A 56,200-nucleotide genomic window follows, 5' to 3' on the forward strand; every position below is an offset into this window, starting at 1 on the left:
CATCGCCACTACCCACTGATGAGTAATTGAGTGATTTGTCCCATTCGAATACAAAAATTGAATTTGTGACGAAAGTCACCATTCAACAAGAGAGCCACAAAACAACTTTAGTGATTTGAGTCACAAAAAATGACCATGCAAAACAGAAAAGATCGAAATGTAGCCGAATTACAGCATGAGAATGTGATGTGAGTCACTGGTTATGGAGGGGGTATCGCTGGGTATCTGAGACCTGGATCACAAGACACCCCGTTTTCAGCCTAATTTGATCGCAAGCTGGTAGATTGAAGTTGCTTAGACGACCGGGATGGAGGTTCGGCAAAACCGGCCATCCCGACTACCACTTTTAATCAAACAGGCTTAAAACGGGGTCCCGACATGTTATCACCGGATACCAAAGTCAAGATACAGAATTTTGGACGCTTCCTGTCCAATATGGTCATGCCCAACATAGGCGCCTTTATCGCCTGGGGCTTTATCACCGCCCTCTTCATCCCCACCGGCTGGCTGCCCAATGAAACCTTGGCCAAGCTGGTCGGCCCCATGATCACCTACCTGCTGCCGCTGCTGATTGGCTACACCGGCGGCAAACTGATGGGCGGTGAGCGCGGCGGCGTGGTCGGTGCCATCACCACCATGGGTGTCATCGTGGGAACCGATATCCCCATGTTCATGGGAGCCATGATGGTCGGCCCGCTCGGTGGCTGGGCCATCAAGCGCTTCGACAAGGCGATGGACGGTCGCGTCAAGAGCGGCTTCGAGATGCTGGTCAACAACTTCTCCGCCGGGCTTATCGGCATGCTGCTGGCCATCCTCGCCTTCTTCGTGATTGGCCCCTTCGTCAAGGTGCTCTCCGGCATGCTGGCCGGTGGCGTCGGCTTCCTGGTGGAAAACCACATGCTGCCGCTCACCTCCATCTTCGTTGAACCGGCCAAGATCCTGTTCCTCAACAACGCCATCAACCACGGCATCTTCTCGCCGCTGGGGATCCAGCAGGCGACCGAGCACGGCAGCTCTATCTTCTTCCTGATTGAAGCGAACCCGGGCCCGGGCATGGGTGTGCTGCTGGCCTACATGGTGTTCGGTCGTGGTGCGGCCAAGCAGTCCGCTGCAGGTGCCTCCATCATTCACTTCTTCGGCGGCATCCACGAGATCTACTTCCCGTATGTGCTGATGAACCCGCGCCTCATTCTGGCGGTGATCGCCGGTGGCATGACCGGGGTCTTTACCCTGACCCTGTTCAACGCAGGTCTGGTCTCCCCTGCCTCACCGGGTTCCATCTTCGCCGTGCTGCTGATGACGCCGAAAGCCTCCCTGATCGGGGTCGCCCTCTCCATCATCAGCGCCACTCTGGTCTCCTTCCTGGTCGCCGCCGTGTTCGTTCGCGCCCAGCAGCCGGAAGCCGACGAGGCCGATGCCCTCAGTGAAGCCACTCGCAAGATGAAAGCCATGAAGGGCGGCAAGCCAGAAACTGCAGCGGCCAAGAAGCCGGGCGGCGAACTGATGGCAGTGCGCAATATCGTAGTGGCCTGCGATGCGGGCATGGGTTCCAGCGCCATGGGCGCCGGCATGCTGCGCAAGCGGGTACAGGCCGCCGGGCTCGATATCAGCGTCACCAACCGCGCCATCGATCAGCTCGACGATCAGGTGGACTGGGTCATCACCCACAAGGATCTGACCGAACGGGCCCGTCGCCATGCGCCGAACGCTCACCATATCTCGCTCACCAACTTCCTCGACAACGGCCTCTATCAGGAGCTGGTACAGAGCCTGAGCCGCGCTGCCAACGATGATGTCGCCAACCCGCAGCTGCTGGTGGCGGCCAACGACGACAGCTATGAGCCGCAGGCAGCCGAAGTCTTTACCCTGAGCCGTCATGACGTGCATCTGGGACTGAAAGCCGACAGCAAGGAGGCCGCCATCCTGACTGCAGGAAGACTGCTGGCGGAGCGGGGCTACGTGGCGCCCGACTACGTCAACGCCATGCTGGAGCGGGAACAGCTGGTCTCAACCTACCTCGGCGAATCCATCGCCGTGCCTCACGGCACCATCGCCGCCAAGGAGTTTGTGAAGCGTACCGGCATCGTCATCTGCCAGTACCCGGCCGGGGTCGCCTTTGGCGAGGCTGCCGATGAGGTAGCGCGGCTGGTGATCGGCATCGCCGCCCGCAACGACGAACATATGCAGGTGATAACCCGCCTGACCAATGCACTGGATGAACCCGGTCTCATCGACCGGCTGGCCAGCACCACGGATCCCCAGGCCTTCCTGGATCTGCTGGGTGCCGAACAGGCTGCGTAATCATCTTTCATCGTCTTTGGTTCAAGAGGTTAATATCATGAAAACATTGCATTTTGGTGCTGGTAACATCGGTCGCGGCTTTATCGGCAAAGTGCTGGCGGATGCCAGCCATCAGGTCACCTTCGCCGACGTCAACGACACCCTGATCGACCAGCTCAACCACCGTCAGGAGTACAAGGTCCATGTAGTAGGGGCGGATCAGAAGCTGGATGTGGTGCGCAACGTGGCGGCGGTGAGCTCCGCCGGTCACGAGGTGATCGCCCGCATCATCACCGCAGATCTGGTCACCACGGCAGTGGGCCCCAACATTCTGGACAAGATTGCCAGCACCCTGGCCAAGGGGCTGCAGGCCCGTTTCGATGCCGGCAACCTGACTCCGCTCAACGTCATCGCCTGCGAAAACATGGTGCGCGGCACCAGCCACCTCAAGCGGGAGGTACTCAAGTACCTGCCGGTCGCGTATCATGCCACGCTCGAATCCTGTATCGGCTTCGTCGACTCAGCGGTGGATCGCATCGTGCCGCCCGCCGCGGCTGCCAACGATGACCCGCTGGAAGTGACGGTAGAGAGCTTCAGCGAGTGGATCGTCGACCAGACCCAGTTCAAGGGGGAGCTGCCACAGGTGGCGGGCATGGAGCCCACCGACAACCTGATGGCCTTCGTCGAGCGCAAGCTGTTCACCCTCAACACCGGCCACATCGTCACCGCCTACCTCGGCAAACTGCGGGGCTACCGCACAGTGCGCGAGGCGATCGAGGATCCGGTGATCCGCAGCAAGGTACGCCGCGCCATGGAGGAGAGCGGTGCCGTGCTGGTAAAACGCTACGGCTTCGACCCGCGTCTGCACGCCGCCTATATCGAGAAGATCCTGGCCCGCTTCGCCAACCCCTATCTGGTGGACGAGATTGACCGGGTCGGCCGTCAGCCGCTGCGCAAGCTGGCGGCGGGGGATCGACTGGTGAAGCCGCTGCTCGGCACCCTGGAGTACGGCCTGCCCAACGAGCAGTTGCAGGAGGGGATCGCCGCGGCGCTCCACTATCGCAATGCCGATGATCCGCAGGCGGTGGAGTTGCAAGCCCTGCTGGCGGAGCTTGGCCCGGCCAAAGCGTTGGCCCGCGTAACCGGACTGGATGAAGAGAGCGAGGTGGTTCGCGCCATCGTCGCCCGTTACGAAACCCTGTAATGACCCTGCTTGCGGCGCATTCAGCCACCACTGATAGCGCGCCAAGCGCTTGAATGGCAAGGGAATGTGCCCCATATGATAAAAACCGGGAGAGAGGCCCACTCTCTCCCTGTCAGCTGGACCCAATGCACCTATGACCACACACCAGGAAGATGAAGTACTGGAACGACTGAACGAGCAGGATGGCCCCCGCGGCTTCTTTCTCGAAGCCGTGACCATCCTGGAAGAGGCGGTCGACTCCCTGATGCGACGCGCGTTCCGTCAGGAGGAGTATGCCGTCAAATACGCCATCGAACCCCTGCTCAACCAGAGCGGCCCCCTCGGCCAGCTGGAGGTGCGCCTCAAGCTCATCTTCGCCCTCGGCCTCATCTCACTCGAGCGCTATCAGGATATCGAAGCCTATATCAAGATCCGCGACTTTCTGGTGCGCGACCCCAAGGATTACCGCTTCAGCGACAAGCCGATCCGCGATCTGCTCGACCGCCTGCACGGGGTCAATCAGGGCGGCATGATGAAGCTGGAGCCCCCCGCCAGCGAAGAGGATTGGGCCTTCTACCAGATGCAGCTCAACCGGCTCGATCAGATGGTGCGCTCCGCACTGGTACTGGCGCTGGCCGACTGTGTCGGCGAGCTCCACAAGGAGAGCCCCATCTAATCCGGCCCCGAGGCCACCCCATCACCACGGTTGGCGTCTGGCTGGCGCCCTGCACACCACCGCCAGCCACCATGACGCCGACTGTCGCACATCTCCCCATCCCGGCCATGATGCACGCTCCTTCAGGTGTCAATCTGACCAACTTAGCCACTACACTAGCTCCATACTCACTGCCTGAATCGAGGTCTGCATGATTGCCCTCTCTCTGGCCGGGATCGCCCTGGTCTCCGTGCTGGCCCAATGGCTCGCCTGGTCGCTGCGGGTACCCGCCATCCTGTTTCTGCTGCTCACCGGCCTGACTCTGGGCCCGGTCAGCGGCCTGCTCGACCCCGATGCCCTGCTCGGGGATCTGCTGTTTCCGCTGGTCTCCCTGTCGGTAGCCATCATCCTGTTCGAGGGGGCGCTGACCCTCCATCTGGCCGAGCTCAAGGGGATCGGCAAGGTGGTGCGCAATCTCTGCTCCACCGGCATGCTGGTCAGTTTCGCCGTCATCGGCAGCGCCGGTTACTTCCTGCTGGGGCTGGACTGGCGGGTCGCCACCATGCTCGGCGCTGTGCTGGTGGTAACGGGCCCGACGGTGATCGCCCCCATGCTCAACGTGATCCGCCCCACCCGGGAGGTGGACCGCATCCTGCGCTGGGAGGGGATCGTCATCGACCCCATCGGCGCCCTGTTTGCGGTGCTGGTGTTCGAGGCGGTGCGTCTCGGCAGTCAGGGGGATCTCATCAGCCATACCCTGCTGGCGCTGGGCAAGACAGTGCTGGTCGGCTCCCTGATCGGGGTGGCGGCAGGCTGGCTCACCACCCTGCTCATTCGCAAGGACTGGCTGCCGGTCAGCCTGCACAAGTTCGGCGTGCTGGCGCTGGTGCTGGTCACCTTCAGCCTCTCCAACTGGCTGAGCCACGAATCTGGCCTGCTGGCGGTGACCGTGTTCGGCATCTGGCTCGCCAATCAGGAGGGACTGGATCTGGAGGAGGTGCTGGCGTTCAAGGAAGATCTCGCGGTCATCCTTATCTCCAGCCTGTTTATCCTGCTGGCGGCCCGCCTCGATCTGGCCCAGCTCTGGCAGCTCGGCCCCATGGTGCTGGCGCTGCTCTGCGTGGTGCAATTCGTAGCTCGTCCGCTCTGTATTCTGGTCTCGACCTGGGGCTCGGATCTCTCCTGGCGAGCTCGCGCCCTGCTGAGCTGGATCGCCCCGCGCGGCATAGTCGCGGCAGCGGTCAGCGCCTCGTTTGCCATCAGCCTGCATCAGGCCGAGATCCCCGATGCCGACAAGCTGGTGCCGCTGGTATTTGCAGTGATCATCTCTACTGTGGTGTTGCAGAGCCTCACCTCGGCACCGCTGGCCAGCCTGCTCAAGATGCGCCAGAGCGCCCCCAACACCTGGCTCATCATAGGGGCCAACTCGGTGGCGCGGGCCATTGGCAAGGCGCTGGCGGATCAGGGGGTGCCGGTGCAACTCTGCGATCCCGCCTGGGAGTTCTGCAAACAGGCGCGGATGAGCAACCTCCCCTGCTACTTCGGCAACCCCCAGTCAGAACATGCCGAGCTGCACCTGCCGCTCACCAGCATCAGTACCGTGCTGGCGCTCTCCCCCAACCGCCACAACAACGCCCTCGGGGTGCTGCACTTTGCCCACCTCTACGGCGAGGAGCAGGTCTACTCCCTGCGATCCAGCGAGCAACACGGCAAGGCCAACCGGGAGAGTGCCACCTTTCGCGCTCGCCAGAACCTGTTCGGCCCCGACATCAACTATGCCCGGCTGAGCGGCCTGCTGAGCCGGGGTGGCCAGATCAAGGCGACCCGCCTGAGCGAGGCGTTCGACTGGGCCCAGTATCAGACCGCCAATCCCGGCGCCATCCCGCTGTTCATCATGGATGGCAAGGGCAAGCCCCAGATCGTTACCGGCCCCGTCACTCCGCAGGCGGGTGAGCTGCTGATCGCCCTGCAGCCACCCAGAGAGCAGGGCGCCGAATGAACGAAGCCAACAACAATCCGCTGATCGCCCCTCTGCTGGTGCTGCTGCAGCAGGCGGCGGGCAGCTACAAGGTGCATGAGCTGATGGCCGCTCTGCGCCAGCAGGGAGCGATCCCCCGGCTGACCGACGACGAGCAGTTGCAGCTGTTTCGGGTCAACTTCCTGATCATGAACGCCCTCTACCAGCTGCAGGCCGAGCTTTATGAAGAGGGTTGGTGGCTGGTGATCAGCACCCTGGATATCCGGCTCGAACCACTGGTCGGGAGCTCGGAGGCTAGCCACGGCTTTGCCCTTGGCGAAAATCTGCGTAGCTACTATCTCGACTGGCAGGTGTTCTGGCAGACCGATCGTGCCGAAGTGGAGGCCCTGCTCAACCGCTTCTGGTGCGCTTATGACGGAGAGGGACACAAAGCCGAGGCGCTGGCCCTGTTCGAGTTGAATGAGGGGGCGAGTCAGGAGGCGATCCGCCGCCGCTGGCGGGAGCTGGCACTGCAACACCATCCGGATCGGGGCGGCAATGCCGAGACTTTTGTCCGCATCCGCTGGGCATGGGAGGTCCTGCGGGGATGATCCCGTTGCCGCATATAAAGGGCAGGCATAGACTGGAGCTGGAAATTCCCCACAGGAGAGCATCATGACAGTCAGTGAACTTCGTAAGCTCTATCAGCAACAGATCCTGCAAGAGGCCGAAATCCTCCACGACGTGGCCATCCCCGGATGGATCATCGAATTCAGAGGCAAGGATGGCGCCCTCTACGAGCTGACCGACACCCTCGGCTGCCCGGTCAGCTTCGGCACCGTCGAGCAGGCCCGCGAACATCTGCATCAGGTGGCCGACTGCCCGGTTCAGGTGGAGCACCTCTACCGCTTCTTCGAACGCTAGCCCCACCCACCGCACACTAAAAAGGCTCCCGAGGGAGCCTTTTGTTAATCCGGTTGCTTTCTATTCCGGTTGTAGCGGTTCCGCCACCTTGCCCTCCAGCTTTCTGACCGGCTTTTGCAGGATCAGGTTGGCCGGATAGGTGACCAGATCGCCGTTGTCATCACGCACCCGCACATAGAAGAGGCCAATCTCGGTGATGACGCCGGTGACCGAATCATCCTTGTCGAGGATGCGGATCCGGTCGCCAATCTTGTAGGGGAAGGCGAAGAAGATGGTGATGCTGGCGGTGATGTTGGAGAGGATCGACCACTGGGCGACCATGGCGACCCCCAATACCGCAAAGAAGGAGGAGGCGAGCACCACCAGTCGGGAGAAGTCGAGCCCCCACACCCCGGCCAGCACCAGCAAGGTGGCGCAACCGAGCAGGAAGTGGAACACATGGGCCACGTAGAGCACCCGGTTCTCGCTCACCTGCCTGCTCTGACCGAGCGCCAGCAGGCTCTTGTGAATCAGCCGCCGGATCAGGGTATGACCCAGCAACAGCAGCAGGGTCAGGCCAATTGATTGCCACATGGGTTATGCCTCCTTACCACCAGCGCCGATGTTTGAGCCAGATTGCCAGCCCGCTTGCCAGCGCCACCAGTGAACCACAGAAGACCCAGAAGGCGGTCGGATTCTCGGCCCCGGGGATACCGCCGAGGTTGATGCCAAACAGACCGGTCAGGAAGCTGGCAGGCAAAAAGAGCAGCGCCATCACCGACATCTGGTAGGCGCGGCGGTTGGTCGCCTCCGCCATCAGATTGTTGATCTCGTCTGCCAGCACAGCGGTGCGCGCCACCCCGGCATCGAGGTCATCGAGCCAGCGCCGCAGTCGATCGGCGATATCGAGCAGGCGACGGCGGTCATCCTCATCCAGCCAGCTGATCTTCTCGTTGGCCAGCCGCGCCACCAGATCCCGCTGCGGCGAGAGGTAGCGGCGGATCATAATGAGCTGCTTGCGGATCAGCGCCAGTCGGCCATTGGCGGGCATGTCGCGCATCAGCACCATCTCCTCCAGATCGAGGATCTTGTCGTGCAGCTCCTCGACAAACTCCCCCGCCCGATCGGTCAGGGCATCGCAGATCTCCACCAGCCAGTCGGCCGGGGTATCGGCGCCGCCCCCCAGCTTGAGCTGGTTGAACACATCCTGCTCGGAGAGCAGCGGACGACGACGGCTGCTGATGATGAGATCCGGGGTGATGAAGATGCGCAGCGCCACCATCTCTTCGGGCCTGTGATCCTTGTTGTGGTTGATGCCGCGCAGGATCAGCAGCACAGTCTCCCCCATCCGCACCAGCTTGGGACGATTGCTCTGGCCGAGCAGCGACTCCCTGGCCGCCTCGCTGAGCAAGGGTGTCTGCAACAGCCAGCGCGCCGAATCGGGATTGCCGTAATCCAGATGCAGCCAGCCGGGATGTGCCGCCGGGACTTCGCTTCCCGCCGTCAGCGGCGCCATGCCACCCTTGCCATCCAGGGTCAGGGCATAAATCACTTCACCGGGCACCCGATCCATCTCGTCTCCTTCTCGTTTCATATGCTGGCCCCAGCTTACACCAAAGCCGGGGCCGACTCAGCCCCGCGCCGGGAAGGGAGGCCTGTGTTAACATGGCCGCTCTCGTTTTCTATCCGCTTTCACTACAGGAAACCATGCCATGCCCATCTGGGTTGATGCCGATGCCTGCCCCATTCCGGTCAAGGAGATCCTCTACCGCGCCGCCCACCGCGCCCAGGTCGTCACCACCCTGGTGGCCAATCAGGGATTGCGGGTGCCCCCCTCGCCTTTCATCAAAACCCAGCAGGTGGAAAAGGGATTCGATGTGGCAGATCATGTCATCGCCCAGCAGGTTCAACCCGGCGATCTGGTGATCACCGGCGACATCCCTCTCGCCTCCTGGGTGATCGATGCCGGTGGCGAAGCGCTCAATCCCCGCGGCGAGATCTACACCCGCGAGACCATCAAGGCGCGGCTCGGCATGCGCAACTTTATGGAAGAGCTGCGTTCAGCCGGCGTGCAGACCGGCGGCCCGGCCCCCTTCAATGCTGCCGACAAACAACGATTCGCCAACGCCCTCGACAAGTGGCTGGTCAAAGGCAAGCTATAAAGAGACCCTAAAGGCGCCCAACATGGGCGCTTTTTCGCCGTAACATCCTGATTTTTAAAATAAGAGCTGACCACAACCGTCAGGCTGGTAAGATGCGCCGCCATCTTGTCCACGCCGTAATCATCATGACCGCCCAAGGGCACCTGCTCTTCTCCGTTACCTGCACCCTGATCGCCCATAAACTGCAGCTCACTCCGGCACTGGCCGATGCCAGCCTGTGGCAGACCATCCCTGCCGCGCTGGTCAGCGCCCTGTTGCCCGACCTCGACCACCCCAAATCGGTGCTGGGGCAACGACTGCCGTGGATCTCGAAACCTCTGTCGCGGCTGTTCGGCCATCGCGGCTTCACCCACAGTCTGCTGGCGGTCGTCGCCGCCGTCTGGGGGCTGAACCAGAGCCTGCCGCCGGGCACCCTGCCCATGGGGGTCAAGGATGCGCTTATCGTCGGCTACCTCAGCCATCTGCTGGGGGACTGGCTCACCCCGGCGGGCATTCCGCTCTTCTGGCCCATCAAACGCCGTTACCGCCTGCCGGGCTGGCCGCTGCGCAGCGGCGGTGCCATCGAAACCGGCTTTTGCACTCTCACCCTGCTGGTTGCCGGCTGGTGGTGCGGCTGGCAGCTGTAAGCCAGAAACAAAAAAGCCCCTGACGAGGTCAGGGGCCCAAGCCGTGGTGCGAACCACTAGAGGATCAGATCATGATGCCTGCGATAACAGCAGAGAGCAGGCTGACCAGGGTAGAACCGTAGACCAGCTTCAGACCGAAGCGGGAAACCATGTTTCCCTTCTCTTCGTTCAGCGCTTTTACCGCACCGGCGATGATGCCGATGGAGCTGAAGTTGGCGAAGGAGACCATGAAGATAGAGAGGATACCGACGGTGCGCGGAGAGAGCTCGGCAGCCACCTTGCCCAGATCCATCATCGCCACAAACTCGTTGGTCACCAGCTTGGTCGCCATGATGGAGCCAGCTTGCAGCGCTTCACCACTCGGGATGCCCAGGATCCAGGCGATCGGGTAGAAGAGGTAGCCCATGACGAACTGGAAGTTCACGCCAAATGCCATCTCGAACAGGTAGTTGATCAGGGCGATCAGAGCGATGAAGCCCACCAGCATGGCACCCACGATCACGGCAACGGTGAAACCGGCCATGATGTACTCGCCCAGCATCTCGAAGAAGTTCTCTTTCTTCGGCGTGTGGTGCTCGTCACCTTCGGCAATGGCCTTGATGTCGGTCACGGAGTTATCCGGCTCGTAGGGGTTGATAAGCGACAGCACGACGAAGGTACTGAACATGTTGAGCACCAGCGCGGCAACCACGTAGCGCGGCTCGATCAGCTGCATGTAAGCACCGACGATGGACATGGAGACGGTAGACATGGCCGTCGCCGCCAGGGTGTACATCTGCTTCTCGTTCAGGTGCGGCAGGATGTTCTTGAGGGCGATGAAGTTCTCGGACTGGCCGACGATCATCGAGCTGATGGCGTTGAAAGACTCCAGCTTGCCCATGCCGTTGATCTTGGCCAGCACGGTACCGATACCGCGGATCACCAGCGGCAGCAGGCGGATGTACTGCAGAATACCGATCAGCACGGAGATGAAGACGATGGGCATCAGCACCATCAGGAAGAAGGAGAAGGCCCCTTCGTTGACCAGACCACCGAACACGAAGTCGGTACCCTGTTTGGCAAACTCCATCAACTTGGTGAAGCCGGCCGCGAAGCCACCCACCACCGCCAGACCCACTTCGGAGTTCAGCATGAACCAGGCCAGCGCCAGTTCGACCACCAGCAGTTGGCCGATATAACGCAGTTTGATCTGTTTCCAGTTGTGGCGGTTCGCCAGCAGAGAGAGAGCAAGGACCATCACCAGTCCGAGCACAAAGTGAACGTATTCCATACCTGTAGCACCTGAGTAAATTGTAATTTTTGACCGGCGCCATCATAGACATTTGCACATTTAAAAATCAGATAGCCATCACAATCCCGCGCAATATTATGGAGGCAGGATAATACAAACGTTTTTAAATTAATTGTGCAATGAACTGATATTAATCGCGCAACACAGATAACATAAATCCTTTTAAAACATCATGTTGAGTAGTGGTGTCGCCGTTTTCATATTCTTTGAAAATATTTCATCAGCATTTTCGCAACATTCCCTGTGGCGCAGTAACCGTTCGTGAGATATTTCCCAATCATTATATTAAAATACTGAAAATAGAAAACGTTTATCCACGATAAATAATTAGATGAGTGTTTGAAAAATAGTCCTTATTGCTATGTCGGTGATCGTCCGCGATCGGTTTGGCAACAAATGAACCTTTCATGACCCCTCGTGGCCAGCCGTTCAAAAATCCGCCACATCCGGTGCCACATTCTGGTATGATGCGCGGCCTTAGCGCTCGCGCATCCCCGTTTTCTCCGAAATAGAGTCCTTTTGTGAACAACAGCGAATTTAGCAGCCTCAATCTCTCCCCCGCCCTGCAAGAGAACCTCACCAGCCTGGGTTACCTGCAGATGACCCCGATCCAGGCCCAGAGCCTGCCCCTGGTGCTCGATGGCAAAGACCTGATCGCCAAGGCAAAAACCGGCAGCGGCAAGACCGCCGCCTTCGGCCTCGGCCTGCTGGCCAAGCTCAACGTCAACCGCCTCGAAGTGCAGGCGCTGGTGCTCTGCCCGACCCGCGAACTGGCGGATCAGGTGGCTCAGGAGATCCGTCGTCTGGCGCGTGCCCTGCCCAACGTCAAGCTGGTGACCCTGTGCGGCGGCACCCCGACCGCACCTCAGTCCGCCACCCTGAGCTTTGGTGCACACATTGCCGTCGGCACCCCGGGTCGTATTCTCAAGCATCTGGAGCAGGGCACGCTGGAGCTATCCGGCCTCAAGACGCTGGTGCTGGATGAAGCGGATCGCATGCTGGACATGGGCTTTGGCGAAGATATCAACCGGGTCATCAGCTATGCCCCCCAGCAGCGTCAGACCCTGCTCTTCTCCGCGACCTATCCGGAAGGGATCGCCCAGATGAGCCGCGGCGTGCAGCGCAATCCGGTCGAGGTGAGCGTGGAGTCACTGCACGAGGGGAGCGCCATCGAACAGAAGCTCTACGAAGTGCCTGCCGGCCAGCGCCTCGACGCCCTCACCTGGCTGCTGAGTCACTACCAGCCCAGCTCCTGCGTGGTGTTCTGCAACACCAAGCGCGCCTGTAACGACGTGGCAGACCATCTGGCCGCCAAGGGCTTCTCGGCGCTGGCGCTGAATGGCGATCTGGAGCAGCGCGAGCGGGATCAGGTGCTGGTGCGCTTTGCCAACGGCAGCGCCACCATTCTGGTGGCCACCGATGTGGCGGCCCGCGGCCTCGACATCAAGGAGCTGGGCGCCGTCATCAACTACGAGCTGACCTATGATCCCGAAGTGCACGTGCACCGCATCGGCCGTACCGGTCGTGCCGGCCAGCAGGGTCTGGCCCTGAGTCTCTATCAGCCGAACGAAGCCCAGCGCGTCAACTTCATCGAAGAGTACCAGCAGGCTCCGATGCCGCTGGGTGATCTCGACAGCATCGGCCGCGACATCAAGCCGATCGCCCCGCAGATGGTGACCCTCTCCATCGATGCAGGCCGCAAGACCAAGGTGCGGGCCGGTGACATTCTGGGTGCCCTGACCGGTGAAGGCGGCATTGCCGGCGCCGATGTCGGCAAGATCCAGATCTCCGAGCAGTACTCCTACGTCGCCGTGAAGCGCAGCGTGGCGAGCGCCGCCCTCAAGCGGTTGCAGGAAGGCAAGATCAAGGGTCGCAGCTACCGCGCCCGCAAACTGGGCTAAGGTTTTTTGCAAGCCGTTAGCCAGACCACAGGCGCCTGACAGGCGCCTGTTTCATATCTCCGATGCCGCCATGCGGCAAGACAGGCACCATGACCCAAGCAATCCAAACCGATGTGAGCTGCCAGAACTGCGAAGCCTGCTGCTGCCGCCTCGAAGTGATGCTCTTTACCGATACCGGCGTGCCGGACCGTTATGTACTGGAACGGGATGGCGAGATACCGGTCATGCGCCGGCTGGACGATGGCTGGTGCGCCGCCCTCGACCGCAACACCATGATGTGCCGTATCTACGAGGTACGACCGCTGATCTGCCGCGAATTCGAAATGGGTGAACCCGACTGCGTTGACGAGCGGGACAAGTGGTTTATCAAGCTGGAGTAAAACCCGTCCACGCGGTGAGCGGGGTGGTCAAGCGCTCGCAGGTTCACAGGGAGCGATGTTGAGCTGCTCCCCCAGCCACTGGATGGCCGCTGCCTCCTGCTCGAAGTAACGTACCGCCCGAAAGGGTAATCCCTTGAAGATGTTATCCGCCAGATAGCGCTTGAAGCCCCCTACGAAAACCACCGCCAGAAACTGACAGCCACTCTCGGCACACCAGCCAAACTGGCGACGAAAACGGGCCAGCACCTCGGGCCCGGCCGCTTCAAACTCGGTCGCGACCTCGACAATCCCCCAGGGGCCATCCATCAATCCGGCCAGTTCGTGACGAAAGCGCGCCTCATAGGCCATGGCACCAGCCAGATTGAAGGGGCCACTCGGGCGGCAGATCAGCATCTGACCCCTGCGCTCCATGTCAAATTGCCCATGTGGCTGCATGACTGCTCCCATTCCGTTACCACCACCATCGCCTGCAAATTGTTACCACAAGGTAATAATTTATAAGGAAAAGTCCAGCAGCAAACAGGCTTTTCCCAAAGCGTGCTAATCCTATCCGGCAAACCGTTGGCACCTCATGTTACCGACATCCCGCACTGAATCGGTCTCGAGATGTGTGATTGCAGTTAACGAAACGTTACTGCTATTATCCGCGCCGCCACAAACATTCCACCAGCCGAAAGGTTTGGCACCCCAACAAGGATGTGCAATGAAAAACAGGGACTCGAGTCATTACCAACGGATCTGGCGCTGGCACTTCTACGCCGGTCTCTTTGTCGCCCCTTTCCTGATCCTGCTGTCACTGACCGGGATCGTCTATCTGTTCAAACCCCAGCTCGACAACCTGATGTACCCCGAGTTGATGAAGGTCGCCCCCGCCAGCCAGACCCTGAGTGCCGACCAACTGCTGGCCAAGGCGATGATGACCATGCCCGATGCCAGCCTGCGTAAATACCTGCCGCCTGCCGCTCCCGACCTGAGCGCTCAGTTCATCGTCAATCGGGGTGAACAGGAACTGACCCTGTTTATGGATCCCGCCAGCGGCGCCCTGCTCGGCACCATGGATAACAAGTGGAATCTGCAAGCGGTGGCTCGCTCCCTGCACGCCGACCTGCTGCTCGGCACCACGGGGGATCGGCTGATCGAACTGGCCGCAGGCTGGGGGCTGGTACTGCTGCTGAGCGGCCTCTATCTCTGGTGGCCGCGCAAGGGGCCCGGCGTGGGCGGTATTCTCTGGCCCAGAGTCAGCCAGCGTGGCCGCCTCTGGTGGCGCGATCTGCACGCCGTTATCGGCTTCTGGGGCGCAGGTTTCCTGTTGCTGCTGCTCTTGAGTGGCATGACCTGGACCGGTTTCTGGGGCGATCAGTTTGCCGCAGTCTGGAACCGCTTCCCCGCCGCCATGTGGAACGAGGTGCCCAAATCGGCGCCGCTGGCCCGCACCCTGAATCAGGCCCACGAGCAGACGGTTCCCTGGGCGGTGGAGAACACCCCCATGCCCAGCTCGCAGCCAGTTGATGAGGGGCACGATCACGGTGCCATGAACCACGGCGAGCACGAGGGAGTGGTGATGGCAAGCCAGCGGATCCCGCTGCAACGGGTGGTCGAGATCGCCCATGAGCGGGGAGTCCAACCGGGTTACAGCATCACCCCGCCGGTCGGCGCCACAGGCGTCTACACCATCGCCCTGTTTGCCGATGATCCGCGCAACGACGCCACCCTGCATATCGATCAATACAGCGGCAAGGTGCTGGCCGATGTGCGCTGGCAGGATTACGGCACGGTTGCCAAGACGGTGGAGAGCGGCGTCATGCTGCACATGGGCAAGCTCTACGGCTGGCCCCATCAGCTCGCCATGCTAATCATCTGCCTGATGGTGCTGGCCAGCGCCGTGAGTGGTCTGTGGATCTGGTGGTGCCGTCGTCCGCAGGGCCGTCTCGCCGCGCCGCCGCTGCCTGCCAAACTCCCGCCGATGCGAGGTGCCATCACCCTGCTTATCCTGCTGGGGATCGCCTTCCCGCTGGTGGGCGCCTCCATGGTCGCCATCTGGCTGCTGGATACCCTGCTCTTCTCCCGCCGCCCTCTCAGGGTGGTGCGCGCCAGCTAAACCGGCCAAAACCAAAAAGGGCTCCCATCTCGGGAGCCCTTTGTATTGTTCACCTTGGTGCGCTGCGACCAGCGGTCAGGAGAGCGCCAACCCGATGGAGAGCAGCAGGCTGAACAGAAACGCGCTGATGGCGGTCTTCTTGAGGGAACCGGTCAGCACCTCGCCATCGTAGCTTTCCCGAAGAGTCTTGGCCGCATCGCTGAGAGGCTTCATGGCGGGCAAGAAGATCCACGGCCAGAAACTGGCGGGCTGGGTCAGGATAAAGACGATGGTGGCCAGCAGCGCCGCCCCCAGCAGTACCCAGTGATAAGCGATGGCGCGGTTGCGGCCAAGGCGCACTGCCAGGGTGATCTTGCCGCTGGCGGCGTCGGTCTCGATGTCGCGCACATTGTTGATATTGAGCACGGCGGTCGCCAGCAGGCCACAGGCGGTGGCGGGTAGCAGCAGATCCCACTCCAGCGTCTTGGTGAAGAGGTAGTAGGAGCCGAGCACCCCCAACAGACCGAAGAATAAGAACACCGAGATATCGCCAAACCCGCGATAGCCGTAAGGAGTCTTGCCGACGGTGTAGGTCACCGCCGCGACAATGGCCGCGCCACCCAGCACCACAAATGCCAAAATCTGCAGCCACTGGCCACCGAAGGCGCAGCCGAGCAGCAGCAGGCCACTGGCCACCGCCGCCAGCGCGGTCAACCCCATCGCCACGCACATCTGCTTTTTGGTGATAAGGCCGGAGACCACCGCCCGCTGCGGGCCGATCCGCTCACCGTTGTCGGCGCCGGAGACCGCATCGCCGTAATCGTTGGCCAGATTGGAGAGGATCTGCAGCAGGATGGCGGTCAGCAGGGAGAGCGCCATGATGGTGCCATCGAAGGCACCACGACTGGCAGCCAGCCCCGAGCCCAGCAGGATGGAAGAGCAGGCGAGCGGCAATGTTCGCAAACGCGCCGCCAGCAACCAAACAGAGAAGGTATTTGTCATTTTGTGATGGCCAAACAATCGGATATTGATCGTGTTAAGGGTTATCGAACCGGATTTGGGTATACTTGGCCCCGGAGAGTGAAGCTCCCGCGGGCGATTTACATGGACGAATGGGCAGATAATATATAGGAAATCATCGCTCTTTGGCATAAACCTACGGCATCCAGCTACCGGATCGCTCGTTACTACCCGGCTCAGAAAAGAATCCATGTTGGCTCAGACCCATATCAAGCAACAACTGGACGCCCTGCGTCACAGCAACGTCAGCGGCTTCGTACGGTTGCGAGTGGCGATCGAAATCCGCTCCTTTCTGGGCTGGCTCGCGGCGCAAACCCTCTATCCCCGCATCTACTGGCAGGCCCGTGGAGAAGCTCGTCCCGAGTATGTCGCGCTGGGCGCTATCCATGAACTGACCGAACCGCACGCCATCAAGCAGGTGTGCACTAACACAGCCAACCAGCATCATGACGACAGCCCTCGCTACTATGGCGGACTGGCGTTCGATCCGGCCCAATCCGGCTGGCAAGGGTTTGGCCCCTGCCGTTTCGTGCTGCCCCGCATCGAGCTGGTGCGCCGTGGCGAGTGCGTCAGTCTCTGCCTCAACCTCTGGCTGGATGACGACAATCTCGAGGCCGAACTGCAGGCGGCCGACGCCGCCCTCGATGCCCTGCGCCCGGAAGCCCCGCTGCCCGCCCTGCAAAAGCAGCCCTGGCAGCGACAGGATTGCCCCGGCCCCGCCCAGTGGCAGACGCTGGTGGAGCGCGTCACTGCCCCCGATTTTCAGGCCAACACTCCCAAGGTGGTGCTGTCGCGGGAGAGCATGCTGACCAGTCCGAACCACGATGCAGATATCAATCCCTGGGCCATGCTCGACCAGTGGGCCCGCCACGCCCAGGACTGCTTCCACTTCGGTTTTCAATTCTCCCCCGAGCAGGCCTTTATCGCCTGCTCTCCCGAGCGGCTCTACCGCCGGGAAGATCGCCACCTCTTTACCGAAGCGCTGGCGGGCACCATTCGCCGCTCCGGCGATGAAGAGGTGGATGCCCAACTTGCCGCCGAGCTACTGGCCGACAGCAAGAACCGGCTGGAGAACCGGCTGGTACACGCCGACATCCTCAGCCGTCTGGCGCCACTGACCCATGATGCCACCCTGACCGAGCCGCGCATTCTCAAACTGCGACTGCTGCAACACCTCAAGTGCGATATCGAAGCCGAGCTCAAGCCCGGGGTCTGCGACTGGCAGCTGCTCGACGCCCTCCACCCGACGCCGGCGGTGGGCGGCGCTCCGCGCGAGGCAGCGCTCGCCTTTATCCGCGAGTTCGAGCCCTACGATCGGGGCTGGTACGCCGGAGCCTGCGGCATGCTGAGTCGGGAGACCTCCGAGTTCTCGGTCGCCATTCGCAGCGCCCGTATTCAGCCGGGCAGCGTCACCCTGTTTGCCGGTGCCGGCATTGTCGCCGGTTCCGAGCCTGTCGCCGAGTGGGCCGAACTCGACAACAAGATCGCCAATGTGCTCTCCCTGCTGGGATAGTCATTCACCCTTTTCACGCTACGAGAGCCCCTATGCCCACCCGTAAAGAGCCTGCCAGCGAAGAGTTTGCCTGCACACCGTTTTCGAGCCAGCACGCCACCTTCAACCACGTCTGGTCCTCCCTCTTGCTGGAGGAGCTCTTTCGCCTCGGGGTGCGCGACATCGCGCTGGCCCCCGGCTCCCGCTCCGCGCCGCTGACCATGGCGGCGGCCGCCCATCAGGGCTTTCGTCGTCACCTGCACTTTGACGAGCGCGGTCTCGGCTTTATGGCGCTGGGGCTGGCCAAGGGGAGCAACCGGCCGGTGGCGGTGATCATGACCTCGGGCACCGCGGTAGCCAACCTCTGGCCCGCAGTGGCTGAGGCCCAGCTCACCGGCGTGCCACTGATTATTCTCTCCGCCGATCGCCCTCACGAGCTTATCGACAACGGCGCCAATCAGGCGATCGACCAGCAGGGGATCTTCGGCCGCTACCCCGTCTATCAGCAGAACCTGCCGAGCCCCACTCCTACCATTCCGGCGGCGTTTGTGCTGAGCTCGGTGGATCAGGCGCTGGCCAAACAGGCGCTCACCCCCGGGGTGGTGCACTTCAACTGCATGTACCCCGAGCCCCTCTACCCGGGCGAGCACTATCAGGATTTCTCCGACTATCTGGCCCCCCTCGGTGACTGGCTCTGCTCGCGCAAGCCCTGGAGCCCGTGGCAGCAAAGCGAGCCGACCTGCCTACCTCAGGCTGAGTGGGAAAGCTTTCTGCAACAGCGCGGCATCGTTGTGGCTGGCCGTATTACCGACCCGAAGCAGGCACAGAATGCCGCCGCGCTGGCGGAGCAACTCGGCTGGCCGTTGCTGGCAGATCTGCAGAGCCAGATCCGCTTCGACAGCCGCAACCTAATCCACATGGATCTGGCGCTCAACGACCCTGAATTTGTCGCCGAGCTGGGCCGCGCCGAGGTGCTGCTGCAATTTGGTGCGCGGCTTGTCTCCAAGCGGCTTGGCCAGTTCATCAAGCACCATTCATGGCAGGATTACTGGCTGGTGGATCCGCAACCGGCGCGGCTCGATCCCGACTACCGGCTGCGCAACCGGCTGATCTGCAGTGCCAGCGCCTTCGCAGCGGCCCATCCGGTCACCACACAAGCCCCTTGGCACACATTGGCCGAGCTGCAACACAACGCCAGCCAGCAGATCGCCGCCGCATGCAATCGCTTCTCCGAGCTTGGGGTCTGCCATCGCCTCAACCGCCTGATCGAAGGCCAACTGTTTGTCGGCAACAGCATGCCAGCCCGACTGATGGATATGCTCGGCGAAACGGGCAAGGGGCCGAGCCGGGTGATGACCAACCGTGGCGCCTCCGGCATCGATGGCCTGATCGCCACCGCCTACGGGTTTGCCCAGTCGAGCGACCAACCAACGACCCTGTTGCTTGGGGATCTCAGCGCCCTGCACGATCTCAATAGCCTGGCCCTGCTCAGCAAGGCGAGCCGACCGCTGGTGGTGATCCTGCTTAACAACGATGGCGGCAGCATCTTTCGCATGTTGCCGGTGCCCACCGAAGGGGAGCTGCTGGAGAGCTACTACCGGCTGCCCCACGGTCTCAGCTTTGAACATGCCGCCGCCATGTTTGGCCTCGCCTATCGGGCGCCGACTACCCTGCTCGAGTTCGAGCACGATTACCGCGCCGCCCTCCAACATGGCGTTACCTTGATCGAGATCCGGGTACCGAGCGAGCAGGTGGCCGATGATCTCAAGGCACTGGGGGCCGCCATCCGTGGCAAATAAATATGCCAATGTGCCGCTGGTGCTGCTGCACGGCCTGCTGGGGGATAGCGGCGACTGGCAACCGGTGATCGACCGGCTGCCCGCCATCCGATGCATCGCCCTCGATCTGCCGGGTCACGGTCAGCATAGCGCTCTCAACGTCAGCGACTTTGAGCAGAGCCACCAGTGGCTGGTCGCCGAGCTGGCCAGCCGCAACATTGAACGCTATCTGCTGGCGGGTTATTCGCTGGGGGGGCGACTGGCCCTCTACCACGCCAGCCGCGAGCCCGCCGGGCTGCGGGGGCTGCTGCTGGAGAACTGCCACCCAGGGCTACCAGACAATGAGCGAGCCGCCCGCATCCAGCACGATGAACAGTGGGCGCAGCGCTTCGAGCGTGAGCCCCTGGCTGACGTGCTGGCAGACTGGTACCGGCAAGGAGTGTTTGCCGATCTCGACGATGCGGCTCGAGCCCGCCAGATCGCCCGCCGCCTTGGCAACGACGGTCAGGGCATCGCCACCATGCTGCGCGCCACCTCGCTAGGCAAGCAGCCGGATCTCGCCCCCTGGCTCATGGCAAGCCAGCTGCCGGTTACTTATGTGAGTGGCAAGCGGGATCACAAATTCCATCAGCTGGCTTGCCAGCTGGCGAACCAGGATCGCAGAATCAACCACTTGGTGCTTGATGGCGGCCATAATCTGCACGCCCATCAGCCTGATAACTTTGCCCGACTCCTCGCGGAGTGGGTCAACCAACAAGAAGAGACGAGTCATGATTGAAGCAATGACGGAAGCTGAACTGTATGCACCTGTTGAATGGCAGGATTGCTCCGCCGGTTACGAGGACATCCTCTATCACAAGTCCAACGATGGCATTGCCAAGATCACCATCAACCGTCCCCAGGTGCGCAACGCCTTCCGCCCCCGCACAGTCAAAGAGATGCTGCAGGCGCTGGCCGATGCCCGTTATGACGATCAGATCGGCACTATCATCCTGACCGGTTTTGGCGAGAAAGCCTTCTGCGCTGGCGGTGACCAGAAGATCCGTGGCGACTACGGTGGATACCGCGATGACGAGGGGACTCACCACCTCAACGTGCTCGACTTCCAGCGCGACATCCGCACCTGTCCGAAACCTGTGGTTGCCATGGTGGCCGGTTACGCGGTCGGTGGCGGCCACGTGCTGCACATGATGTGTGACCTGACCATCGCCGCCGACAACGCCCAGTTTGGCCAGACCGGCCCGAAAGTAGGCTCCTTCGACGGCGGTTGGGGTGCTTCCTACATGGCTCGTATCGTCGGCCAGAAGAAAGCCCGCGAAATCTGGTTCCTCTGCCGCATGTACGATGCCCAGCAAGCCCTCGACATGGGGCTGGTCAACACCGTCGTGCCGTTGGCCGAACTGGAGCGTGAAACCGTGCGCTGGTGCCGCGAAATGCTGCAAAACAGCCCGATGGCGCTGCGCTGCCTGAAAGCGGCTCTCAACGCTGACTGTGATGGTCAGGCGGGCTTGCAGGAGCTGGCGGGCAATGCCACCATGCTGTTCTACATGACCGAAGAGGGTCAGGAAGGCCGCAACGCCTTCAACGAAAAGCGTCGCCCCGACTTCTCCAAATACAAGCGGAACCCCTGATGACACTCGCCCTGTATCGCTATCAACTGCCTTTTACCCAGCCACTGACCTTTCACGGCAAGGTGGAGGTGGCGCGAGAGGGGCTGTTGGTGCGCATCAACGACGGCTGGGGGGAAATTGCCCCCCTGCCCGGCTTCTCGAAAGAGAGCCTGCAACAGGCAGAGGCAGAAGCCCTTGCCACGCTGGCAGCACTGGCCGCCGGCGACACCCCGAACCCCGTGCTGCCGTCGGTGCAATTTGGCCTCGACTGCGCGCGCCGGACATGGCCCGAACAGAGCAACCCGCTGCCGGAGCCCTATCCCCTCATTCAAGGCTCCCCCCAGGAGCTGCTGCGCAACTGGAAAGAGTGGCTGCACCGCACGCCCGGCAAGGCCAAGCTGAAAGTGGCACGCTACCCGATGCGTGACGAGCTGGCGCTGATCCGCCTGCTGTGCGACCGCCTCCCCTCCCTCAAGCTGGTGCTGGATGCAAACCAGGGCTGGACTCGCGAGGAGGCATGGACCTTCTGCGGCCACCTCGACCCGAATCGCATCGAGTATCTGGAAGACCCCTGTGCCGACTTTGCCGACATCGCCTTTGTCGCCAACCGCACCGGCATGCCGGTGGCGCTGGACGAACTGCTGGCACAAGGCAAGCCGTGGGAGCCGATCCCGCAACTGCGCGCGCTGGTGCTCAAGCCTACCCTGCTCGGTTCACTCGCCAACTGCGAAGCGCTGATCGCCCGCGCCCGCGAACTGCGGCTCAAGGTGATCATCTCCTCCTGCTTCGAATCGGATCTGGGCCTGAACCAGCTCTTTCATCTGGCAGGCGAGTGGGCGCCGGAACAGGCGCCGGGTCTGGATACCCGCCGCTGGATGGCAGGCAACCTGCTGGGGGAAGATGGCAAACCGGACCTGAGCCGACTGGAGCAACTGTATTACCGTGATTGAACCCACCCGTTCACCCGAACAGACACCTTGCCCGGTACGCCACCGGGCAATCACAGCCCCGAACCGCATTGCCATCCACGCCGACTCGCCCCTCAGCTATCGCCAGCTCGATGCCCGCCTCAACAGCCTGTGCCTACAGCTGGAACAAGCCGGAGTACGCCGTGGCGATCATCTGACAGCGGTGGTGCGCGGTGCGCTGGAAGATGTGCTGCTGGCATGGGCCTGCGTACGCAGCGGCGTGGTGTTCTGCCCGCTCAACCCCGCCTTTCCTCTCGAAAAACAGCGCGAGCTGGCGGTACAGCTCGATGCCGATGCCTTCTGGTCGGCAGGGGAGATCCCGGCAGGCAACTGGCAACCCTTGCGCCTCGACTTCACGCACGAACTGCCGGCAAGCGAGGAAACATGGCCGCTGGCATCGACCCAGCTCAACAACATGATCCTCACCTCGGGCTCCAGCGGCACGCCAAAAGCGGTAGTGCACCGGCTCTGCAACCACCTGGCCTCGGCACGCGGCTCTGCCACCCTCATTCCCCTCGATGAGGCCTGCGGCTGGCTGCTCTCCCTGCCGCTGTTCCATGTCGGCGGCTACGCCATCCTGTTTCGGGTCTTTCTGGCGGGCGCCACGCTGGTGCTGGATCAACGTGAACGCTCCCTCAAGGAGCGGCTGGAGTGCCAGCCCATCACTCACCTCTCGTTGGTGCCAACCCAGCTCTGGCGCCTGCTGGCTGAGGGCTTTGATCCCGCCCGTACCCGCCTGCGCGAGCTGCTGCTCGGTGGCGCCGCCATCCCGCAACCGCTGGTGAAGCGCCTCTGCACCATGGGGCTCGAACCCAAGGTGAGCTATGGCCTCTCCGAGATGGGCAGTCAGGTCTGCACCGCTATCCCCGGCGATGCAGGTGTAGCTGGCAAACCGCTACCGGGACGGGAGGTGTGCATCCGGGAGCAGGAGATCTGCGTGCGCGGCGCCACCCTGTTTGCCGGTTACTACCGAGATGGCGAGCTGGAACTGCCCCTCGATGACGAAGGCTGGTTTCATACCCGCGACAAGGGGAGGTTCACTGCGGCAGGGGAACTGCTGGTAGAGGGACGGCTCGATAACCTCTTCATCTCGGGTGGCGAAAACATCCAGCCCGAAACCATCGAGCAGCGACTGGTGGATCATCCCGCTGTCGCCCAGGCGCTGGTGGTGCCGGTGCCGAGCGACGAGTGGGGCCAACGCCCCGCCGCCTTTATCGACTGGCACGGTGAGCCGGTTCCCTACCCCGAGCTGGCAGCCTGGATCCGCAGCACCCTGCCCGGCTTTATGGTGCCCGACCACTGGCTCCCCTGGCCCGATCTTGGCGGCAATCTCAAACCCTCCCGCCAACGACTGGGCAAGGTTGCCCGACAACAGACCACCTCGTCACAACAAGCTGAATGAGATCGGACTCACAATTTCCCGATCTGCTCTGAAAACAGAAAAAGAAACATGTGAGTCCTCACTGCGGCGCCAACCCACGATATCTCGATCAGACTCAAAAAATCATCATCTTATTGATTTATCTGATTTTTAATTGGCAATTGATATCCCTTTGGAACTGGTTAAATTGCCTTGCGATTACTCGCAAGACAATACACAAACAAGAACAAAGGGATAAAAATGAACCGTTCAGGTACCGGGTGGCTGCTGCTGGCAGGCCCCCTGCTTTTGGCGACATCCTCGGCGCAAGCCAACTACTCCCCCAATGACTGGCGACAGTATCAGCTGACTGGCGAATCGAGCCGGCAACTGGCCGCTCGCATCACCGAGATCACCTACGAGCTCAAGGCGCGCAGCAGCAATGCTCCTTACCAGCAGCTTAGGGTCTACCGTCGCTTCGACTGGCAGAGTAGCGATCTCGCCGCACTGGCCGAGCAACAGTGTGGCGAGCCGCAGCTCAAGGTAGATGCGGGCTGGCAGATCCGCTTCATGCGCTGTGAAGATCGGATTCCGGCGGGCAAGCTCATTCCCGCCAGCAGTTATGACTTTGGTTATGGCCTCAAGCAGGGTCGCTGGGAGCAGCTGGCGGGCACGCCGACCGCCCAGCGGCAGGATCGTCTGCCGCTGCCGCAAGCCATCATCCTGGGTCAGAGCGAAAGGGAGCTGGATCGCTGCGAACTCAACGCGCGGGGCCGCTGCGCCGAGTCGGAGTGGCACTATCAGCCGCAGGATTGGCAGCAGTTGCAGGTACTTGAAGAGACCCCGAGTGAGCGGGATGGCCGGTTGGAGCAGATCTTCTTTCGTCTGCAACCGGTGGCAGGTAGTCAGGCTGCTGCTCAGGTCAGCGAGATCCACGTCTGGCGCCGCTATCAGTGGCTGCTGGATCAGCTCACGCCTCAGCAGGAGTGTGATGAGCCGCAGGAGCGCAAGGAGGGGAGCAACACCATCCGCTATCGCATCTGTCGTCAGGTGATCCCCGCTGGCAGCGAGGTTCAGGTAACGTTGCAAGATAGCGGCTACCAATACCCGGTCGCCGGCGGCGAGTGGCAACCCCTGCCAGAGAGCAAAGAGTGGCAGGAGAGCCGGGTGCTCAATCGCCCCATCGTGCTGGCCAGCAAGGAGGAGCAGCTGGAGTGCCGCCGCGCCAACGGTCGTCTCTGCTCCGAGCCCGAGCAGCCCGATGTGGATCTGCTCGACAGCGATGCCGCCAAACTGGTGGCCGACGTGAGCGGCCAGAACAGTCCTGCCTGGCAGGCGGATTACGGCCACGATGACGCCAAGCTGATGGCGGTGGTTCGCGGGATGCGTGCCCTGCTGGCGGCCAACCAGCCGACCCATCCGGCAATGGACAAGCTGCTCTACTATGTGCGCGCCCACAACTACCATGGCGGCGTTGGCAAGGAGAGTGATCAGGTCGCCCGGGCACTGGCCGGGGTGATGATTGATCTGCTCAACCACCCATTGCTGCTGGGAGCTGAACCGCAGGATCAGGCTGGCACAGTGCTGGAAGCCTGGAGCGTAGCGGCGCAGGGACAGCTTGGCCAAGCCGCCTTCCGCCAGAGTGCCGCCCCCATGCTGGCCCAGCTCAACCAGGCGCTCGGCTATGCGGTGCAACATGCGGCACAGATCAATGGCCACAAACCCTGGGCCGATGGCCTGTTCGAGCTGCTCAATCTGGTCGATCAGAGCGCCTCTTACGGTCAGCAGGCAGACTTCAGCGCAGCTGTGCTGCAGCAGGAGGCGGCATTGCGCCAGAGCCTGCTGCAACTGGGCCTGAGCGAGCTGGCCCTCTGGAAACAGCGCGACGGCTCACGGGATCTGTTTATCTTCAACAACATCCTCGATGCCCACAGCCGCCTCTACCAGATGATGCGCTACCTCCATCACACCAGCCCGGATAAGGCGATCGCCTATCGCCAACAGCTGGATCGCGATGTCATCGCCATCATGCGCCAGCAGGGGCTGATCCCGGGTGGCCAACATCCGGCCGCCATGCTGGAAGAGGTCTCCCTGACCCTCTCCAGCTACTACCTCACCTACACGGATCGCACCAGCGAAGCCTGTATCAGCGGCGAGTTCGCCGGGCTTTGTACCCCGATCCGCATGGAAGATATTCTGCCGTTCGAGCACACCTGCTCACCCACCCTGCGTCTGCGCGCCCAGGATCTGACCCTGGCTCAGGCCGAAGGGATCTGCCGCGAGCTGGGTGATGAAGAGCAGCGCTTCCACCAGCAGATGGAGACAGGCTGGCAACCGGTGGCCGATGATCACAACGAAGCGCTGGAGCTGGTGATCTTCAACTCCTCCGCCGACTGGGGCCGCTACGGCAGCGCGCTGTTTGGTGTCTCTACCGACAATGGCGGCATCTATATCGAGGGGGATCCGGCTCGCCCCGGCAATCAGGCCCGCTTCTTCGCCTATGAGGCGGAGTGGAAACGCCCTGCCTTCCAGGTGTGGAACCTGCGCCACGAGTACGTTCACTATCTGGATGGCCGCTTCAACCAGTACGGCAGTTTCGGCCACTATCCGCTCAACCGCACTACCTGGTGGGCCGAGGGGATTGCAGAGTACATCGCTCACGGCCAGTGCTTTGCCCGGGGTCTGGATAACGTGGCAAACCGCCCTGCCAACCAGCGCCCGACACTGGCGGCTATCCTCCACCTTGACTACGAGCAGGGTGGCGAGATGGTCTACTCCTGGTCCTATACCGTGCACCGCTTCCTCAACGATACCGGTCGCGGCGCCAGCTGGCTGGCGCTGGCACAGGCGCTGCGCAATCCGGATCGGCAGCAGGCGATGAGCGACTTCGAAGGGGAGCTGGACCGGCTGATCGCCAACGACAGCGACGCCTATCAGGCATGGCTGAGCAGGGATCTGTTGCCCTGGTGGCAAGCCAACAAGGAGTCAGACGCCTGCAAGGGTAACGACTCCGCCCACTGATAGACCTTCACCTAACAGAGGGGCTGCCACCGCAGCCCCTCTCTTTATCCTCCCGTTCTCCCGGCCTCTGCTGCGACAACCTCTGCCCGAATGAGGTGCCCGCCCGTTATCAAGCCTGACGCCAGCGGCCGAGTTGTAATAGAATGCCGATAGCCACTCCCAACTTCAGACCCTGACCGCACCGCGCATGAAGAAGTTTGCCAAGATCCTCCTCGCCTGCCTCGTTTTGCTGCTGGCCCTGATTGCCATGCTGCTGGGCTACAGCGAGTGGATCGTCTCGGATGCCCGTCACTACACCTACGATCGGGTGGACAAGGTGCCCTACAACCGGGTTGCGGTGGTGCTGGGTACCTCCAAGTATCTCTCCGGTGGCGGCCCCAACCACTACTTCAAATACCGCATCAAGGCGGCGGCCGAGCTCTACAACAATGCCAAGGTGGACTTCATCATCGTCTCCGGTGACAACGCTACCGTGCAGTACAACGAGCCACGCCAGATGCGCCGCGCCCTGATCAAGGCGGGCATCCCCGCCTCCGCCATCTATATGGATTTCGCCGGATTCCGCACCCTCGACTCAGTGGTTCGCGCCAAAGAGGTGTTCGGCCAGGAGCGCTTTACCGTGGTCTCCCAGGGCTTTCATAACGAGCGGGCCATTTTCATCGCCCGCCATTTCGGTATCGATGCGGTCGGCTTCAATGCCGAGGATCCCAGCGCCTATCAGGGGATCCGCACCCGGGTACGGGAAGTCTTTGCCCGCCTGATGGGGCTGCTCGACCTCTATGTACTGGACAAGGGGCCCAAGTTCCTCGGGGCACCGGTCCCCATCGGTCTGCCTGTGCCTTGCCAGTCACTGAGTACCATCGGCAGCCTGCAACCCTGCCTCAAACAACCCAAACCGGCGGTGGATGAGGCCAAGCCAGCGGCAGTATCTGCCGCGGTTGCCACCGAGTCGGCTACTCCATCTGCCTCGGCCGCGACTGAACAAGTCACTCCTGCTTTATCCGCAGCGGCAGCCACTGAGCCGGTCACTCCCGCCAAACCCGCGGCACAAACCACCGCCGAGATGCCCAGCGCGGCCTTGCCCACATTGCCGATGACCCCTTCAGCCGCCAGCGTCAGCACTACCACACCATAAACAGACAACCCGCCAACTGGCGGGTCCTGTTATTGCAGCGCGGGTTGTGGCGGTGAGCCTGTACACCCATTCCCAGCGACCAAGTCAGCCTCGCGCCGCCTGATAGCGGCGGGCCACTTCGGCCCAATCCACCACCTGATAGAAAGCAGCGATATAGTCAGGACGCTTGTTCTGGTACTTGAGATAGTAAGCGTGCTCCCACACATCCAGTCCCAGGATCGGGGTATGGCCATGCATCAGGGGACTATCCTGATTGGCACTGCTCTCCACCTGCAATCTGCCCGCCTTGTCCACCACCAGCCAGGCCCAGCCGCTACCAAAGCGGCTCAGGGCCGCCTGAGTGAAGGCCTGCTTGAAGGCATCGCATCCCCCCAATTCCCGCTCGATAGCCAGAGCCAGCTCACCACCCGGCTCACCGCCCCCCTGCGGGCTCATCACCAGCCAGAACAGGGAGTGGTTGGCATGGCCGCCGCCATGGTTGCGGACCGCCCCCTGCAAGGTGGCAGGCAGAGTATCGAAGCGGCGCAGCAGAGCCTCTACCGGCAGTACGGCCAGCTCTGGCGCCCCTTCCAGCGCGGCGTTGAGGTTGTTGATATAGGTCTGGTGATGACGGCTGTGATGGATCTCCATGGTCAGGGCATCGATATGGGGTTCCAGTGCGTCGTAGGCATAGTTCAGGGCAGGCAGGGTATGGCTCATGATGACCTCTGTTCGGATTAATGGAGCCGGGATGAGGGCTCGCTCTGACACAGGCAGTGACCGAGCGAACGCATGATCCCGGCGTGGCTGCCGTGGCGCTGTACGAACGTCAGCAACTCGGCACGGGTTGTGCGGGTATGGCGCAAAGCAGCCTCTCGCAGGCGAGAGGAGCAAGCGGGGGAGTGACAGGTCGCCAGCAGGCAGTCGTGCACATAGCAGAGCAGGTCGGCGGCGCGATCGGGCAGGGTCATGGCCACCAACAGATCCGCCAGATTGTGGTGAGCCACAACCAGCGCCGCCACCGCCTCATCGACATCGTGCCACTGCACCAATTGCTGACGAGCCAGCCAGAGCGCCTGCTGATAATGGGCCAACGCCTGATGATACTCGCCGCAGTCAAACAGCCGGTTGCCCTCTCTGGTCTGCTGTTTCCAGTGACTCATGCTGCTGCCCCCTTCGGTCGACTCGACCCATCCCTTCACCCAGGTTGCTGTCATATGCTTCACACCAACAAATGATAATAATTATCATTACATGAATCATATCCGGGATACAAGGGGCGTCGGGAATCGCAGCAAACAGCCAAAACCGCGCGGCCACCCCTTGGCAAGGAGTGGCCGCTTGAGGCACCGGTCAGTGGATTCGACCGGCTAATTGGAAGTTAACGGCAGGTCAGATGTTGTTGGCGGGCGAGGGCGGGGCAATCCCCAGCAGCATATGGTCCATCATCCCCACCATGCGCCCTATCTCGGGCTTGGTGATGGTATCGTTGGCCCCCAGTTGCAACGCTTTCTGGCGGTTGTCATCGCTCATCAGAGAGGAGAACATCACGATGGGCATCTCCTTGTAGGAGGGGGTATCCCGCAGCCGCTTGAGCAGGTGCATGCCATCCATGCGCGGCATCTCCACATCGGTGATCACCGCATTGACGAAGCCGGTCACCGGCATTCTCTCCTCCTGGGCCAGACGATCGAAATCCGTCATCATCTCCAGCCCCTCTCCCCCGTCCTTGGCCGTGATCACGTTGTAGCCGGCGGTGCGCAGGGTGGTTTCGATCATCTTGCGGATAAAGGCCGAGTCATCCACCACCAGGATGGTTTTGCCCTGACGCAGCGCCATCATGCGATCGTCGATGAGCACCTTGCGGTCCTGAGTGACGTCGTATTTCTCCATGCTGAGCTCGGGGTTGATATCGGCGATAATCTTCTCGAAATCGAGGATCATGATGAGGTTGCCATCACGCCTGACCACGGCCACCACGCAGTCGTTCTCCCCCGCTTCCAGAAACTGGCTGGGGGACTCCACATCCTCCCAGGAGACCCGGTGGATCCTGCTGACGCTATCGATCAGAAAACCGTTGGCCATCTTGTTGAAGTCGGTGACGATCACCACCTTGTGGCTGGGGTCCGGGTTGGTCTTGATGCCGAGCCAGCCCGCCAGATCCACCAGCGGGATGAGGCGATCCCGCAGGGAGAAGACCCCCACCATATGACGCTGGGCATTGGGGTAATCTGTGGTTTCCGGCACCCGGATCACCTCGCGTACCTTGGCGACGTTGATCCCGTAATAAGCGGTTTTTTCACGGCCGTCCGGTAGCTGCTTCTTGAGGTGAAACTCGATGATCTCAAGCTCGTTGGTGCCACTTTCGGTCAGGATAGATTTACGCTCTTCCCCATCTTTGGACATCATGGTGACTCTCATTCTGGTTGCGCGGGCAGCAGACCGCTGCGGTTTTCCCTCAGTATAGGAATGGATTTCACCCAACGGCTCGGATCTCGGCAAGATTGCAGCCTTAACCGCTTGATCCCGCAGGCTGGCACGATCGTATCTGCCAATCAGGACAACATTGGCGGATGGTGAAATCCATCATGTACTCACAAGGAGCCTGAGATGAGTGAAGGCATTGTCGTGATTGGCGCTTCTGGCGGTATCGGTGCGGCTCTGGTGACACACTGGTTGGCGGCGGGTGTCGGGCCAGTGATTGCCATCAGCCGTCAGCCCGCACCTGCTGGCCTCTCATCGCCGGGTCTGCACTGGCTATGTTGTGATTACAGCGATGAGCAGATGACAGAAGTGGTGGCGCGCATCGCGGAGTTGGCACCGAGACCGCACAGGGTGGTGATCTGCAACGGCATCCTGCATCAGGGGGAGATCCAGCCAGAGAAGCGACTCGAAGCAATCAATCTCGATGCCATGACCCGCTTCTACCAGACCAATGCCTTGCTGCCGCTGCGCTGGATCAGCCAGTTGTTACCGCTGTTTGGCCGCGAGCCTTGCACTCTGGCCGTTCTCAGTGCCCGGGTCGGCAGCATTGGCGACAACCGGGCTGGCGGCTGGTATGGCTATCGCGCCTCCAAGGCCGCCCTCAACATGCTGCTCAAGTGTGCTGCCATCGAGCTGGCCCGGCGGGCTCCCGGCGTCAAATTGCTGGCCTTCCATCCCGGCACAGTGGATACCCAACTCTCTCGCCCGTTTCACGCCAATGTACCGGCGGGAAATGTGCAGAGTCCCGAGCTGGTAGCCGACCATCTGATTAACCTGATGAACCGGCTGCAACCGGATGGCGAGCTGAGCTTTCTCGACTGGCAGGGCAAACCTATCGAGTGGTAGGGGAGATCAGGAGACGCGCCAGCAGTGCCCGCAGCGCCTTGATAACTGCTGGCTTACCCGCCAGCTGCAACCTCGCAGCCAGCGCCCCCCACTCTGCGTATTGCCAGATGGGGGCAATCAGCAGAGAACGTTCGTCAGGGGTCAGCGAAGCCAGCACAGCCAGATTGCGCGCCAGCCACAGCTGCAAGCTCGACTGGCTCAGTTCGAACGGCTTGTGATGCAGGGCAAAGCACTCAACCTCATCGCGCTCGAACTCGCCAAGCTCAGTTGCGGTGACGGTACTGCCTTGCAGGCATTGCCATACCAGCTCGGGAGCCAATCCTTTCAACTCACCCGCCAGCAAGGTCGGCAGCTGGCGTACAAAACGCTGCTGCCATTGATTCAACTCGGGCTCATGCTCGGGTTTCAGCGCCTTTAGCAGCAGGGCTGCGTGGCAGCCGCTGGCGGCATCCCGCTGCAGGCCGATGCGCAGCACCTCCAGCCCGGCCTTACGCCAGAAAGGGAGCAGGTCGGCGCTGGCCGAAAAGGCAGAACCGAGGTAATCGATCCCCACCTGACGATAATGTTCTTCAAGCCTGCCAAGCAGCAGCGACCCCAGACCGTGCCGGTGCAGCTCGGGATGGATGGCGATACGCATCACCCGGGCGTAGCTGCGCCCCCCCGCCATTTTGAAACCGGCGTGGGCCAGCAACGACTGGGGCAGCAGATGGCCGCGCGGACGGCGACGCCCGGCCCAGATCGCCTCGGCCAGTTCGGGCTCTATCTCCCCTTCCCGCGCCACCAGCGCCACACCCAGCAGGCTCGCATCCTGCTCCAGCAGATGGATGTCTAGATCCGGACTCTCAAGCAAGGATCTGAGATCGCTCGGCGTAGTCTGGTAGTGAGCCAGCACCAGCAAGCCGAACAGCTGGTTGAGCAACGTCTCATCGCTCGCCAGCGCCTCTTGATTGACCAGACGCCAGCTCGGGCTGGTCGGCGGCAAGGGAGTTGCCACTTCGGCATTGAGGCCGAGCAGGCGGAAAATCAGCGGCTCCAGCGGATCGCGCTTACTCCAGCGAATGGGTTCAGAGAGGCGGATCTCCTGCCACTCCGGGGTCTGGCTATCGAGCACACGCTTGAAGCGCAGGTGAAAACCGCGCCCCGTCCCTTCGTAACCGTGCTCGGTGGTGGCAAACACAATGCGGCTGTGTCGGGCCAGCATAGCCTCAAGCAGCGGGGTCGGAATGGCAGCCGCTTCATCCACCAGCAGCAGATCGGGATTCATCGCCTCGTGCACCAACCGATCCGGCGAGCAGTAGCTCAGCCCGCTCAGCTGTTCAGGCGTGGTATCTAGCCCGCTAGCAGCGTGGGCAAACAGGGTGGCGACCGTTGCCTGCGAGGGGGCCGTCACCACTATGTTCAGCGAGGGTTGCTGGCGCAGCAGCTCGGCGGCGGCCAGCCCCAGCAGCGCACTCTTGCCACGACCGCGGTCGGCACTCAGCACCAGCGGCCGGCGGCGATGACCGTGCAACACCTTGTGGATAGCAGGTAGTGCCTGTTCCTGATCGCAGCTCAGTCTGCGTTCGGGCCCAAGCGGTTGCCACGGCTGCGAGCAAACCGGCGGCACCAGAGAGAGGGCTGGATCACCTTCCAGCAACCGCACCAGCCGGGCGATAAAGCCGTGGCCGGCCCGGCCCGCATCCTCCGGCTGGGCCACCAGCCGGATCCGGTCGGGATCCGGCCATGAAGGCCACTGTGTTCTTGGCGGCATCAGCAGCAACAGCAAGCCACCGGCGCGCAGAGTGCCCGCCAGCGCCCCGAAGGCGTCGGGATGAAAGCCGCTGAAAGCGTTGAACACCAGCGTGTCGCACTCCTGACCGAGCCGCTGTAGCGCCTTGGCGGCGGGTTGCGGGGCATAACTCTCGGGCCCAGCACCCAGCCAGAAGACGGTCTCGCCGAGCAGGGATTGGGCGCGGGCAATGCACTCGGCCTCCTCCCCCTCCAGCCAGATCAGGCGCCGCTCACCGGCGCGGGCCAGCGCCTCGCGCAGCAGGGTGACCTCTTGCAGTGTCATGAAGCTTGGCTGTCAGCTGATTTGCGGGGCTCGAACATGCGATCTCCCATCTGATCGATAAAGGTGTGGGCCTTCTGCACCATGAAACGCTCGGCATCGGCCGGATTGGCAAACAGATCGGAGCGGATGAAACGGTGGGTTTGCAGCACCCCATCCAGCTCTTTGGTAATGCGGCCAGCCAATCGGTACTGACCCCCTTCCGCCATGGGCTCCGGATAGATGAGATAACCGGCATATTCGGTGGGAGTGACTTCCGGCGCCTTGGTCGGCTCGCCCCCGAACAGGGCGCTGAACAGTTTCTTGAGCATGGTGATCTCCTCTGGTTGCCAGCATTGTCCCCAAGGGGTTGCACAGTGGCAAGCAGGGGATCTTATTACCAATGGTTATTTGCACTACGAACCATTCTCATTTAGATTTCATCTCATTCCACAAGAGGTGACCATCATGTACGTCTGTTTGTGCCGCGGCATCACAGATACCCAGATCCGCAAAGCGGTGCAGTCAGGTAAAAGCGAATTCCGCCAGCTCAAGCAGTCGCTCGAAGTGGGCGCTCAATGTGGCAAATGCGTGCGCATGACCATGGAGATCATCGCCGCCGAACTCGACAAGATGGAGCAGGATCAACCCGTGCTCTACTACGAAGTGGCCTGATCCGGACACCTCTTTTCTGATGCGACCCGCCAACAGGGTCACCCCTTTTCTCAGGCGAGCTGGCTCGCCAGACCTCTTGTTGTCACTTTTCTGGACTAAGCTCTAACGATCGAAGCCTCAGGCACGAACCAAGGAGCACTGTCGATGAAAGGAGATCCCAAGATCATTGCCCACCTCAACAAGGTGCTGGCCAATGAGCTGATTGCCATCAACCAATACTTCCTGCATGCCCGCATCTACGATGACTGGGGCCTCAAGGCGCTCGGGCACAAGGAGTATCACGAGTCTATCGATGAGATGAAACACGCCGACGAGCTGGTCAAACGCGTGCTGTTTCTCGAAGGGCTGCCCAATTTGCAGGATCTGGGCAAGCTGCGCATCGGCGAGACCGTCGAAGAGATGCTGCGCTGCGACCTCTCGCTGGAGATGGATGCCATCCCAGACCTCAAGGTAGCCATCGCCTACGCCGAGTCGGTGCAGGACTACATCAGCCGCGACCTGTTCCAGGAGATCCTGGAGGATGAGGAGGAGCACGTGGACTGGCTGGAGACCCAGCTCGATCTTATCGATCGCATCGGGCTGGAGAACTACCAGCAGTCGCAACTGCACCACGGCTCCTGAGCCAGCAGGCCAGCAAGCAAAGAGACCCGCCAGCGCGGGTCTCTTCATTTGAGCAGCCATGACCCGAAAACTTTTCGACAGGATCACAGTTAATACGCCCGACACAGCATCTGTCATGGCTTTCGATTAGGATACGACTCTCTTCCAATAACAAGGCTACGGACGATTTCCATGGAACAGATTGCACGCGAGATGGCACCCCACAAACGGGTGGCACTGGTGGCTCACGACAACATGAAGACCCCTCTGCTGAACTGGGTAATGCGCCGCAAGGAGGAGCTCAAGCTGCACCACCTCTATGCAACCGGCACCACCGGCACCATGCTCGGCAAGAAGGCACAACTGCCCATCACCTGTCTCTTCTCCGGCCCCATGGGGGGCGACCAGCAGCTCGGCGCCCTGATTGCCGAAGGGAAGATTGACGTGCTGATCTTCTTCTGGGATCCCCTCAATGCGGTGCCGCACGATCCGGACGTGAAGGCGCTGCTCCGCCTCGCGGCAGTCTGGAATATCCCGGTCGCCACCAACGAAGCGACCGCCGACTTCATCATGGACAGCCCCCATATGCGACAAGCGTTCAGCGTACAGATCCCGGATTACGCCGGTTATCTCAAGGCGCGCACCGAGTGATCGGCTAACCCGTCATGCAAGAGGGCCGCAACAAGCGGCCCTCTTTTATTGGGAAAATGCATCAGCCAGGGAAACAAACCGGCGCCGGCTTATAGCGCCCGGGCGAGAATGTGTGCCACCCGATCCGGGTCGATATCCTGCTGCTCACCGAGCGCGGTGCGCCCCACCCGCTTGAGGTTGGAGCAGACCGCCGGAATGCAGCTTTCGCTGAGGCCGTAGTCGGCAAGCCGGGTACCCAATCCCATCTTCTGGAAGAACTGCTCGGTGCGGATGATCGCCTCTTCGATACGCAGGGCCTTGTCCTCGCGGGTCGAATGCCACACCCGCTCGGCAAACTGGGCCAGTTTGTCCTGCTTCTGGCTCGCCCGCTCACGGAGCAGTGAGGGGAGCACCACCGCCAGACTCTGGCCATGATCCAGCCCGTAGAGCGCCGTCAGCTGATGGCCGATGGCGTGAGAGGCCCAATCCTGCGGCACTCCGCAACCGATAAGGCCGTTGAGCGCCAGACTGGCCGCCCACATCAGATTGGCCCGCACCTGATAGTTGGTCGGCTCCGCCAGCGCCCTGGGGCCGTTCTCCACCAGCACCTGCAGCAAACCTTCCGCCAGCCTATCTTGCACCTCGCCACCGACCGGGAAAGTAAGGTACTGCTCGGCAATATGGACGAAGGCATCCACCACCCCGTTACCGGTCTGGCGCGGCGGCAAACTGTAGGTGGTCGCCGGATCGAGCACCGCAAATTGCGGCTGCACCAGCGGGCTTCTGAAAGAGATCTTCACATCCCCCCGGCTCACTACCGAGGTGGGATTGTTCTCGGAACCGGTCGCCGGCAGAGTCAGCACGCAGCCCATCGGCAGCGCCTTGTGCACACTCGCCTGCTTGCCGCAGATATCCCAGGGATCATCCCCCTCGTAGCAGGCGGCCGCCGCGACAAACTTGGTGCCATCCACTACCGAGCCACCGCCGACGGCTAGCAAGAAGTCGATGCGCTCGCGCTTCACCTGCGCCACCGCCTCCATCAACAGCTCGAATCTGGGGTTGGCGCCGATGCCGGAAAACTCCTGCCACGTCACCCCTTCCAGCGCCCGGGTCAGCTGCTCATAGACGCCGTTTTGCTTGATGCTGCCGCCACCGTAGAGCACCAGCAGCCGGCTGCCGGACGGGATCAGTTCGGGCAGGCTGGCGATCTGTCCCTCGCCGAAACAGATGCGGGTCGGATTGGCATATTGGAAGTTGTACACGGCGGACTCCTCGACTGGCTCAATGCGCGGACATTGTGCGCCTGTGGGGAGGTGAGGTCAAAAGAGGTGGCAGAAGCTTGCCCATCGGCGGTCGACACTGGCCCATCGGTGCCGACCGGGTAGATCTCAGAACAGCGGCAGGATCAGGCAGTTTTGGCCTTATCTGTGGATGAGCTCTTCTTGCCGGTCAGGCGATCCATCGCCTCCTTGAGCATCGCCTCTCGCTGTTCGTTGAGCGGCTTGCTCTGTTCCGCCCGCTCTTCCGGCGTCAGCTTCTTGTTATCGGCGATGGTCTTGAGCTTCTCTTCGATCTCGTTGAACTTCTTGCGATCGAAACCGAGCGCCTTGTCCACCAGCTGCTGCACCACGCCCCCCTTGTCGGAGCTCATATCGAGCGCCGGTGGCAACTTGTTGTTCTTGGCCAGATGTTCGTAGGTCAGCACCTGCTGGGCCTGGCCGGTCATGCGCTGGGTGGAGAGGCTGACCATCTCCTCCCAGCCACCGCCCTGACCGCCGCTACTGGCACTGTTGAGGGTAGCGAGGGCACGGTTGTTGGATGCGCTCTGGGCAAGCTGCTGGCTGTAGGGTTTGATATCCATGGGGGCTCCAATTCAGTGCGCATCTGCGGCAATGGGCACAGGCTGATCCGGTCACATGGGGCGTCAGGCCCCACCATTATCAATTAAACCAGCAAGTTACAGGCCAACTTGTCAGATAGTGCAAGATCCCGCGCTATGGCGGATCTCACCACGCCCCACACGCAAGGCTGGCGTCAGAATCATGACTCATCTGCTGCCGGCTCTCGCTGTTTTGGCACATTTCGCCGTCCACGCGCCACGACGCCAGAGAAAAGTCAGGAACCGCAGCTCGATCACAAAATAAACAACCACTCAGGAATACAATTTTGGCGCACATCACAACCAGCCAGCCGTGTCATGGATGATCTGTTCGAAAAACCAATAACAGGCAGACCAATCTGCCGTGCTCACTCCGCTGCCAGTTCGGAGTTGCAGCCTCCCCACACCTCATCCCCTCGTCTGACTCTCACTCACCGCAACCCTTCGGGTACACCTATGAAAAAACACACCTTGAGTCTTCTCTCTGCCACCCTGCTCACCCTGCTTGGCACCAGTGCCGACGCCTGTACCGGCCTTATTGTCGGCAAGGGAGCCAGCTTGGACGGCAGCGTGATGATCGCCAGAAACGAGGATTTTGGCGTCAACAACTGGAACAAGTACCTCGCCTTCCGGCCCGCGCAGCAGAACGAGGGCAAGGTCTGGAAACTGGGCAACGGGCTGGAAGTGCCGATGCCCAAAGCATTTTTCGCCTACTCCGCCATCCACGACTGGGATGCCACCACCAGCGATCCGGCAGGCAAATATTATGAAGAGCGCGGCATCAACGAGTTCAACGTCGCCATCTCGGCCACCACCAGTGCCGAGGTCAACGACAAGGCCCGGAAAGCCGATCCGCTGATCGAGAAAGGAGTGATTGAAGCCATCATCCCGACCCTGATCCTGCCGCAGGTCAAAACAGCCAAAGAGGGGGTCGAGCTGCTTGGACGCTATGTGGAGCAATATGGCGCCGGTGAGGGCAACAGCCTCTATCTGGCAGATGTGAACGAAGCCTGGCTGATGGAAATTGGCTCCGGCCACCACTGGATTGCGGTGCGGGTACCGGACGACAGCTACGCCATGGTGGCCAACGGTCTGCGCATCCACGGCGTCAATCTCGACAGCGCCGATGTGCTGCACTCGCCCAAGCTGCTGGAGTTCGTGCGCGAGCACAAACTGCTGGATAACGCCGACCCGAAAGAGTTCAACTTCGCCAAGGCGTTCGGAGTGATTGCCGATCCCTACAACGTGGATCGGGAGTGGCTCGGCCAGAACATGCTGACCGCCTCCCACAAACAAGCGACCCGGCAGGCGCAATATCCACTGTTTATGAAGCCGGATGCCCCCATCGCCGTGCCGGACGTGGCCAGGGTGCTGAGCGCCACCTATGACGGCACGTCGCTGGCGGGCAAGGCGGAGCGGCCGATCCGCGTCGATCGCCAGCTGGAATCCCACGTCATCCAACTGCGCAAGGAGATGCCCAAAGAGCTGCAGGGGCTCATCTGGCAGAGCTATGGCGTGCTGGCCGAATCTGTGATGGTGCCGCTCTACAACGCGCTGGAATCCTACCCCCTGCCCTATCGCACCGGTAACGACAGCTACTCCGATGATTCCGCCTACTGGCAGTTCCGCAGCCTGACCGCGCTGGCCAGCGCCGCTCCAGACAAATACCTACCGCTGCTGCGCGGCGTCTGGAGCAAGGAGAGCAGCAAGCTTTACAAGGAGGTGGCATTGCTCGACAAGAGCCTGAAGCAGGCCTACGCCAGCGACAAGGCTACCGCCATCGGGCTGGCCGCCGACTACTCCTATGGCCAGTTGGAGCAGACCTATCAGATGGCCAAAGATCTGCGTTACAAGCTGATGACGGATCTGACCAAGCGCAGCGAGAAGAAGTATTCGGAGGAAGAGTTCAAGAAGATCATGAGCCTGTGACCGGCTCGCCAACGCAAAGAGGCTCCCACGGGAGCCTCTTTTGTTTCAGCCAATGCAGCGATCAGCGACGGCTGATATTGAGCGGGCCGAAGGTCTGGGCCACCGGCATGATCTCGATGCTGTTGATGTTAACGTGGGCCGGTTGCTGGCTCACCCAGAGCACGGTATTGGCGATATCTTCCGGCTGGATCGCCTCCACCCCCTGATAGACGGAGGCCGCCTTGGCATCGTCACCGTGGAAGCGCACGTTGGAGAACTCGGTGCCGCCGCACAGGCCCGGCTCCACGTTGGTGACGCGGATGGCGGTGCCCGCCAGATCGGCGCGCAGGTTGAGGCTGAACTGCTTCACGAACGCCTTGGTGGCGCCGTAGACGTTGCCGCCCGGATAGGGGTAGGTACCCGCGATGGAGCCGATGTTGATGACATGGCCGCGATTGCGCGCCACCATGCCCGGCAGCAGCAAGCGGGTGAGCAGGGTCAGGCCGCTGATGTTGGTGGCAATCATCTGCTCCCAATCTTCCAGATCCGCCTTGTGGGCCGGCTCCAGCCCCAGCGCCAGACCGGCGTTGTTGACCAGCAGATCCACTTCGCTCCACTCGGCTGGCAGAGCGGCGATGGCGGCGCGGGTAGCCGCCTTGTCCTGCACATCAAACGCCAGCGGCAGAAACTGCTCGCCCAGCTCGTCGGCCAGCGCAGCCAGCCGCTCGGCACGGCGACCGGTACCGATCACCTTGTAGCCCGCCTGCACCAGTTGGCGGCTGATGGACTCACCAAAACCGGACGAGGCGCCCGTTACCATTGCAATCATCTGAACCTCCATTATCTCAACCGATATTGTTATTTATGTTGTTGAAACCAATCTGATTTATTCATCGCTCAATTCACGTCCGGTCGCCTTGCGCCAGACAAATACCACCAGATGGAGCAGCAACAGGCCCGAGCCACCCAGCGCAAACAGCAGGCCGGTGAGGGCGTTGACCGAGGTGTCGGCGCCGCACCACCACCAGACCAGCCAGCCACTCAGACCGATGACAAAGGTCTGGATGGCACAGACCGGGCAGCGCCCCAGCTTGGCCCTGATGGCGGTGGCAAGACAGTTGTCGCAGCTCATCCTGCTCCTCGATGTTGCTCGTTCAATATGGTCAGTTGGTCTGCGCAGGCGGCTTGCGCGCCTGAGTGCGAGCCGCTCTGCGCCGCTCACGCTCCTCGTCGCTCACCAGCGGCAGCACCAGCCGGTGGGCGTGCTGGTCGCGGCCATAGTAGTCCGCCAGCCGCTGCCGGGGACGAAACCCCAATCCTTGATAGAGCGCCAGCGCCTCTTCGTTGGCATCCCCCACTTCGAGGCGAATCGCCCCCCAGCCAGCGGCCTTGCCCTCGCAGATCACCTGCTCCAGCAGACGGCGGGCCCAGCCCAGACGGCGCACTGTCCAGCGGATGGCCAGCGCCTGAATGACCAGCCGATCCCAGCCTCTGTGCTCCAGCAGGCAGAGATAGCCCATCAGCTGATGTTTCTCATCCAGCAGCAACAGGGTGCGCCCCTTGGCGTGGGCCAGCAGATAGTGCCAGCGGCTGCGGCCAAAGGCGACTTCGGGAGGAAAACAGTAGCGTTCAAGATTAACGATGGCGCCCAGATCATCGGTTCGGGCCGCACGTACGGTCAACACGGGGAGTCCTTGTTCGGTTATTTATCCTCAGCACCAAAAATGCGACTTGTATCACAAGTTACCAAGGCGTCATATTAGGCACTGTAACCTCTTGTTTCCCCTCGCGCCATTGTCGTGCTTGTCGGTGCATCGAAGCCCACTGGGGATCCTGCCTGTTCAGGCAGTCTGATCTGTGGAGCCGAAAATATGAGTACCTATGTCATCGTCGAAGAGCTGGGCGACTGGCCTTGCCATGCCGATTATCTGCTGACCGCCCGCACCTATCTGCAACATGGCGTGCCGACCACCGGCGGCCGACCCCGCATCATCAACCTCTGCCGCAATCTGGAACACCTTAGCGCAGGCTACTACTGCTCGCTGCTGGCCCAGGCACGCGGCCACCACTGTCTGCCGGGTCTGCAAGCCATCAGCCGACTGCAACCCCTGCAGCCACCGGCCAAGCTGTGGCGCAAGGCGCAGGGATGGCTGGCCCAGCAGAGCGAGGACAGGATCCGGGTACGCGCCATCTTCGGCCAGTGTGAACAGAACGAGCTAGCAGGGCTGGCGCGCTATTACTATGGCCTGAGCCAGTTGCCGCTGCAGGAGCTGACCCTCAAGCGCGGCCGCCACGGCTGGTCGGTACGCCAGCAGCAGAGCCTGTCACCGCTGGAGCTGAGCCCAAGCGAGAAAGAGTTGATGCTGCACCACGCCCAGGCACTGGTGGGGACCGGTGACGAGGAGCAGGCGGCGCCGCTCTACCAGCTCGCCATTCTGGTGGATCCCGATGATGGCCGTGCCAGCAGTGACGGGCTGGCGCTGGAGCGCTTTATCCGGGCTGCCGCCGCCCAGGGCATCCGGGCCGAGATCCTGCCACCGTCAGCCATCGAGCGGCTGCCGGAGTTCGACACCCTCTGGCTGCGTGCCGAAACCGCAGTCGGCCACTACACCTTCGAATTTGCCCACCGTGCCGAACAGCTCAAGATGCCGGTGATCGACAGCTCCCGCGCCATCCTCGCCTGCAGCAACAAGCTCTATCTCTACGAGCTGATGGTGCGCAGCGGCGTGCCCATGCCGCCCACCATGGTGGTGACCCGCCGCGGCCGCCACCATGTGGATGAGCTGGTGCAGCGGCTCGGCCTGCCGCTGATGGTGAAGGTGCCCGACGGGGCGCAGGGACGGGATCTCGCCTTGGCCAGCGACGAGCAACAGCTGGCCCGGCTGCTGGACGAGGGGCTGGGCCGCTCCGCCCTGCTGCTGGTGCAGAGCCGGATCCCCGCCGAGTTCGACTGGCGCATCGGCTTTCTCGACGGCTCGCCGCTGTTCGCCTGTCGCCGCTACCGGCCCGAACCCGGCAAGCGCATCCGCCGCCGCAAGCACCCTCTCGACATGAGCCGGATCGAGGCGCTGCCACTCAACGAGGTGCCGGAACGGGTACTGCAGACCGCTCGCCGCGCAGTGCATCAGCTCGGCAATGGCCTCTACGGGCTCGATTTGCGCCAGCAGGGGCGCGACTGCGTGCTGCTGGAGATCGTCGACAACCCCTGGATCCGCGGCGATATCGAAGACAAGGAGGCGCAGGATCTCTACGAGCGACTGGCCCGCGCCTTCCGCCAGCGGCTGGAAAACCGGGGCCAGAGCACCGCATAACCCCGCCATGCCTTTGTCGCCCACAATGACAGAGAGGGCCCCGCGATGGGGCCCTCTCTCATATCAAAGCGGGCTGTGGCTGACTTATTGCAGACGCAGGAAACGCCCGCTCAAGGGCGGTATCTCCACCGTTACGCTGCTGCCGCCGATAGCCAGACTCTCGCCACTTTGCAGATCCACCAGCGCGCTGCCGCTGCGCAGTTTGCCCGTCGGCAGGTTGTAGCTGAGCGCCGTGGTGGAGAGGTTAAGCAGGTAGACTATCTGCTCTCCCGCCGTCTGCTTGATGTCACCATAGAGACTACCCTCGGCCACCAGTTTGACTCGCTCTCCCTGATAGAGAGCGGGGTGGGCGGCACGCATCGCCAGCAGCTGGGCGAGCCACTCTTTCAGCTCGGCTTGTTCGCTACCCGGCACAAAGCCGGTGACAGCGGGCACCTTGCCGTCGCTGCGGGCCACATGATCGTCGCACAAGCCCTGCGCCGCACAGTCACCACCAACCTTGGCAGCAAAGCCCGGCACCTCATCGCCAAACTCCTCGCCATAGTAGAAGGTGATGGGGCCGGAGCGGGCCGCCATAAAGCTGAAGGCCGCCTTGTGGCGCTGCCAGTACTCGGTCGACTTGAAGTTGCCGCGCTCCAGCAGATCGCCAAAACGCACCAGATCGTGGTTGCCCAGCATCAGATTCGGCATGGCGTGATTCGGGTAGTTCTCCACCTTGTTCCAGCTGGCATCGAGCACGCTGGCCCCCTGCCCGCCCTTGCCGGACTCCTCGACCGCCAGCGCCTGCAGGATGCCGTAGCGCAACGGGAAGTCAAAGGCCGAGGAGAGCGCCGGATTGTCACTGCTGCCGTAAGCCTGGGCGCGAATGTCGTCAGCCCCCTTCCACACCTCGCCCACCATGTAGCCGAGAGTGCCCCACTGCTGACCGGCGACCTTGCGCGCTGCGCTGGCCTGCTCCACCTCGCTGCGAATGGCGCGCCAATCATCCAGCCCAAGCTGATAGGCCTGATCGAGGCGCCAGCCGTCGATACCGTACTGCTCGACCCAGTAGCGGGCCACCTCCTTGAAGTAGGCGAGGCTCTCCGGCTTGCTGTAATCCACCAGCTGGCCGGGATAACCGGCACCGCCGCTGGTGAGGGCTGGCAGACGCCCCTCTGGCGAGGGCTTGCTCACCCCCACCTTGTTGACGTGGCCAAACACCCCGTCGAGGAAGACATAGAGGCCGCGCTGGTGCGCCCCGTCCACCAGCTGTTTGAGCTTGGCATTGCTGCCAAAGTTGGGATCCACGGCAAAAAAGTCGCAGGCGAAGTAGCCGGTGGCATCGAGCTTGTTATCGCCGCCTTGCCCCGCGCAGGAGTCGAACACCGGGGTGAGCCAGATGGCGTTGACGTTGAGACTCTTGATGTGGTCGAGACTGTCGATGATCCCCTGCAGATCGCCGTTGTGCTGGGAGGGGCCATAGCCGACGCCGTAGTTGGCACTGCCGTCACCATCGGCAAACGACTCCACCATTACCTGATAGATGCGCAGGTTGCAGGCGGGTTGATCGTCGCCATAGCAGGCACGACTGGCCGTGGCGACCGGAGGGTGGGTGACCGGCGGATTGACGACGGGGGGAGCGCTCTCCCCACCTGAACTACCGCTGCCGCCGCAAGCCGCAAGTAACAGGGCGGCCCCGAGCAGGCCGCCATAGCGTAACGTTCCCTGTTTCATTGTTATGTTCCCGCTGTGAGAGCAGGCGTCTGATACGCCTGTTTTTCACCATGATAGCGATGCTCACACAGCGGTGTCTGTGACTGAAAACGTTATCTGACTCAACTGGTTAGAGCCCCCCTGCCGAGGCAAAACGGTAGTTGACAGAGAGCCAGTAGGACCGGCCCGGCTCGGGGATGCGGCCGCTCTGCTCATAGCCCAACCCCGCCTGACTGGCGTGCACCGACTTGGAGAGGTGCTCGTAGTAGAAGGTGTCGAACAGGTTGTCCACCCCAGCCGAAAGCTGCCACCCCTTGGCAAACTGCCAGGCGCCGCTCAGGTTCATGGTGAAGAAGCCCGGGGTCTCGCCCTGATCCTGACCGGCGACCGTGCCGGAGCCCACATCCACCCGATCCTGCGCCGCCAGCGCGCGCCCCAGCAGGGTGAAACTCAGCGCTTCGTCCGGCTGCCAGCCCAGCGCCAGTTTGCCATCGAGCGGTGGCATCTGGGCCAGCGGCTTGTTGTCGCTCTGGTTTTCGCCATAGACCACCGCCAGACCACCATCGAGATGCCACTGCTCGGCAAACTGCCAGCGCCCTTCCAACTCGCCACCCCGGGTCTGGGCATCGATATTGCGCACCTTGTTCGACTTGCTGTTGTAGAGCAGGTAGTCCTTGATATCGGCGCTAAAGATAGAGAGGGTCAAGTCCAGTTCGCGGCTACGCAAAGCCAGCCCCGCATCCCACTGGCGACTGCGCTCCGGGTTAAGGGTGAACGGGGTGCTGTCCTTGCTACGCTCCCAGTAGTCCGGCGCCCGCTCCGCCTGCCCCCAGGCCAGATAGCTGGACCAGCGGGGCGACCACTGATACTCGTAGCGGCCAAACCCGCTGTTAAGACTCAGGGTATCGCTGTAGAGGGTCTGTTCACCGGCGCCATAACGGGTGGTCTCGACCCTATCCTGCCGGTAACCACCCTTGTAGCTGTGGGCTCCCTGCTGACGGCCCAGCTCGGCGAAGCCGCCCTGCTGCTCGAAACGCAGGGTGCGCTGGCGATCCTTGGTGGTATAGTCGACCCCACTCCGACTGCGGTGCTGATCCCGGTTGCTGTCGAACCCGGCGGTCAGCAACCAGTCGGCAGGCAGGGCGATGTCGTTGGCCCAGCGCCCGCCGGTATTGCGGCGATCCGGGTTGGAGAGCATCTTCATGCCGCTGTTTGGCCGCAGGCTGAAGTTGTCCATGATGTGGTCGATGTAGTTGTCCCACAGGGTCAGCTCGCTGCGCTGCCAGTGAGTGGTGATCTGCTCCTGCTTGAGCTTCAGCCCGAAGGATTCGCGATCAAACATGGGGCCATCCATGGTGCGGTCCGCATAGGCGGCGCGGGCGTTGCTGCGCTCGGCGGTCAGTTCCAGCCAAGTGTGCTCCCCCGGCGTCCAGCCCAGCTGGGCGGTGCCGTTCTCGCGGCGATAGAAGGAGCGCACCTCGTTGCCGTGACCATCGCGGTAATCGTCGCTGTCGGAGTGGGTGAACTGACCGCGCAGATAGCCGTCGGTCGAGCCCGCCGTCATATCCACCATCTGATCATCACGGCCAAAGCTGCCATAGAGGGCCGAGGCATCGGCCTTGAGGCCCGGTGCGGTGAACTCGGGTCTGTCCCGCTCGAACAGCACGGTTCCCGCCAGCGTAGCCCCCTGCTCCAGGGATTGCGGCCCCTTCAGTACCCGGATCCGGTCAAAGGATTGGGGGAACACATAGGCCGTGGGCGGGTCCATCCGGCCGCCACAACCACCGGCCAGCATGCCGCCATCCATCTGCACGTTGAGGCGGGACATCCCCATCCCCCGCAGCACGGGATCGCCACCGAGCCCCCCTTTGCGCACCATGCTCATGCCGGTGACATTCTTCAGATAACCGGCGCCGTCGGCAGCAGGCATGGGGGAACCGGGCTTCTTGGGATCCAGTGTCACCTCCAGGGTGCTGGCGGGGCGGGTTGCCACCACCACCATGGGATCCAGCTGTTGCACCGGTTCCTGACCGGCAGCGCCGTGACAGGCGAGCCCGCCCACCAGCAGGGCAAGAGGAGTGCGCATATGACAAGCCATACATTTTCCTTATGTATTTGTTTGTTTTGTTATTTTCATTCAACCAACCAAACCTTTCAGCAAGGGAAAGGTTTGCCATCAGGCCGCAAAAAAGGCCTGCGGCGCGAAAGCGGCAAGCCTCTGTCAGGTGAAGCGAAGGCAAGTTGGCAAAATGTTGCGCAGGTTTTACCCAAGTTGGCTCAGAAAGGCAAACGGGCAAACATTCCAGCAACAGGAATCTGGCGTTGGCTCACAAAAAATGGGGATTAGCTGAAGGCTTCCCGCTCATCAATGGGAGAGATGAGGTGATAGACCTCATGAGCGGATAGCGTGCAGCCAACAGGCCACTCCAGCTGGTGGTGACGGTTGATGAAGACCTGGGCGCAGTGACGCTCGCTCTCCAGCTTTGCAAACAGCGGCTGGGTTCGCCAGGGGGTCAGATCCAGCACCCCCGTGGTGCCATCCGATAACACCAGAAACAGGCGCCATCCCCGCACATACTCGACATCGATAAAGACCGGCATCCCTTCGGCTCCGATTGAGATAATTCGCGGCAATTATAAACACCCATCCCCCATCCATACGCGCTTTGGCTCACATTTTATCCAGCAGGTTATGCTGTGCTCATTAAGCGCGCGACATCACATTTTTAGATGATAAATGTGTTAATTCCGGCTTTTAACAAAATTGAATGCAACCTTAACCAGTTCGATCTGTCATAACCTCACAACAAGTAAAAAACGTCTGTGGACAGGCGCTTACAGTCTCATTCAGGAACAAAAATGACAGATCTAAAACAGCGACTCGGCCCGTTCTGGCCCTTCGCCATCTTCTGCGCGCTCGCGCTTTTCTCTCTCTCTTTCAGCCGAATCGCCCTCGGTCTCTGGCAACTGGAACGGGTGGATGCCGTGGCCGGTTGGCAGGAGATGCTGCTGCAAGGGATCCGGGTCGACTTTGCGACCCTCTGCTGGGTCTGGGGTGTCCCCGCCATGCTCACTCTGCTGCTGGCAGGCCCCCATGCCATCGGCCGGGGCTGGCTGCAACTGATGCGCGTCTGGCTGACCGTCGGACTCTGGCTGATGCTGTTCCTCGAGATCTCCACCCCCTCGTTTGTCACCGAGTATGGCGTGCGTCCCAACCGCCTCTATGTGGAGTACCTCATCTATCCAAAAGAGGTGTTCGCCATGCTGTGGGCGGGCCGCAAAGCCGAGCTGCTGCTGGCGGTACTCTTCAGTGGCGCCGTGCTGGCCGGTGGCTGGTGGCTGAGCGGCCGTCTGGTGCGTGGTCTCAGCTTCCCCCGCTGGTATCTGCGTCCGGCCTTCGCCCTGCTCATTCTGGCCATAGGTTTTCTCGGTGCCCGCTCCAGTCTCGGCCACCGCGCCCTGAACCCGGCCATGGTCGCCTTTGCCGAGGATCCGCTGGTCAACTCACTCACCGTCAACTCCGCCTACTCCCTCTTCTTTGCCATCAAACAGATGGGCGCCGAGGAGGATGCCGGCCAGTTTTACGGCGAGATGACACCTCAGAAGGTGCTCGAGGTCATGCGCAAGGAGAGTGGCCGTCCGGCCAGTGATTTCAACTCCGATCTGCTGCCCAGCCAGACCTTCAACCAGGCGAGCTTCCGGGGTAAACCGAAGAATCTGGTGATCCTGTTGCAGGAGAGCCTGGGCGCCCAGTTTGTCGGCTCCCTCGGCGGCCTGCCGCTTACCCCCAACATCGACGCCCTGTCGCAGCAGGGCTGGGCCTTCGAGCAGCTCTACGCCACCGGCACCCGCTCGGTGCGCGGTATCGAGGCAGTACTGACCGGCTTCACGCCGACCCCGGCACAGGCGGTGGTCAAACTCGGCAAGAGCCAGACCAACTTCTTCACCATCGCGGATCTGCTCAAACAGCGGGGTTACGACACCAGCTTTATTTATGGCGGCGAGAGTCACTTCGACAACATGCGCAGCTTCTTCCTCGGCAACGGCTTCACCACCATCGTCGAGCAGAAGGATTTCGACAATCCGGTGTTCAAGGGCTCCTGGGGCGCCTCCGACGAGGATCTGATGGCCAAGGCCGACGAGACCTTCAAGGCACTGCACAAGGAGGGTAAGCCCTTCTTCAGTCTGGTGTTCAGCTCCAGCAACCACGATCCGTTCGAATTCCCGGACAACCGCATCGAACTCTTCGAGCAACCCAAGCAGACCCGCAACAACGCGGCCAAGTATGCGGATTACGCCATCGGCGAGTTTTTCAAGAGGGCGAAACAGTCCGAATACTGGAAGGACACCCTGTTCTTGGTCATCGCCGATCACGACAGCCGGGTCGGTGGCGCCAGTCTGGTGCCCATCCCCCGCTTCCATATTCCGGGGGTTATCGTGGGCGACGGTATTGCACCGAGAAAGGATCCGCGCATCGTCAGCCAGATCGACATGGCGCCGACCCTGCTCTCCCTGATGGGGATCAGTGCCGACTACCCCATGCTCGGCAAGGATCTGACCCGCATGCCCGCCGACTGGCCGGGGCGCGCCATCATGCAGTACGACAAGAACTTTGCCCTGATGCGCGGCAAGGATGTGGTGATCCTGCAACCGGAGCGGGCGGCAGAGGGCTATGTCTACGACAATGCCAGCGAGAAGCTGACTCTGGCGGCGCAGCCGGACGCCTTGAAGGAGGATGCCCTCGGTCTTGCCCTGTGGGGCAGCATGGCCTATCAGAAGAGTCTCTATCAGACGGCCAAGGATGAACGCACCGCCGCCAATTGAGCACCCCGTGCAGATTCAACCCATAGCAGAATAGAAAAAACCGCCAGCTGGCGGTTTTTTCTATCTATTCATACTGTCGGCCCACTGGCCGTTATGGCTGGGGAAAGCAGGGCAGGGAGCGGCTGAACTTGTGCTCGAATACCAGCGAGGTTTCGAGGTGCACCACCTCCTCGCGGGAGGTGAAGTGATCGAAGACGAAGTTGCGCAGGTGCTCGGTATCAGAGACACAGAGGTGCACCAGAAAATCATCCTTGCCCCCCATGTGGAACAGACTGATCACTTCGGGCAGCGCCAGAATGGCATCGCGGAAGGCATCGATGATCTGGCGGCTGTGGCGGGCCAGCTGCAGGGAGACCATGGCCTGAATGTGGCCACCGAGGGCCTGATAATCCACTTCGCAGTGCGCCCCCTTGAGCACGCCATCCTGCTGCAGCTTACGCACCCGCTCCAGACAGGTGGAGGGGGCAACGCCCACCAGCGCGGCCAGATCCTTGTTGGTCATGCCCGCATCCCGAAACAGATGGGCCAGGATATCCAAATCCAGTTGATCCAGGTTTCTCATCTTAACTCCTTGAACCGCTCATTTTTTTAGACTCTGCCCGTAAACCGGGGCAAACACAACGGCCATTGACATCCCCCCTGCCCCGCCTATCCTTGGCGCCATTCACCGGCCGCAGCCCTGCGGCCACCACGCGAGGATCCGCCATGCACCCGTATCACCCCTTCTGGAGCCTTGAGGTTCCCCGTGTCGACGGTCAGCTGCTGCTGACCCCCTGCCCCGGCACCCAGCAGGTGCCGCTGACCCTGGCGCTCGATCAACTGCGGTTGGCCGGTGCCCACGGGGTGGTGACCCTGATGACAAGCGCCGAGTTGATCCGACTCGAACTGGCGCAGCTCGGCCAGCAGGTCGAACACGAAGGGATGCGCTGGTTCCATCTGCCCATCGAGGATGATCTGGCCCCCGACACCGACTTCGAGGCTGCCTGGCAACAGGCGCTGCCACAGCTGCGCGAGCTGCTGGGGGATGGCAAACATCTGGTCATCCACTGCAAAGGGGGAAGCGGTCGTACCGGTCTGGTCGCCGCCGCGCTGCTGATGACCCTCGGCCAGCCACAGCAAGAGGCGATGGCCGCCATCAAGGCCCACAGACCCAAGGCGTTTACCCTGGCCTGCCACCGCCAATGGCTCGACCAGCTGGCCAAGAGGCTGGCGCAGGGCGACTGACTATTTGCCTCCCTGGTCGTAGGTAAAGACCTTGCCGATATCCTCCACCCGATAGCTGGTGAGCTGATAGACGTAGTAGTTGAGCCAGTTGGCAAACAGCAGATGACCGTGGCTGCGCCAGCTGGCGCGCGGGGTCTTGCCCGGATCATTATTCGGGTAGTAGTTGACCGGAATGGCCGGGTCGAGCCCTGCCGCCAGATCCCGCTGATACTCCCCGTCCAGCGTCAGGGCATCGTACTCCGGGTGCCCGGTGACAAACACCTGACGACAATCCTTGGTCGCCGCCAGATAGACCCCCGCCTCTTCTGACTCGGCAAAAATCTGCAAGTCGGTCTGGGCACGGATCAGATCGCCATCAAACGCCGCGTAACGGGAGTGGGGGGCGACAAACTCGTCATCGAAACCGCGCAGCAGCGGCTCGTGCTCATCGAGGCGATGGTGGCGGTAAACCCCGGAGAGCTTCTCGCCGTGGGTCTGTTTCTCCATGCCATACAAAGCTTTCAGCGCCGCCTGTACCGCCCAGCAGAGGAACAGGGTAGAGGTGACATGCTGATGGGACCACTCGATGATCTCGACGATACGCGGCCAGTAGACCACCTCCTCGAACTCCACCAGCCCGAGCGGCGCCCCTGTGATGATCATGCCGTCGTAGTTATTGCCACGCACCTGCTCGAAGTCGTGATAGAAGTTCTCCAGATGGGCCTGCGGCGTGTTCTTTGACTCCCTGTCATCGATGCGCAGCAGATCCACATCCACCTGCAGCGGCGAGTTGGAGAGCATCCGCATCAGCTGGATCTCGGTCTCAATCTTCTTTGGCATCAGGTTGAGGATGAGCACCCGCAGCGGGCGGATGTTCTGGGTGACGGCCCGGGATTCCGTCATCACGAAGATATTCTCCTGCCCCAGCACTTCGGCGGCGGGTAACTGATCCGGGATCTTGATCGGCATGCTTACTCCCTGTACTGCATCGGTAAATATGTCTGGACATCCAGAAGCCTATAATAAAGCTCCAGCCCTGTCATCAGATACCTTTTGTATTCACCCCCGCCTTTGACTAGCATACGGCTCAGTGTGTCTCCTGCTTCCAAGATAATGACCGGTATCAAGATTTCCGTAGATCGACTGCAAGTCGGCAACTATGTATCCCTGCCACTGGGGTGGCGCGAACACCCGTTCCTGTTTTCCAGCTTCAAGATCAAAAGTGAAGAAGAGATCGAGCTGATCCGCCGTCTCGGCCTGAAACTGGTCACCATCATTCCCGACAAGAGCGACGTTCCGCCCAAGCCCCTCAATCAGGTACAGCCTCAGCAACAAGAGAGCGCAGACGCCGCCCAGCGCCAGGCCCAGATGCAGCAGGAGAAGGATCGCCGCATCGAGCAGTTGCAACTCTATCGCCGCAACCTGCAGCAGTGCGAGAAGCAGTTCCAGCAGTCGCTGGCGCAGGTGCGCAGCGTGATGAGCAAGATCCAGTCCCGCCCCCTCAATGCCATCGGCGAGGCGCAGGAGCTGGTCAATGCCATGACCGAGCAACTGCTCTCGGTGGACGAAATGGTGCTGCACCTGGTCTCCGACAGCGAGGATGGCAACAACCTCTACTTCCACTCCCTCAATGTGAGCGTGCTCAGCATGCTGCTGGCCAAGGAGTGTTGCATGACGGCCGACGAGATCCGTCAGGTCGGCATGGGGGCCCTATTCCACGACATCGGTAAATTGAAGATCCCGAGCCAGATCCTGCGCAAGACCGAGCCGCTGACCAAGCCGGAGCAGAATCTGATGGCCCAGCACCCGCGCTACGGGCTGGATCTGCTCAATCTGGCCAAGGATTTCCCGGCCGAGGCGAAGGGGATCGTGCTCCATCACCACGAATATCTCGATGGCAGCGGGCCGGAAGGGCTCAAGGGTGGCCAGCTCGATCCGCTGACCCAGATGGTGTCGCTGATCAACGAGTACGATAACCTCTGCCACATGCAGGCCAAGGTGCCCTACTCGGCCCTGAGCGGCCTCTACAAGCAGCGCAAGGCGCAGTTCAATCCGGAGTACCTCAGCATGCTGATCCGGTTGATGGGGATCTACCCCCCCGGCAGCGTGGTGCAACTCTCCAACGGTCAGGTGGGGCTGGTGATGTCGGTCAACGCTTCCCGCCTGCTCTACCCCTCGGTGCTGGTCTACGATCCGCGCATTCCCCGTCAGGAAGCCGCCATCATCGACCTGCAGCAAGCCGAACTGTCAATCGCCAAGGTGATCCACCCCAAACGGCTGCCGCCCGCCGTGTTCGAGTACCTCAATCCGCGTACCCGGATCAGCTACTACTTCGAGCACAACAAAGCCTGATTGTGTTGGCCCGAGGCCAACCATTGCCACCCGTTTAATCCAAGGAGCCTGCCATGCGTATCGAGATCATCAGTACCGGAGACGAAATAGTGACGGGTCTGGTGGTGGATACCAACGCGGCCTGGCTCAGCGCTCTGGTGCTGGAACAGGGGTGGCAGGTGCGCCGTCGCCTGACGGTAGGGGACAACCTCACCGACCTGAAAACGGTGCTGCAAGAGAGTGCCAGCCGCGCCGAGGTGGTGCTGGTGTGTGGCGGGCTCGGGCCCACTGCCGACGACCTCACTGCTCAGGCGGCAGCTGAAGCCTTTGAACAGCCGCTCACCCTCTTCCCCAACTGGCTTGCTACCATCACGGCCCGCTACGCCAGCCGTGGTCGCCCCATGGCACAAAGCAATGCCAAACAGGCCTGGTTGCCACAGGGGAGCGAAATCCTCGACAACCCGGTCGGCACCGCCTGCGGCTTTGTGGTGCGAAGTGGCCAGAGCCAGCTCTTCTTCACCCCGGGCGTGCCGTTCGAGTTCAAACAGATGGTGCGCGAGCAAATTCTGCCGCGCCTCAAACAGCTGGCCGGGGCGCAGATCGACACCGAGCTGCGTCGCTTTTACACCTTCGGCATCTCGGAATCCGCCCTCAGCGATATGCTGGATGCCGAACCCTGGCCAGCTGGTATTGAGCTGGGTTACCGCTCCTCCATGCCCCTTATCGAGCTGAAACTGATCGGCCACGGCGCCAGTACCGCTGACATGGAGAGTGCCGAGCGCCGACTGCTGGATACGATCCGTCCCTGGCTGGTTGGCAGCGGAGATACGGAACCGGCGCAGCAGATCCTTGCGCTGCTGCAAGACAAACCGCTGACTCTGCTGGAGGGGGAGAGTGGAGGTGCGCTGCTGGCGCTTTGTCACGGCCATCCCAGGCTGGAGGCCAACTTCAGCGCGCAACTGGCCGATGAGCTGGCGCAACTGCCGACAACCGATGCGGGCCTGCAACTGACCATAGGGCGAGAGGGCGCAGAGGGGGTACCACTGCTGCTCAGCGCCGATGGCATGCACATCGGTCAGACGGTCAAGGTCAGCCACCCCGACCCGGAGAGTCGCCGCAAGATCCTCGCCTTTGCCGCCCTCGACATGCTGCGCCGCCATATGCTGGGTGAGCCGGTGCTTGGCGATTACCTCACCCTGGCCAGAACAGCCCAGCGCAGCTGATAAGAACCGCCATTCCCCTGCCAGCGACCCTATGTCGCTGGCGCTGCGATCCGTCTTTTCACTCCGTTTCCAAACAGCGCCCACATTTATCTGGCCGCCATCACCGATTTGACTTCAATTCATTGACCATTCAGAGGAAATATCTGAATACTGCCCACTCTCAGGGTTGGCGACTCGCTTTATTAATTCATTGAGAGATTAAATGACAGTAGAGGAGCGAGCCGATCGCTCCGTTCTCATCCAGCAAGGAGATGCGGTGTTAAGCAAAGAGTGGTTGCTGCTATCAAGCGATATGGAACTGGTCTGCCTGCGGATTGCCGCCGGTCTCACCAAACCTGTCACGGAACAGGATGTGCAGGCTCTGCTGCTCGCTTCCAACTGTCGCCGCTATCAGCCGCTGCCCGAGGGGATCAAACAGGCCATCAGCCTGCTTAATACCCTGCTCACCAACCCTGCCGCCCCCGTCCCCGCCAACCCCATCCCTGTCGGCAAGCGTCAGGATGCCCGACTCGCCGTAATCGTGGAGAAGGATCGCATGAGCGCCATCGCCCAGATCACTGCCGACTGGGGTGGCAAGTATGTGACGCTGGAACAGCTGAAAGAGGCGATCGCCATCAGCGAAATCAAACAGGGGGTGAGTGAGCAACTGCTCACCGCTGCCATCCAGTCAGCCAAGGAGGCCGCCCCCGGCAGTCAGCTCAAGCTGGTGATTGCCAACGGCCAGCCTGCCGTCAATGGTCAGGACACTCGCTATGAGCGGTTGGTGGAGACCCCGGCCGAACGGATCCTCAAACCGCAGGAGCTGGGTCATGGCAAGGTCGACCTGCGGGATCTCGGCTCCATCGTCACCGTCAAGGCAGGCGCTCCGCTGATGCGCCGTCATCCGGCCACCGTCGGGGTACCCGGTTTTACCGTGACCGGTCAGGACCTGCCCGCCAAGGATGGCAAAGACAGTCCGATGAGTGCTGGTGAGGGCACCTTCATCTCCCCCGACGATCCCGACCTGCTGATTGCCGGTCGGGCGGGCCTGCCCTGTCAGGAGAAAGCGGGCATGAAGGTGGACGAGGTGCTCAGCGTCAAACAGGTGGATGCCCGCCACGGTCACATTGATTTTGAAGGGGGCTTAATCGTCAGCGGCGACGTCAACCCGGGCATGAAGATCCGGGTCAGCGGTGACATCGTCATCGGCGGCTTTATCGAAGGGGGCTGGATCGAGGCGGGGGGCAGCATTACGGTACGCCACGGCATCATTGGCCGCCGCAACGAGCAGGGAGAGTACCTTTGCCAGCTCAATGCACAAGGGGAAATCCACGCCAGCTACGCCCAGTATGCCCAGCTGGAAGCGGGGGGGGATATCCAGATCCAGAGCCAGCTCAGCCACTGCTACTCCCGCAGCGGACAAGATATCAAGGTAGGCGATAGCAACATGCGCAAAGGCACTCTGCTGGGGGGTACCAGCATTGCCAATCGCCTGATCATGGCTCCCAGCCTGGGGGCCGAGGCCGCCAACCATACCCGGCTGCAGATCCTTGGCGGCTACTTCACCCACAAGGAGCAGGAACACCAGCTCAAGCTGCGCCAGCAGGCGTGTCAGGCCCAGCTGGAGAAAATCAAGGAGCTGGTCATGAAGTTGCTGCAACTGCCCGGCGACAAGCGCAATCCGGATACCCTGCGCAAGCTCAAACCGATCCGGGACCATCAGCTGGCCGAACTGGCCCAGCTCGATGAGCAGCTCACCGCCAACCAGGAGGAGCTGCGAAACTTGATGGCTCAGATGGAGGTCATTGCCACCCAGCACCTCTACTCCGGCATCGAGGTCGAGATGGCCAGCTTAAAACGCAAGGTTACCATCACCCGAGGCCCTACCCGTCTGACCATCCATGATGAAACCCTCGAGATGACCCCTTACGAGGGGCACAAATAGATCAACCGGCACGGCCGCATCGCTGAACCGGCCGTGATCCCGCCGCCGATTTTCGCTACACTCGCCACTTCCTTGGCCCCACCGGGCGGGCCACCCAGACTCAGGTAGTGAGAGATGTACAAGCTGATCGCATTGGATATGGATGGCACCCTGCTCAACCCGCAGGGCCAGATTACTCCCCGCACCCACGCCGCCATCAGCGCCGCGCGCGCCAAAGGGGTCACCGTTGTGCTGGCCTCCGGCCGCCCGCTGGAAGGGATGAGCCGCTATCTGGAAGAGCTCGGCCTCACCACAGAGCATGACTACGTCATCTGCTACAACGGCGCCCTGGTGCAGCAGGTGGCCGATCAGCGCATCATCCGCAGCCAGCTGCTGACCGGCAGTGACGCCAGCGCCGTCGCCAAACTGGCTGATGAGCTGGAGGTGAACGTTCACGGTTTCTCGGTCACCCAGGGCCTCATCAGTCCCCGTGTCAGCACCTACACCGAGCACGAATCCCGCCTGATCGGCATGCCGATCAATCTGATCGACTTCGCCACCCTGCCTGCCGACGAGCAGATCATGAAGGTGATGATGATCGATGAGCCGCCCCAGCTCTCCCGCGCCATCGAGCGACTGCCTGCAGAGCTCTATGAGCGCTATACCGTGGTACAGAGCGCCCCCTTCTTCCTCGAGTTCATGAACAAGCAGAGCAACAAGGGAACAGGTGTGGCCGCACTGGCCGAGCACTTGGGCCTGACCGCCGATCAGGTGATCTGCGTCGGGGATGCGGGCAACGATCGCCACATGATCGAGTACGCGGGTCTCGGGGTTGCAATGGGCAATGCCACCGACGAGATCAAGGCTCTCGCCCAGCACACCAC

Annotated in this window: 52 protein-coding genes (1 of these 52 running past the window's edge); 32 read left to right on the forward strand and 20 right to left on the reverse strand. The window is 61.6% G+C overall.

Translation table 11 applies throughout. The features are described 5' to 3' along the window. Positions 1 to 378 precede the first annotated feature (378 nt). From OKB77_RS14100 to OKB77_RS14125, 6 genes are all read left to right on the forward strand, one after another. Entirely contained in the window at positions 379 to 2,301 is a 1,923-nt protein-coding gene (locus OKB77_RS14100; RefSeq protein WP_123172309.1) for a PTS mannitol transporter subunit IICBA, read from the forward strand. Positions 2,302 to 2,338: 37 nt separating this feature from the next. Next, positions 2,339 to 3,484, forward strand: coding sequence for a mannitol-1-phosphate 5-dehydrogenase (locus OKB77_RS14105; RefSeq protein WP_005363105.1), 1,146 nt, complete (start codon positions 2,339 to 2,341; stop codon positions 3,482 to 3,484). A gap of 133 nt (positions 3,485 to 3,617) precedes the next feature. Then, complete coding sequence (locus OKB77_RS14110) at positions 3,618 to 4,139, forward strand: MltR family transcriptional regulator (protein ID WP_005335907.1); 522 nt, start codon at positions 3,618 to 3,620, stop codon at positions 4,137 to 4,139. A 190-nt stretch (positions 4,140 to 4,329) separates the two neighbouring features. Then, a complete protein-coding gene (locus OKB77_RS14115; protein WP_110303612.1) occupies positions 4,330 to 6,117 on the forward strand; it encodes a cation:proton antiporter in 1,788 nt (595 codons plus the stop codon). Then, entirely contained in the window at positions 6,114 to 6,686 is a 573-nt protein-coding gene (locus OKB77_RS14120) for a DNA-J related domain-containing protein (protein WP_123172308.1), read from the forward strand. The genes OKB77_RS14115 and OKB77_RS14120 overlap by 4 nt, the downstream gene beginning before the upstream one ends. Before the next feature lie 64 nt (positions 6,687 to 6,750). Continuing rightward, on the forward strand, positions 6,751 to 6,999 hold the full coding sequence (locus OKB77_RS14125) for a hypothetical protein (protein ID WP_005354919.1): 249 nt from the start codon (positions 6,751 to 6,753) through the stop codon (positions 6,997 to 6,999). Between the two features lie 60 nt (positions 7,000 to 7,059). Here OKB77_RS14125 and OKB77_RS14130 read toward each other — a convergent pair whose 3' ends face one another. Further along, a complete protein-coding gene (locus OKB77_RS14130) occupies positions 7,060 to 7,572 on the reverse strand; it encodes a mechanosensitive ion channel domain-containing protein (protein ID WP_005354921.1) in 513 nt (170 codons plus the stop codon). Positions 7,573 to 7,585: 13 nt separating this feature from the next. Continuing rightward, positions 7,586 to 8,551: a zinc transporter ZntB gene (zntB, locus tag OKB77_RS14135; RefSeq protein WP_005341467.1), complete on the reverse strand. Its 966-nt coding sequence runs from the start codon at positions 8,549 to 8,551 to the stop codon at positions 7,586 to 7,588. 139 nt (positions 8,552 to 8,690) lie between these two features. Here zntB and OKB77_RS14140 point away from each other — a divergent pair, with 139 nt between their 5' ends. Together OKB77_RS14140 and OKB77_RS14145 are read left to right on the forward strand one after the other, a co-directional pair. After that, positions 8,691 to 9,140, forward strand: a complete 450-nt coding sequence (locus OKB77_RS14140) for a YaiI/YqxD family protein (protein ID WP_005335916.1) — start codon at positions 8,691 to 8,693, stop codon at positions 9,138 to 9,140. 125 nt (positions 9,141 to 9,265) lie between these two features. Further along, complete coding sequence (locus tag OKB77_RS14145) at positions 9,266 to 9,766, forward strand: metal-dependent hydrolase (protein ID WP_123174108.1); 501 nt, start codon at positions 9,266 to 9,268, stop codon at positions 9,764 to 9,766. 64 nt (positions 9,767 to 9,830) lie between these two features. On the opposite strand, the gene OKB77_RS14150 is transcribed toward OKB77_RS14145, so the two are convergent. Then, a complete protein-coding gene (locus OKB77_RS14150; RefSeq protein ID WP_005363118.1) occupies positions 9,831 to 11,036 on the reverse strand; it encodes a NupC/NupG family nucleoside CNT transporter in 1,206 nt (401 codons plus the stop codon). A gap of 542 nt (positions 11,037 to 11,578) precedes the next feature. On the opposite strand from OKB77_RS14150, the gene dbpA reads away from it, so the two are divergent. Further along, positions 11,579 to 12,958, forward strand: a complete 1,380-nt coding sequence (gene dbpA, locus OKB77_RS14155; protein ID WP_005335919.1) for an ATP-dependent RNA helicase DbpA — start codon at positions 11,579 to 11,581, stop codon at positions 12,956 to 12,958. A gap of 89 nt (positions 12,959 to 13,047) precedes the next feature. Further along, entirely contained in the window at positions 13,048 to 13,338 is a 291-nt protein-coding gene (locus OKB77_RS14160) for a YkgJ family cysteine cluster protein (protein ID WP_005335921.1), read from the forward strand. 27 nt (positions 13,339 to 13,365) lie between these two features. Here the strand turns inward: OKB77_RS14160 and OKB77_RS14165 are convergent, their stop codons facing one another. Next, a complete protein-coding gene (locus OKB77_RS14165) occupies positions 13,366 to 13,773 on the reverse strand; it encodes a hypothetical protein (protein ID WP_069554668.1) in 408 nt (135 codons plus the stop codon). Between the two features lie 268 nt (positions 13,774 to 14,041). Here OKB77_RS14165 and OKB77_RS14170 point away from each other — a divergent pair, with 268 nt between their 5' ends. Continuing rightward, positions 14,042 to 15,436 (forward strand): PepSY-associated TM helix domain-containing protein, encoded by a 1,395-nt coding sequence (locus OKB77_RS14170; protein ID WP_123172307.1) that lies wholly within the window; start codon positions 14,042 to 14,044, stop codon positions 15,434 to 15,436. 75 nt (positions 15,437 to 15,511) lie between these two features. Here the strand turns inward: OKB77_RS14170 and OKB77_RS14175 are convergent, their stop codons facing one another. Next, positions 15,512 to 16,417: a 1,4-dihydroxy-2-naphthoate polyprenyltransferase gene (locus tag OKB77_RS14175; RefSeq protein ID WP_164461673.1), complete on the reverse strand. Its 906-nt coding sequence runs from the start codon at positions 16,415 to 16,417 to the stop codon at positions 15,512 to 15,514. A 208-nt stretch (positions 16,418 to 16,625) separates the two neighbouring features. On the opposite strand from OKB77_RS14175, the gene OKB77_RS14180 reads away from it, so the two are divergent. The 8 genes from OKB77_RS14180 to OKB77_RS14215 all read left to right on the forward strand — a co-directional run bounded on the left by OKB77_RS14180 (position 16,626) and on the right by OKB77_RS14215 (position 27,799). Next, complete coding sequence (locus tag OKB77_RS14180) at positions 16,626 to 17,948, forward strand: isochorismate synthase (protein ID WP_123172305.1); 1,323 nt, start codon at positions 16,626 to 16,628, stop codon at positions 17,946 to 17,948. Between the two features lie 32 nt (positions 17,949 to 17,980). Continuing rightward, positions 17,981 to 19,726, forward strand: a complete 1,746-nt coding sequence (gene menD / locus OKB77_RS14185; RefSeq protein WP_270817859.1) for a 2-succinyl-5-enolpyruvyl-6-hydroxy-3-cyclohexene-1-carboxylic-acid synthase — start codon at positions 17,981 to 17,983, stop codon at positions 19,724 to 19,726. Beyond that, positions 19,686 to 20,483 (forward strand): 2-succinyl-6-hydroxy-2,4-cyclohexadiene-1-carboxylate synthase, encoded by a 798-nt coding sequence (gene menH, locus OKB77_RS14190; protein ID WP_123172303.1) that lies wholly within the window; start codon positions 19,686 to 19,688, stop codon positions 20,481 to 20,483. Before menD ends, menH begins: the two co-directional genes overlap by 41 nt. Continuing rightward, complete coding sequence (menB, locus tag OKB77_RS14195; protein ID WP_005354934.1) at positions 20,476 to 21,336, forward strand: 1,4-dihydroxy-2-naphthoyl-CoA synthase; 861 nt, start codon at positions 20,476 to 20,478, stop codon at positions 21,334 to 21,336. The genes menH and menB overlap by 8 nt, the downstream gene beginning before the upstream one ends. After that, on the forward strand, positions 21,336 to 22,265 hold the full coding sequence (gene menC / locus OKB77_RS14200; protein ID WP_042057560.1) for an o-succinylbenzoate synthase: 930 nt from the start codon (positions 21,336 to 21,338) through the stop codon (positions 22,263 to 22,265). The genes menB and menC overlap by 1 nt, the downstream gene beginning before the upstream one ends. Continuing rightward, on the forward strand, positions 22,258 to 23,685 hold the full coding sequence (gene menE / locus OKB77_RS14205; protein ID WP_270817860.1) for an o-succinylbenzoate--CoA ligase: 1,428 nt from the start codon (positions 22,258 to 22,260) through the stop codon (positions 23,683 to 23,685). The genes menC and menE overlap by 8 nt, the downstream gene beginning before the upstream one ends. Before the next feature lie 219 nt (positions 23,686 to 23,904). Beyond that, a complete protein-coding gene (locus OKB77_RS14210) occupies positions 23,905 to 26,664 on the forward strand; it encodes a collagenase (protein ID WP_270817861.1) in 2,760 nt (919 codons plus the stop codon). A 187-nt stretch (positions 26,665 to 26,851) separates the two neighbouring features. Further along, a complete protein-coding gene (locus OKB77_RS14215) occupies positions 26,852 to 27,799 on the forward strand; it encodes a SanA/YdcF family protein (protein WP_270817862.1) in 948 nt (315 codons plus the stop codon). 84 nt (positions 27,800 to 27,883) lie between these two features. Here the strand turns inward: OKB77_RS14215 and OKB77_RS14220 are convergent, their stop codons facing one another. The 3 genes from OKB77_RS14220 to OKB77_RS14230 all read right to left on the reverse strand — a co-directional run bounded on the left by OKB77_RS14220 (position 27,884) and on the right by OKB77_RS14230 (position 30,187). Then, positions 27,884 to 28,498 (reverse strand): superoxide dismutase, encoded by a 615-nt coding sequence (locus tag OKB77_RS14220; protein ID WP_270817863.1) that lies wholly within the window; start codon positions 28,496 to 28,498, stop codon positions 27,884 to 27,886. A gap of 17 nt (positions 28,499 to 28,515) precedes the next feature. Next, positions 28,516 to 28,995: a hypothetical protein gene (locus OKB77_RS14225; protein ID WP_129503224.1), complete on the reverse strand. Its 480-nt coding sequence runs from the start codon at positions 28,993 to 28,995 to the stop codon at positions 28,516 to 28,518. A gap of 175 nt (positions 28,996 to 29,170) precedes the next feature. Beyond that, entirely contained in the window at positions 29,171 to 30,187 is a 1,017-nt protein-coding gene (locus OKB77_RS14230) for a chemotaxis protein (protein WP_005335957.1), read from the reverse strand. A gap of 201 nt (positions 30,188 to 30,388) precedes the next feature. Between OKB77_RS14230 and OKB77_RS14235 the strand changes: the two genes are divergently transcribed. Next, on the forward strand, positions 30,389 to 31,108 hold the full coding sequence (locus OKB77_RS14235) for an SDR family NAD(P)-dependent oxidoreductase (protein ID WP_199416200.1): 720 nt from the start codon (positions 30,389 to 30,391) through the stop codon (positions 31,106 to 31,108). Here OKB77_RS14235 and OKB77_RS14240 read toward each other — a convergent pair. Beyond that, a complete protein-coding gene (locus OKB77_RS14240) occupies positions 31,095 to 33,161 on the reverse strand; it encodes a tRNA(Met) cytidine acetyltransferase TmcA (RefSeq protein WP_123172296.1) in 2,067 nt (688 codons plus the stop codon). The genes OKB77_RS14235 and OKB77_RS14240 overlap by 14 nt on opposite strands. Beyond that, positions 33,158 to 33,469: an HlyU family transcriptional regulator gene (locus OKB77_RS14245; protein WP_042081878.1), complete on the reverse strand. Its 312-nt coding sequence runs from the start codon at positions 33,467 to 33,469 to the stop codon at positions 33,158 to 33,160. Before OKB77_RS14245 ends, OKB77_RS14240 begins: the two co-directional genes overlap by 4 nt. A 136-nt stretch (positions 33,470 to 33,605) precedes the next feature. Here OKB77_RS14245 and OKB77_RS14250 point away from each other — a divergent pair, with 136 nt between their 5' ends. The 3 genes from OKB77_RS14250 to OKB77_RS14260 all read left to right on the forward strand — a co-directional run bounded on the left by OKB77_RS14250 (position 33,606) and on the right by OKB77_RS14260 (position 35,063). Next, positions 33,606 to 33,812, forward strand: a complete 207-nt coding sequence (locus tag OKB77_RS14250) for a bacterioferritin-associated ferredoxin (protein ID WP_047436593.1) — start codon at positions 33,606 to 33,608, stop codon at positions 33,810 to 33,812. A 144-nt stretch (positions 33,813 to 33,956) separates the two neighbouring features. Further along, positions 33,957 to 34,433, forward strand: coding sequence for a bacterioferritin (bfr, locus tag OKB77_RS14255; protein WP_005354959.1), 477 nt, complete (start codon positions 33,957 to 33,959; stop codon positions 34,431 to 34,433). A gap of 171 nt (positions 34,434 to 34,604) precedes the next feature. Next, positions 34,605 to 35,063, forward strand: coding sequence for a methylglyoxal synthase (locus OKB77_RS14260; protein ID WP_005363178.1), 459 nt, complete (start codon positions 34,605 to 34,607; stop codon positions 35,061 to 35,063). An 89-nt stretch (positions 35,064 to 35,152) separates the two neighbouring features. Here the strand turns inward: OKB77_RS14260 and OKB77_RS14265 are convergent, their stop codons facing one another. Further along, positions 35,153 to 36,304: an iron-containing alcohol dehydrogenase gene (locus OKB77_RS14265; RefSeq protein WP_064341600.1), complete on the reverse strand. Its 1,152-nt coding sequence runs from the start codon at positions 36,302 to 36,304 to the stop codon at positions 35,153 to 35,155. Between the two features lie 143 nt (positions 36,305 to 36,447). Further along, positions 36,448 to 36,903 carry a hypothetical protein gene (locus tag OKB77_RS14270; protein WP_064341599.1) on the reverse strand — a complete coding sequence of 152 codons (456 nt, stop codon included), beginning with the start codon at positions 36,901 to 36,903 and terminating at the stop codon, positions 36,448 to 36,450. A 474-nt stretch (positions 36,904 to 37,377) separates the two neighbouring features. Here OKB77_RS14270 and OKB77_RS14275 point away from each other — a divergent pair, with 474 nt between their 5' ends. Then, entirely contained in the window at positions 37,378 to 38,850 is a 1,473-nt protein-coding gene (locus OKB77_RS14275; protein ID WP_123172294.1) for a C69 family dipeptidase, read from the forward strand. Positions 38,851 to 38,911: 61 nt separating this feature from the next. Here the strand turns inward: OKB77_RS14275 and OKB77_RS14280 are convergent, their stop codons facing one another. The 3 genes from OKB77_RS14280 to OKB77_RS14290 are packed head-to-tail and all read right to left on the reverse strand — an operon-like array spanning position 38,912 to position 40,514. Beyond that, positions 38,912 to 39,658, reverse strand: coding sequence for an SDR family oxidoreductase (locus OKB77_RS14280; RefSeq protein WP_123172293.1), 747 nt, complete (start codon positions 39,656 to 39,658; stop codon positions 38,912 to 38,914). A 57-nt stretch (positions 39,659 to 39,715) separates the two neighbouring features. Beyond that, positions 39,716 to 39,961 carry a DUF3624 family protein gene (locus OKB77_RS14285; RefSeq protein ID WP_040067114.1) on the reverse strand — a complete coding sequence of 82 codons (246 nt, stop codon included), beginning with the start codon at positions 39,959 to 39,961 and terminating at the stop codon, positions 39,716 to 39,718. 31 nt (positions 39,962 to 39,992) lie between these two features. Further along, complete coding sequence (locus OKB77_RS14290; RefSeq protein WP_123172292.1) at positions 39,993 to 40,514, reverse strand: GNAT family N-acetyltransferase; 522 nt, start codon at positions 40,512 to 40,514, stop codon at positions 39,993 to 39,995. Between the two features lie 186 nt (positions 40,515 to 40,700). On the opposite strand from OKB77_RS14290, the gene OKB77_RS14295 reads away from it, so the two are divergent. After that, entirely contained in the window at positions 40,701 to 42,140 is a 1,440-nt protein-coding gene (locus OKB77_RS14295) for a RimK family protein (RefSeq protein WP_123172291.1), read from the forward strand. Positions 42,141 to 42,224: 84 nt separating this feature from the next. Here OKB77_RS14295 and OKB77_RS14300 read toward each other — a convergent pair whose 3' ends face one another. Beyond that, positions 42,225 to 43,853 (reverse strand): alpha-amylase family protein, encoded by a 1,629-nt coding sequence (locus OKB77_RS14300; RefSeq protein WP_123172290.1) that lies wholly within the window; start codon positions 43,851 to 43,853, stop codon positions 42,225 to 42,227. Positions 43,854 to 43,962: 109 nt separating this feature from the next. Then, positions 43,963 to 45,930: a TonB-dependent copper receptor gene (locus OKB77_RS14305; RefSeq protein WP_270817865.1), complete on the reverse strand. Its 1,968-nt coding sequence runs from the start codon at positions 45,928 to 45,930 to the stop codon at positions 43,963 to 43,965. Between OKB77_RS14305 and OKB77_RS14310 the strand changes: the two genes are divergently transcribed. Continuing rightward, on the forward strand, positions 45,919 to 46,179 hold the full coding sequence (locus OKB77_RS14310) for a hypothetical protein (RefSeq protein WP_127006022.1): 261 nt from the start codon (positions 45,919 to 45,921) through the stop codon (positions 46,177 to 46,179). The two genes, OKB77_RS14305 and OKB77_RS14310, sit on opposite strands and share 12 nt — an antisense overlap. On the opposite strand, the gene OKB77_RS14315 is transcribed toward OKB77_RS14310, so the two are convergent. Continuing rightward, positions 46,176 to 46,433 carry a DUF2442 domain-containing protein gene (locus OKB77_RS14315; protein ID WP_270817866.1) on the reverse strand — a complete coding sequence of 86 codons (258 nt, stop codon included), beginning with the start codon at positions 46,431 to 46,433 and terminating at the stop codon, positions 46,176 to 46,178. The genes OKB77_RS14310 and OKB77_RS14315 overlap by 4 nt on opposite strands. Positions 46,434 to 46,691: 258 nt before the next feature. Between OKB77_RS14315 and OKB77_RS14320 the strand changes: the two genes are divergently transcribed. Continuing rightward, positions 46,692 to 48,656 carry an LTA synthase family protein gene (locus OKB77_RS14320; protein ID WP_270817867.1) on the forward strand — a complete coding sequence of 655 codons (1,965 nt, stop codon included), beginning with the start codon at positions 46,692 to 46,694 and terminating at the stop codon, positions 48,654 to 48,656. A gap of 91 nt (positions 48,657 to 48,747) precedes the next feature. Here OKB77_RS14320 and OKB77_RS14325 read toward each other — a convergent pair whose 3' ends face one another. Further along, entirely contained in the window at positions 48,748 to 49,218 is a 471-nt protein-coding gene (locus tag OKB77_RS14325) for an Lrp/AsnC family transcriptional regulator (RefSeq protein WP_005336001.1), read from the reverse strand. 143 nt (positions 49,219 to 49,361) lie between these two features. On the opposite strand from OKB77_RS14325, the gene OKB77_RS14330 reads away from it, so the two are divergent. Further along, complete coding sequence (locus OKB77_RS14330) at positions 49,362 to 49,880, forward strand: cyclin-dependent kinase inhibitor 3 family protein (RefSeq protein ID WP_005354972.1); 519 nt, start codon at positions 49,362 to 49,364, stop codon at positions 49,878 to 49,880. On the opposite strand, the gene metA is transcribed toward OKB77_RS14330, so the two are convergent. Beyond that, on the reverse strand, positions 49,881 to 50,828 hold the full coding sequence (gene metA, locus OKB77_RS14335) for a homoserine O-acetyltransferase MetA (RefSeq protein WP_019446225.1): 948 nt from the start codon (positions 50,826 to 50,828) through the stop codon (positions 49,881 to 49,883). Positions 50,829 to 50,972: 144 nt separating this feature from the next. Here metA and OKB77_RS14340 point away from each other — a divergent pair, with 144 nt between their 5' ends. From OKB77_RS14340 to yidA, 4 genes are all read left to right on the forward strand, one after another. Beyond that, the gene (locus OKB77_RS14340) at positions 50,973 to 52,211 is read left to right on the forward strand and encodes an HD-GYP domain-containing protein (protein ID WP_005336014.1); all 1,239 of its coding nucleotides are present in this window, start codon (positions 50,973 to 50,975) and stop codon (positions 52,209 to 52,211) included. A 53-nt stretch (positions 52,212 to 52,264) separates the two neighbouring features. Next, positions 52,265 to 53,413, forward strand: a complete 1,149-nt coding sequence (locus OKB77_RS14345) for a CinA family nicotinamide mononucleotide deamidase-related protein (protein WP_270817868.1) — start codon at positions 52,265 to 52,267, stop codon at positions 53,411 to 53,413. 256 nt (positions 53,414 to 53,669) lie between these two features. Continuing rightward, on the forward strand, positions 53,670 to 55,337 hold the full coding sequence (locus OKB77_RS14350; protein WP_240533643.1) for a DUF342 domain-containing protein: 1,668 nt from the start codon (positions 53,670 to 53,672) through the stop codon (positions 55,335 to 55,337). Between the two features lie 114 nt (positions 55,338 to 55,451). Continuing rightward, positions 55,452 to 56,200: the 5' portion of a sugar-phosphatase gene (gene yidA / locus OKB77_RS14355; protein WP_005363212.1), read on the forward strand. 61 nt of this gene lie beyond the right edge of the window; the window shows 749 of its 810 coding nt (coding positions 1-749); its start codon is at positions 55,452 to 55,454; the stop codon falls past the right edge of the window.

It is taken from the genome of Aeromonas sp. Y318-3, assembly GCF_027706185.1.
GTDB lineage: Bacteria > Pseudomonadota > Gammaproteobacteria > Enterobacterales > Aeromonadaceae > Aeromonas > Aeromonas veronii.

What these genes read in the sequence shown, in the direction of transcription:
- OKB77_RS14100 (WP_123172309.1), top strand. Translation starts at nt 379, where the DNA reads ATGTTATCACCGGATACCAAAGTCAAGATACAGAATTTTGGACGCTTC.
- OKB77_RS14105 (WP_005363105.1), top strand. Translation starts at nt 2,339, where the DNA reads ATGAAAACATTGCATTTTGGTGCTGGTAACATCGGTCGCGGCTTTATC.
- OKB77_RS14110 (WP_005335907.1), top strand. Translation starts at nt 3,618, where the DNA reads ATGACCACACACCAGGAAGATGAAGTACTGGAACGACTGAACGAGCAG.
- OKB77_RS14115 (WP_110303612.1), top strand. Translation starts at nt 4,330, where the DNA reads ATGATTGCCCTCTCTCTGGCCGGGATCGCCCTGGTCTCCGTGCTGGCC.
- OKB77_RS14120 (WP_123172308.1), top strand. Translation starts at nt 6,114, where the DNA reads ATGAACGAAGCCAACAACAATCCGCTGATCGCCCCTCTGCTGGTGCTG.
- OKB77_RS14125 (WP_005354919.1), top strand. Translation starts at nt 6,751, where the DNA reads ATGACAGTCAGTGAACTTCGTAAGCTCTATCAGCAACAGATCCTGCAA.
- OKB77_RS14130 (WP_005354921.1), bottom strand. Translation starts at nt 7,572, where the DNA reads ATGTGGCAATCAATTGGCCTGACCCTGCTGCTGTTGCTGGGTCATACC.
- zntB (WP_005341467.1), bottom strand. Translation starts at nt 8,551, where the DNA reads ATGGATCGGGTGCCCGGTGAAGTGATTTATGCCCTGACCCTGGATGGC.
- OKB77_RS14140 (WP_005335916.1), top strand. Translation starts at nt 8,691, where the DNA reads ATGCCCATCTGGGTTGATGCCGATGCCTGCCCCATTCCGGTCAAGGAG.
- OKB77_RS14145 (WP_123174108.1), top strand. Translation starts at nt 9,266, where the DNA reads ATGACCGCCCAAGGGCACCTGCTCTTCTCCGTTACCTGCACCCTGATC.
- OKB77_RS14150 (WP_005363118.1), bottom strand. Translation starts at nt 11,036, where the DNA reads ATGGAATACGTTCACTTTGTGCTCGGACTGGTGATGGTCCTTGCTCTC.
- OKB77_RS14160 (WP_005335921.1), top strand. Translation starts at nt 13,048, where the DNA reads ATGACCCAAGCAATCCAAACCGATGTGAGCTGCCAGAACTGCGAAGCC.
- OKB77_RS14165 (WP_069554668.1), bottom strand. Translation starts at nt 13,773, where the DNA reads ATGCAGCCACATGGGCAATTTGACATGGAGCGCAGGGGTCAGATGCTG.
- OKB77_RS14170 (WP_123172307.1), top strand. Translation starts at nt 14,042, where the DNA reads ATGAAAAACAGGGACTCGAGTCATTACCAACGGATCTGGCGCTGGCAC.
- OKB77_RS14175 (WP_164461673.1), bottom strand. Translation starts at nt 16,417, where the DNA reads ATGACAAATACCTTCTCTGTTTGGTTGCTGGCGGCGCGTTTGCGAACA.
- OKB77_RS14180 (WP_123172305.1), top strand. Translation starts at nt 16,626, where the DNA reads ATGTTGGCTCAGACCCATATCAAGCAACAACTGGACGCCCTGCGTCAC.
- menD (WP_270817859.1), top strand. Translation starts at nt 17,981, where the DNA reads ATGCCCACCCGTAAAGAGCCTGCCAGCGAAGAGTTTGCCTGCACACCG.
- menH (WP_123172303.1), top strand. Translation starts at nt 19,686, where the DNA reads ATGATCTCAAGGCACTGGGGGCCGCCATCCGTGGCAAATAAATATGCC.
- menB (WP_005354934.1), top strand. Translation starts at nt 20,476, where the DNA reads ATGATTGAAGCAATGACGGAAGCTGAACTGTATGCACCTGTTGAATGG.
- menC (WP_042057560.1), top strand. Translation starts at nt 21,336, where the DNA reads ATGACACTCGCCCTGTATCGCTATCAACTGCCTTTTACCCAGCCACTG.
- OKB77_RS14210 (WP_270817861.1), top strand. Translation starts at nt 23,905, where the DNA reads ATGAACCGTTCAGGTACCGGGTGGCTGCTGCTGGCAGGCCCCCTGCTT.
- OKB77_RS14215 (WP_270817862.1), top strand. Translation starts at nt 26,852, where the DNA reads ATGAAGAAGTTTGCCAAGATCCTCCTCGCCTGCCTCGTTTTGCTGCTG.
- OKB77_RS14220 (WP_270817863.1), bottom strand. Translation starts at nt 28,498, where the DNA reads ATGAGCCATACCCTGCCTGCCCTGAACTATGCCTACGACGCACTGGAA.
- OKB77_RS14225 (WP_129503224.1), bottom strand. Translation starts at nt 28,995, where the DNA reads ATGACAGCAACCTGGGTGAAGGGATGGGTCGAGTCGACCGAAGGGGGC.
- OKB77_RS14230 (WP_005335957.1), bottom strand. Translation starts at nt 30,187, where the DNA reads ATGATGTCCAAAGATGGGGAAGAGCGTAAATCTATCCTGACCGAAAGT.
- OKB77_RS14235 (WP_199416200.1), top strand. Translation starts at nt 30,389, where the DNA reads ATGAGTGAAGGCATTGTCGTGATTGGCGCTTCTGGCGGTATCGGTGCG.
- OKB77_RS14240 (WP_123172296.1), bottom strand. Translation starts at nt 33,161, where the DNA reads ATGACACTGCAAGAGGTCACCCTGCTGCGCGAGGCGCTGGCCCGCGCC.
- OKB77_RS14245 (WP_042081878.1), bottom strand. Translation starts at nt 33,469, where the DNA reads ATGCTCAAGAAACTGTTCAGCGCCCTGTTCGGGGGCGAGCCGACCAAG.
- OKB77_RS14250 (WP_047436593.1), top strand. Translation starts at nt 33,606, where the DNA reads ATGTACGTCTGTTTGTGCCGCGGCATCACAGATACCCAGATCCGCAAA.
- bfr (WP_005354959.1), top strand. Translation starts at nt 33,957, where the DNA reads ATGAAAGGAGATCCCAAGATCATTGCCCACCTCAACAAGGTGCTGGCC.
- OKB77_RS14260 (WP_005363178.1), top strand. Translation starts at nt 34,605, where the DNA reads ATGGAACAGATTGCACGCGAGATGGCACCCCACAAACGGGTGGCACTG.
- OKB77_RS14270 (WP_064341599.1), bottom strand. Translation starts at nt 36,903, where the DNA reads ATGGATATCAAACCCTACAGCCAGCAGCTTGCCCAGAGCGCATCCAAC.
- OKB77_RS14275 (WP_123172294.1), top strand. Translation starts at nt 37,378, where the DNA reads ATGAAAAAACACACCTTGAGTCTTCTCTCTGCCACCCTGCTCACCCTG.
- OKB77_RS14280 (WP_123172293.1), bottom strand. Translation starts at nt 39,658, where the DNA reads ATGATTGCAATGGTAACGGGCGCCTCGTCCGGTTTTGGTGAGTCCATC.
- OKB77_RS14285 (WP_040067114.1), bottom strand. Translation starts at nt 39,961, where the DNA reads ATGAGCTGCGACAACTGTCTTGCCACCGCCATCAGGGCCAAGCTGGGG.
- OKB77_RS14295 (WP_123172291.1), top strand. Translation starts at nt 40,701, where the DNA reads ATGAGTACCTATGTCATCGTCGAAGAGCTGGGCGACTGGCCTTGCCAT.
- OKB77_RS14300 (WP_123172290.1), bottom strand. Translation starts at nt 43,853, where the DNA reads ATGAAACAGGGAACGTTACGCTATGGCGGCCTGCTCGGGGCCGCCCTG.
- OKB77_RS14310 (WP_127006022.1), top strand. Translation starts at nt 45,919, where the DNA reads ATGACAAGCCATACATTTTCCTTATGTATTTGTTTGTTTTGTTATTTT.
- OKB77_RS14305 (WP_270817865.1), bottom strand. Translation starts at nt 45,930, where the DNA reads ATGGCTTGTCATATGCGCACTCCTCTTGCCCTGCTGGTGGGCGGGCTC.
- OKB77_RS14315 (WP_270817866.1), bottom strand. Translation starts at nt 46,433, where the DNA reads ATGCCGGTCTTTATCGATGTCGAGTATGTGCGGGGATGGCGCCTGTTT.
- OKB77_RS14320 (WP_270817867.1), top strand. Translation starts at nt 46,692, where the DNA reads ATGACAGATCTAAAACAGCGACTCGGCCCGTTCTGGCCCTTCGCCATC.
- OKB77_RS14325 (WP_005336001.1), bottom strand. Translation starts at nt 49,218, where the DNA reads ATGAGAAACCTGGATCAACTGGATTTGGATATCCTGGCCCATCTGTTT.
- OKB77_RS14330 (WP_005354972.1), top strand. Translation starts at nt 49,362, where the DNA reads ATGCACCCGTATCACCCCTTCTGGAGCCTTGAGGTTCCCCGTGTCGAC.
- metA (WP_019446225.1), bottom strand. Translation starts at nt 50,828, where the DNA reads ATGCCGATCAAGATCCCGGATCAGTTACCCGCCGCCGAAGTGCTGGGG.
- OKB77_RS14340 (WP_005336014.1), top strand. Translation starts at nt 50,973, where the DNA reads ATGACCGGTATCAAGATTTCCGTAGATCGACTGCAAGTCGGCAACTAT.
- OKB77_RS14345 (WP_270817868.1), top strand. Translation starts at nt 52,265, where the DNA reads ATGCGTATCGAGATCATCAGTACCGGAGACGAAATAGTGACGGGTCTG.